This window comes from Bacillus cereus group sp. N14, assembly GCF_016483555.1.
GTDB classification, from domain to species: Bacteria; Bacillota; Bacilli; order Bacillales; family Bacillaceae_G; genus Bacillus_A; species Bacillus_A wiedmannii.
Genome location: NZ_JAEHBQ010000029.1, coordinates 1 through 54359, shown reverse-complemented (window position 1 = coordinate 54359; position 54359 = coordinate 1). Strand labels below are relative to the sequence as shown.

Genomic DNA, 54359 nt, shown 5'->3' with positions numbered 1-54359 from the left:
TCCATATAAATATAGAACTCAGGTTGCTTAGTTGTGTTTTTTGAATACTGTCTACTTGACAGGGGTCACTTCATTTTACAGTGTCTTTTTTATTTATATTCTATTCGTAAGGATTCTCTCTTTTACACACAAAATCTATTACATGACAAAGGAGACCATCAAATGGAACATCCTGTTGCAAGAGAACTACGTTTCATACGTATATGCCTCATCATCTTGATCATTGTCATCGCGTTTTGGGATCGTGAGAAAACTGTGGAAATCACTGACCATGGTAGTGATCCTACCTTAAACATTAGCAATATGACCCAAGTTGGTGATAATACATTTGCCTATAAAGACGAGTCGAATCAAATTAAAATATTTAAGTTTGACCCGGATACAAATGAAATAAAATTAATAAAAGAATTTTATGCTAACGAATATTAATTACATAAAGTGAAACTTTAATCAGTGGGGGTTTTCTTCATCCCCCACTGATTATTAGCCCTCACCAATCGGACTTTTATGGGCAGTTGATCCCCCACCTAAATTCTTTGCTTTCGCTGAATTTTGAGGTGGGGGTCTTACTGCCCATTAAAGCGGGATAAAGGCACCTTAAGATGTCTTTTTTATTTTCAAAAGGACCTGCTCACGTTTATGCGTCAAAACATAAAGTAAATAGAATCCGTTAAAAAACACGAGTGACCCTTTGTTTTCCCCTCTTATTAAAGGAGGAACTATTATGGGATTTGGTGGTAGTTGCGGCGGAAGCTGCGGTTTTTCTGGAGGATTTGCACTATTAGTTGTATTGTTTATTTTATTAATCATCGTTGGAGCTTCTTGTTTCTGCTAAACAAACTATCGGAAAAGACACTCTTATATGGGTGTCTTTTCTTTGTAAACTAAAAAGTATGAGAATAAAAACCTTTGGTCATCATTACGACTAAAGGCCTTTTCTATATAAAAAATGAAACATAGTAAAAATGAAATACTTACTCAAATTGTTTTTCACCTTATAAATTATATCCAAAAAGTTGGATAGCTTCTTTTACTACTCATATTATTAATGAATAAAGCAAAAGCTACAATAACAAGAGAACCAACTAGAACTGGTGTTACTAAATAACTCCAACTGTATGCTCCTAAAATAACGACAATTGGATCAGCCCCTGCCGGAGGATGCGTTGTTCTTGTTAACATCATAATAGCAATCGACATCCCCACTGCTAAAGCAATTGTCCAATATTCATTCCCAAACAAATGATATATTGATAGACCAATGAAAGTTGAAATCAAATGTCCTCCAATAATATTACGTGGCTGAGATAACGGTGCATTCCAAACTCCAAACGCTAATACACAACTCGCCCCAAATGGAGCCATTAACAATTCTGTAGACGTTATACTCGTTAAATATGTTAAGGTGAGAATCGTTAAAAATCCCCCCAATAGTCCTGTTAAAGAGTCCTTTATATTTACTTGTAATGGACTTCTTCCTTTCCCTTTCATTTTTGCAAAATATCGTACACTTATTGGTTGAGCCTCTTTCTGCTTAGCTGCTGTTATATTACTCATCATTCTCCTCCTTTATTTACCAATAATTATATTCCGAACAAACTAACCAGTCAATATTAATTTTATAGGTTAGTTTAAAAATACAGAAAAAAAGAATCAACTGTTATAAGTTGATTCCCTAAACTTCTTCAGATTTTCGAAATTGAAATTTTGCTACCTTTTTTCGATTCCCACATATTTTCATAGAACACCATTTTCGTTTTCCGCTTTTATCTATAAATAATAAAACACAGTCAGGGTTTGAACACCTTTTAAGAGAAATAAGCTTATTTTCTGCTATTAACGTTAAAGCATCAAGCGCAATTAACGATACAAGTACATCCTCAATTTCTCCAACTGGAATAGGTACTAAACTCTGTTCAATAACTTTATATGTAAATGGTGCCTTCTCAATTTGTTTTTCTAAATACGTAATAAAATCATCCGAAATTTCGTGCTGATCGGCAATTGCCTCAAACTGTTTTCTCAGTAATTCTCTTAGCTCTAGTATGCTAGATGTAACTTGATTCATGCGCTCTTGAATTCCTATAAGTGTTTTTTCATTCCAAAAAGGCAGATTAACCTTTATTACATGTAGCCATTCTAATACATCTTCATCTGTTATTAATAAATCATAACGTTGTCCACGCCTAACTAACTCTGTATTCACTAAATCTAATGAGAGATTTCCAGATATAAGCGGGAATTGTTTTCTTTCCTGCATGTACTCATCACCTACTCTTTAAACAATCATATTCCAAATTAATACAGAAGTGCAACTTTTTTATAAACTATAAAGTATGAAGATCAAAGCCTTTAGCCATAATTACGACTAAAGGCTTTTTTGTATATAACTAAAAAGGAGCTGAATGTATGGAACATAATAAGAATGGAATGCTTGCTTTAATTGTTTTGTTTGTGGGACTAGCATTTTTTGTTATCGGTATGGTTTATCATTTATGGGGCACCTTTTAAATCGAAGAAATCTTAATTACTGGATACGAAAATGAAGAAGAACTTTCCTTACGAAAAGAACTCATATGAATTTTTAAAGAGGATGCAAAGATGCATCCTCTTTAATTTATTTTCCGTCCGAAAAATGTAAAAACAAAAACATCTTTTGTCCATTTTCCTTTCCCATACATATAAAATACAAATCCACTAATACTAGTTAGTATAATAAGTACAGCTAAATATATCCAATTTCTGTTATTACCATTCTTTAAGCTATCTATAATTTGCTCCTTAGTATTTCCAATATAAACAAATTCCCCATATCTACTAGGTAATTCTTTTATTACTTTTCCATCTACTGATCCAAGTACAACTACATTTTCTTTATTTTCTACTGCTCTAAATGAATAAAAGCGTTTTTTTCCATCTGCTAACTTTGTAGCATTCGCCTGAATATCATTTATTCTTGTTGAAATTACATTCTGATCATTTAATTCCATAAAGGGAGTTTCCAAAGACACATTTTCTTTATTTATTAATTTTAATTCTTTATTTCCGATATGTATTGGTTCATTATAAAAAGCTGTTACTTGGCCGTTACTCCATAACGAACGATTTGGTGCAGAAGTCTGTGTATAATATGTCGTTTTTTTCTTTTGAATTCGATTCACTACCGCATACCCATCAGCAAGTAGCGTTTCATCTCCTGTTACACGTTCAGAATATATCTCTCCCCTTACAAAATATATACCATTTGCAACCTCTTTTTCACTTGAAATCATCTGTATATCACCGAGTTCATTCCAGACTAAAAAACTATTTAAACTCTTATATCCATAAAAAACACATGCCATTAATAAAATGGTAAACATTGCCCCTATTTTAAATGTTGCCTTTTTATTCATTGCTTGTTATTCCCCCATATATTATGAATACTTTTATCTCAATTATAATTAGCAATATTATTGATGTATATATATTAATCTTTGTTACCTCCAATTTAAGTGAACGTCAAATAACGCTGAACCCACACGCACATTTGGATTTTGCTCTTCCATTTCAGATGATAATTTTTTTAGCCAGTAATATAGCCGATGAACTGTTAAATTTTGTTTTCAGCACCAGGAATCACTTGATAGCCCACTGTTTTTATAGTTCTGAATATACGTTTCCCACTCTTTATTTAATAGGTTTCTTTTCATAAGAAAACCTTTACATGTAGCATGTAAAGAGGAATAATAGACAACTAAAATATATAAAAAATCTTATAATTAATATATATGCATTATTTCATGAAAATCTTTATTATTACATGCTATACTAAAACAGGAGTCGACAATCATTATTTTCTTCTTATTTTTAAAGCAATATGGATATACCTTCTTAACTCATTTTGATTGTACAAGTAAAAGAAGACATCTTACTAGATGTCTTCTTTTCTTATATTTTTATGAATTCCTTTGAGCAGATGCTCTCCAAGCACGAAAAGATGTTGGGTGTCCAGAATGGGCTCTTTGCTTTGCAGCAGCAACAGCTGGTTTTTCTTCAATAGTCGTTGGTTTCTCTTCCACAATCGCTGATTTTTCTTCAAGAGTAGTCACAGCAGTTTGTATTTTTTCCAACTGCTCTTTTAAGGCTTGCTGTTCAATCTTTAAATCCGTAAGTAAACGTAAAATCATTTCAGAATTAGCCATACAGATCCTCCTTCCCCCAATACACAGAATAAAATACAATATGTAAACGACCCAATACCGGTGACAAAATAAGGTTGTCAACTCTTATAAAATCCCAAGTATCTTTTATTTTTCAAAAGGACCTGCTCAAGTTTATCCGTAAAAACATAAAGTAAATTAAATCCATTAATTAATGGTCTTTATGGAAGGAGGAGTTAATATGGGCTATGGCGGTAGTTGTGGTGGAGGCTGTGGTTTCGGCGGCGGATTTGCTTTACTTGTTGTACTCTTTATTTTATTAATCATCGTTGGAGCTAGTTGTTGGGGCGGCGGATTCGGCTGCTAAGGGGAGGCACTCTTGAGAGTGTCTTTTTTTTGTGTGTTTGGATGTACACCCCCTCCCCATCCGTAGTTTACCCGCGCTAAAGAACACACTGTTCTTGTTATCTTCCCCCTCAAAAATCGCACATTTTAAAATTGACATAACACTTCATGCACCATATACTGTTAACAACAGTATACTGTCATTAACAGTATAAATCCTAATTCATTCTAGGAGGTCTATTCATGAAACATACAGGAAGACATACAGGTGCATTTCTTTTGTTATTTTTAGCTGAGGGGGATAACTATGGTGGGCAATTATTGCAAAAGTGCGAAGAAGAACTTCCAGTTAATCCAATCGATAGCGCCATTTTATACCGTACGCTAAAGAAATTAGAAAACGAAGGTGCAATTGAATCTTATGTAAGTACAGATCATCAAGACAAACCGAGAAAGATGTACAAAATTACACCTGCTGGAAAGGAACAACTGGCAGATTTCCAAATGGATATTGAAGAAAAAATGAAGAACTTATCCTTTTTCATAGGCAAATATAAAGACTTAAAGGAATCCAATCATGATTAACGGCGTAATTCTTTACACGTTAGCCATTATTCTTACGGGTATTTCTTTTATGAAGGACCGCAAGAAAACGAAAGATGCTCTAATGAAATCGTGGAAAATGTTTCGCAACCTTCTCCCTGCGATGCTCTCCATCCTGCTTTTCGTTGGCTTATCGCTTTCTATATTAACGCCGCCCTTTATTTCTTCTATCATTGGAGAACAGTCCGGATTGTTAGGTATTATGTATTCAGCAATACTCGGCTCCGTTGCACTTATTCCAAGCTTTGTCGTGTTTCCTCTTGGAAATACATTAGTCCAACACGGCGCAGGCCTACCTCAAGTTGCCGCACTTATGTCTACACTCATGTCAGTAGGACTTACAACTTTACCGATGGAACAAAAGATATTTGGGCGAAGCTTTGCTTACGCACGTAATACAGCTGCTTTGCTCATGTCTCTTCTATTCTCCTATATCATTTGGATGGTGATGGTATGAAAGAACTAAAAAGATATCGCTTCTTTTTCGTCTTACTACTCGGGCTCTTTCTATTAACTTTTATAAATCAATCTTTAGGATGGAGTGCATTACAACTAACAGGGAATAGCATTTTAGATATGCTGTTTCTCCTCCCCCCTGTCTTACTATTTGTAGGGCTACTTGATCAATGGGTGAAAAAAGAAACGCTCATGAAATATATGGGGGAAAAATCAGGTATGTACGGAATCTTGTTTTCTCTATTATTAGGAGGCATTGCAGCTGGTCCCCTCTACGTCGCCTTTCCAATCGCAGCACTACTATTAAAAAAAGGCGCAAGCATTCGGTACATCGTATTTTTCTTAGGCGTTTGGACAACTGCGAAATTGCCAATTCTCGTGTATGAATTTTCTTCATTTGGAACTACTTTTACACTCATTCATATTGGTTTCGGGCTAGTATTCTTTTATGTAATGGGGCTTCTTTTTGAGAGGTTTTATGATCAGGGGCAGTTGCTACGGTATGATGTTACGGAGGAAATGTAAGATTTTTAAAAAATCTTACATTTCTTGATTTTCCCTATTGTATTTTCGAATATTTGAATGTAAAATATTTCAATGTAATACATAATATTGGGAAAAGGGAGAAAATCATGAAAAAATTATTAGTTTCAGCAACAGCGTTCACACTTTTAACTGTGGGGTACAGTTCTTCTGCATTTGCAGCCAAAAATCCAAACGACAAAAATTGTGGTCACTTCAAAAACAAGCAAGAAGTTATGGAGTTCTGGCACAGCAATGGATATAGCGCAACTAACGACCCTCACGATCTAGACCGTGACAACGATGGTTTACCTTGTGAAGTTAAAAAAGGGGATTATGACCAATTTATAGCTAGTAAACAAACTGATAAAAAAGATGAAAACAAACCACAAGAACAAACTAAGCAAGAACCTGCTAAACAAGAAAACACTAAACAAGAAAACACTAAACAAGAGAATACTAAGCAGGAGCCTGCTAAGCAAGAACATACTAAACCTCAAACAACTGTAAAAGAAACAAAGAAAGACACAAATACAGCTGTGAAAAAAGATGATAAAAAACAAGGCGAAAAATTGCCAAATACAGCATCAAACGGTGTTACAATGATGTTAGCAAGCTTAGGTTTAGCTGCAGTTGGATCTGTATTAATGTTCCGTCGTAAAAAAACAAACGCATAAAATAATTCCTTTACAGGACAGGGTTCCCCTGTCCTTTTAAAATGGAGTGATATAAATGAAAATAAACCAATGGATCGGCTTATGTTTATTTATCGTTGGAATTTCGATCTTTTCTTATTGTTTTATAGAATGGTATGGTGCTAGAAGCTCAGCAGAATCTTTAGCCTCTAGTGAAATAAAAAAATACGAAACGCAAACACCCATCACAACACCTCCTGAAGACAATAACGATACAATAGAAACTCCGCAAAACCATGAAGAAATTGTGCAAATTCCGTCTTCAGAAGTAAATCATCAATTAGGGCAAAAAATAGCCTACTTAATCATTCCTAAAATCCAAAAGAAATATTCCATATATTGGGGCGCTGATGATAAAGTACTAAAAAAGGGTGTTGGTATGTTTGTTAGCGAATTAACGACTACACCATCTGGAAATGGTCACACAGTTTTAAGTGGCCATCGAGATACTGTATTTACCGAACTAGGTCAACTAAAGGAAAATGACCAACTAATTGTAGAATATGAGAATAAAACATACACATACAGCATTAACCAACATTGGATAACAAACGCAGAAGATCGAACTGTCATTGTAGAAAAAGAGGAACCAACATTAACATTAACAACGTGTTACCCTTTCAACTACATTGGTGACGCCCCAGATCGTTATATTATTGAAGCGTCTTTACTTTCTACTACTTAAAAGGAGATGTCCCAAGAGTCATTTTTTGACTATGTGACACCTCCTTTTTATTTTAGAAACATTACCGTAACTTTAATTTGATACAGTATAATAAATGTATAAAATTCCACATACTTGTTTTGTAATATTTTTTGGAGGTGATTATTTTGAGTAAAAACGTAAATCTACTTCTTCAAATAGTAATTGGAATTATCATTATGATCGCACCTATTATCATCACAGGATTAATGTATGATGGATCGACAGCTATGGGCAACTTATTCGTTGCCGAGTTTATTATGAGAACACTTTCCCTCATTATTGGACTTTTAGTTATTAGTAAGGCTTTACATCGTTATTCTCAATAGATCTTTATACTAAAAAACAGACAATACATATACCACATTTCCCTCCGCTGTTTGAACTATTATTACGAAAGAAATATAAAAAGACATCTTTAATCGTAAAGATGTCTTTTTATATAAACCTTAATTTTCGTTCTGTAAAACCCCTGCTACCTTTACTCCCTTTTTCTCTTCTTTTAAGAACAATGATACGATAAATGCAACAACAATAAAGATTAATCCAAGTGTAAATGCACCTTGGAATCCTGAAGTTAAACCATTTAACTTCTCTACTGGGTCCATTGGATTTGCGGAACTTTCCATATACTGAGTTGTTCCTGAAGACATTTTCGAAATAAAGATAGCCGTACCAATTGCGCCAGCTACTTGTTGCAACGTACTAAATAGTGCTGTTCCGTGCGGATATAAATCTGGTGTTAATTGATTTAAACCGTATGTTTGTGCTGTCATGACAAACATGAGTCCAACCATTAATACGCTATGCATAACAATAATCTGTACCATTGATGTATCAGGAGTAATCCCTTTAAATAAAAACATTGCTATCCCTACTAACACAATGCCTGGAACGATAATAACTTTCGGACTAAATTTATCAAATAGTTTACCTGCGATTGGTCCCATTATGGCGCTAATAATACTTCCCGGAAGCATGATGATTCCTGATTTAAAAGCTGTAACGAGTAAAACTGTTTGCAGGAACATCGGTAATAAAGTCATCGTTGAAAATAACGACATCATCACAATGACGATTAATCCAACTGATATTGTAAACATCGGGACTTTAAATGCTCGTAATTGTAAAATTGGATTCTCAATTTTCAATTGTCGAACGACAAAAATACATAATGAGATAAGCCCAACAATTAAAGTGCCATACACTTTCGCATCGGACCATCCTAAATCACCTGATGCACTAAAGCTATACACAAACCCGCCAAATCCTAATGTTGATAAAAGGATAGATGGATAATCTACTTTTGGCCTTGTTAACTCTGAAACATTTTGAATGTACTTCATCCCAATCATAATTGAAATGATCACGATAGGAATAACGATATAGAATAACCAGCGCCAATTTAATGAATCAACAATTACTCCAGATAATGTAGGACCAATTGCTGGAGCTGCCATCATCACAAGTGCGATTAATCCCATTGTGGCACCACGTTTTTCAGGTGGACAAATGATTAAAATCGTATTCATTAATAACGGTGTAATTAACCCCGTCGCTACAGCTTGGACGATACGGCCGACTAATAAAACGGAAAATGTCGGTGCGAATCCCGCAATTAATGTACCTACTAAAAACGTTACCATAGCGATTAAAAACATTTTTCTCGTTGTGAGCCATTGCTGAAGTAACGCTGTAATCGGGACTAAAACACCAACCACTAACATGTATGCTGTAGAAAGCCATTGAATCGTTGAAGCTGTTACACCAAATTCTTTCATTAATACGGTTAACGCATTACCAAGTAATGTTTCGTTTAATAATGCAACCATTGCCCCTAAAAGTAATGCAATTAAAATGGGGGTATGTTTCATATTAGAAGTATCAACTTTGCCACTTGTAGGGCTCTTTGTTGTCATATTCATTTACAGATTCTCCTCCTGTTTCTTACTAAAAAAATTTAAATACACCGGAACACATGTAATATAATATACATATGTAGATTAAAAAGGGAGAATCAATTTTCAGCCATTGTATATTTAATCTACAAAAAAGGAGAATTGTAGATGAATGATAATGAAAAACAACTTGATTTACGTATTAGACGTACACATAAATTATTGTGGGATTCCTTATTTGAATTAATGACGCAATCAAAACAGAAATATAGTTCCATCACGATTAACCAAATTTGTGACCTTGCGATGGTACACCGAACAACCTTTTATAAACATTTTGAAGATAAAGATGCTTTATTAGCATTTGGATTTAAACGATACAGCAAGATAATTGCTGAAATACCGGTTTCAGATCGATTAAGCAAACCATTTCAAGTAATGGAACAATTTCTACATCATGAAGAAATCGGTAAAATATTAGAGACGCAAATGTCTGATGAACAATTTATTAGCCGTACACAGTATTTAAGTCACGAAACGAGAAAACAAGAAATAGAAGCGTTAAATCAACTACGCAAAAATCATACGATGCCAAATGATTTAATCATTGAATTTTATTCAGGGGCAATCACCTCATTAAGCGCATGGTGGTTTAAAAATGAAAGAAGCGTTTCTGCGGCTGAAATGGATAAGTATCTCCACCAACTTATTAACCGGGATATTTTTCAGTTTGAAAAGGAATAAGACTACACCTTTTCAATCATGCAATCAAATTGACCACAAAATAGGAATATGATATATTTTCCGTAGAATACTATATAAGTATGACATCAAATAAAATGGCATATAATAAAAAGAAGAGATGCGCTAACATCTCTTCCCTAACTGCTACCATATAGGGTGGTGGTTATTATACGTTATTATTTTTTGCGAAACCCACCCTTTTGCTTCCTACGGCGCGGAGTGGGTTTTTTGTTGTCCTTATCCAAAAGTTGCTTCCGCAAAAAATACGCTGAAACTTCGCGCACAGTCGCTTTCAGAAACTCTTTTACAAGATCAATCAAAAACTCCATATTATCACCTCCTTTCCTTCCAAATGGAAAGAAGGGATAACCACCCACCCTCACAATATGCAGTTACATATATTTTATCAAATGATTGTAAAGATATTATGTAAACAAAACAAATGAAATTTTACATAGAAAAATATGAGTTTATATTATTTTCATTCTCTTCACTTAGATTTTCCTTTTTAATGAGACTCTTTTAGATGCTATCTTCAAATAAGGTAGCATCTAAAAATGTTAAAAGGAATTTCCCCCTAGTGTCTTCTTATATTTTATGTAGCCTGCATAGTTAACCTTTTCTACATTACTTACTGCACATAGTCATACAGATTTTTCGCTAACAATAAACAAGTTACTGTAATGAAGAGAGCGCGAACATACCCGCTTCCTTTTTTTATAGCAAATTTAGAGCCAACGACTCCTCCAGCAATTTGAGCAATCCCCATTATAAAACCATAAGCATAGTTTACTTGCCCTACACACATAAACATCAACAATGCCCCAACATTACTTCCTAAATTAAGAAGCTTCGCATTACCTGCTGCTTTTAAAAAATCATACCCGATAAATAAAAGAGAAAACATTAAAAATGAACCTGTGCCAGGACCTAGAAATCCATCATAAAAACCAATAGTAAAAACAAAAAAAGTAAAAATAATGACGTGTCGACCAGACAATTTCTTATGAGTGGAAATACTACCCCAATCCTTTTTGAATATCGTATAAATAGCAACCGCACCAAGCATAATCAGCATCAATGGCTTCAGTACTTCTGGATTCATTAAATGAACGGTCCATGCCCCTATTATGGAACCTATGAAAGTGAGTGGAACTAATTTAAACGCCGATTTCAAATCAAGATTACCAGAACGATAAAACACAATATTACTAGTTGCACACCCCATTGTCGACGCTAGTTTATTCGTAGCTACTGCACTTGCTGGATTCAGTCCTGTAAATAATAAAGCGGGTAAGGCGATCAGTCCACCACCTCCTACAACTGAATCAATAAATGCAGCTAAAAATCCAAAAGCAATCAAAATAATTAATACTGATGGGTCTAAATAAAAGTCCATACTATTAACCTCCCCTTTAGTCACTATCAGAATAGTAACTAATAATTTGCTAAATGTAAACAGTTATTGTAACGTTGAAATATAAAGTGAAACTTTAATCAGTGGGGGGTTTTGTTCATCCCCCACTGATTATTAGTTGAACCAATCGGGCTTTTACGGGCAGTTGATCCCCCACCTAACTTCTTTGCTTCCGCTGAATTTTGAGGTGGGGGTCTTACTGCCCGTTAAAGCGGGATAAAAGCAAACATCGGAGGACGAAAAAAGTGGACTACATAGTGCAACAGCTTAAAAAAATGGGTTTTAATGAATATGAAGCTAAATCTTATGTATCTCTTGTTAAACAGGGGGCTGTCACAGCCTATCAAGTGAGTAAGGATTCAGGTGTCCCAAGAGCGCGAATTTATGAGATTTTAGGTAACCTTGTAGAAAAAGGAATTGTCATGAAAGAAGAAATAAATGATACCACTCGCTATTCACCCCTACCGGTTGAAGTCTTTTTACAGAAGGCTCAATCAGAATGGCAGTCCACTTATGAAGGAATCAGTGATTCATTAAAAAAACTAGAAACTTCCGAGGAAAAAACGGATAATCGAGTGATTACGTTAAAAGACAATAAAACAATCATTAGCTATTGTCAGGCATTAATAAAAAAAGCAGAACAACGTATTGTCATTTCAATGTGGGATGAGATGTATGAAGCGTTAAAAGAGGATCTATCTCAGGTAGCTGATAAAGTTACAGTGCAAGGCATTACCCTACATGTTGAAAATCCAATTAAAAATCTAGAAGCCCATCGCATAACACCTTATACAGAAACCTTGTCTACAGAACATTGGTTTATTTTATCCATAGATTCTAAAGAGATGATTTATGGACCATCACTTGAAGAGCGTAATATTGCTTTTTATACAGATGACCCCGTTCATATATACCTATTAGAAGATTATATATGGCATGATGTTTTAGTGAATCGACTTGTCCGACGTAGCCAAGACGATTTGGAGCAATGGATTACTACAGAGAGAAAATCCTTCTTTATGGGGAAATAAGAAACATATTCAAAGAATCAAAAAATAAAGCATAAGTTAATGAAATGGAACACTTATGCTTTATTTTATTTGCAAAATAATACTCCAGTCTTTTCACTATTTCCCCTCCACAAACCGCCCAAACTCCTTCAAAAATCTTAGGCTAAAACTACCCACAGGTCCATTCCGATGCTTCGCCACATGAATCTCCGTCATCTCTTTCTGCTTCGTTTCCTTATCGTAATAATCCTCTCGATACATAAGCATAATGACATCCGCATCTTGCTCAATTTGTCCTGTCTCTCTTAAATCAGATAAAAGAGGACGCTTATCTTGCCGCGACTCTACGGAACGAGACAATTGCGACAACGCCACTACACAAACATTTAATTCACGTGCTAATTGCTTAAGCTTACGCGAAATTTCACTAATCTCTTGAAATCGATTACCCTTATGCTTCGGATCGCCCGTAATAAGCTGCAAGTAATCTACAATGACTAAAACCTTCTTCTCACCGTGCTTCCTCTTTAACTTACGAGTTTGCATCCAAATATCTTGCACCGTAACACCTGCATTATCGTAAATCTCAAGCGGTAATTCCCCAATCTCCGCAAACGCCTTACTCACCTTTTCCCAGTCCTCTATCGCAAAACGATGCTTCGGATTTTTCAGCCTACCTCCTGACACTTCACCTACACAAGACGCCATCCTTTTCAACAGTTGCTTACTACTCATCTCTAACGAAAACAATCCAACCGCTGCTCCAGACTTCGCCGCATGCAGTCCAACATTTAGCGCAAACGCAGTCTTCCCCATAGAAGGACGCGCACCAAGAACGACAAAATCACCTTCCTGCAATCCGCACGTCATTTTATTTAGCGATGTATAACCAGTCTCAATACCAGTAATCTCTTTCGCATCTTGATGAAGCTCTTCATATAAATCAACTAGCGCATCCTTCAAATCGAACTCACATACACAGTCCTTTTCCTCTAACTCACAAAGTGCCGTAATCGTCTCACCAATAATTTTCTCATTCTTCTCCGCAATAAGACGCTCTCCCATCTTGTGCCCGAGAACACCCGCCTGATACATTTTCCAGGCACCTCGAACAAGCCCCTCATAATAAGAGAAATTGGCAGTTGTAGGCACACCATCCATTAACCCTATAAAATACTCCATTCCCCCGATCCCCTCTAAAAACTTCGGATCTACCCTAGAAATGAACGTCACAAGATCAATCGGTTGCCCCTCTTCTTCCATTTTTCGCATTAACTGAAATATAGACTTGTGCACCGACAGCGAAAAGTACTGCTCCGTCAAACGGCACTCCTTAATAAGCTCTCCATCAAGTAATAGAGAACCTAACACCGTCTTTTCCGCCTCCACATTTTGAATACTCATGGCCGCCACCCGCGCTCCGCTAAAAAGCGCTGCAACTCTTCCTCAGACGGCGCATTCTTCTCCCACTCCTCACACCTCGCCAAAAACTCCTCCGTCTCCCCCGTACTAACAGACGACTCCTTCTTCCGAAACTGAGTCGTATCCGCCTCAACCTCAGACACTTTCGTAAATCCTTTCCCGTGCCACCCTCTCAAAATCCCCTTCACATAAGCAACCGTCCGCTTATTATTCTCAAACGCAATTTGAAGAGCCTTCAGCACAAGCTCCTCTGACAAATCTTCCATCCACGCACTCAATTCCTCCACCGTATGCGGAGACAAACTACCAAAATGTTGCTCATAAAAAGAAAACACGCGACTTCCCGTTTCTTCCTCTATAACCTCTTCTTCCGCCTCTGTCTCCTCACAAACTGGCTCAACATCATCCACAGCCAAATCACTCGGCATACCGAAATGCGCTAAAAGCATCGGAACATTCAGCTCCTCCTCTACGCACTTCTGAAGAAACATATGTACAAACTCCTTATTCTTCACACCCTTCAGCTCACGAAGCACACACTTCTCCACATTCGTATTCGTCACCGGATTATAACGAAGCCAATTTAAAACGAATAACTCTCGCGTCTCCGCATCATAAAGAATCTTCCCATAATCAATGAAGCGCTGCACAAGCTTATCAACAGTCTCCCGATTATAACCCGTCTCCATCTCAGCTAACCGCTTCGGAAATGGAAAAATCCCACACTGCGTCGTCTTCGAACAAGTTAACAAATACACATAAAAATACCGCTCCTCCGGCGTCAAATCCAAAACAAAATCATCCTGCCAAAAATTCACCTGCACAGTACGATACACCGCCATCCTAATTCCTCCCGTCTCCGTTCAAAAATGAAAACCTCTTCATAATATATATGGGAGGATGGCCGGGTTTTTGGCGTGTTATTTCAAAATTTTTTTTCGACTCCTACTACGGTGTTTGTTGGTGTTTTTGTTTTGTTGTGTTTTTTCTTAGTGATTTATTACTTGGTAGGGGCTTGTAAGGGGCTTATGAGGGGCTAGTTATCAGTTACTTCGATTAGAAAGACTCGATCTGAGAAGCCACCTCGTTCTTTTGCTTTCTTTTTTCGGATGTTGTTGATTTCTTCTAGTGTTGAGCCTTCGTGTTCGGCTAGGGCGTTTATTAGTTCTAGGAGGTCGGATAGTTCTTCGAGTTTGTGGGGTTTTGTTTTTGCTTCGATGTATTCTGTTAGTTCTTCTTGTGTTTTCTTGCAGAGTTCCTCTATGTATTCACCTTCGTTTAGGATTCTTGTTGTGGGTGTTTTTCCGTTGGATTTTATTATTTGTGGGATTTTGTTTCTGATTAGTTTGTTGTAGGTTGGCATGGGATTTCCCTCCGTTTGGTTTTCTTCTATCAATTATTTTGTTATCCGTTCAGAATAATGCTACCTATAATTTTTGCAAATGATTAATTAAGTGAGAAAACATTATTCTACTAACGAGGCACGTACATGAATAATTTTATGATAAAATATATCTATGATAATCGATATTATCTAACTATACAAAAAATATAATTAACTATTTTTAGGAGTGTTAAGATGGTGCAAAGTATTGCAAAAGATTCTTTCGCAAAGGAAGAAGTACAGAATTATGAAGACGCTTTAAATTCACTTAAATATTTCCTTCTTGAAGATAATGCTGAAATAAAAGTAGAGCAGATAGACACAGTTTATGAATTTTTAAGCCATAGCACAAATACAAAAAGACAAGACAAACAATTATTTGCACATTATTTACAAGACATACCGCCAGAAGAAGTAAAAAAGATGAAAATGGTATTAAAAAAATTAAAGAAAGGCATTAAAGAAGATACACAGGGTCCTGTTGAAGAAAGCAAGAAAAAATTAATTGAATATGGCGTACTTAATTTTTGTTCCGCATTTCTAACAAAGCCTTTGCTTCATGAAGAAAAAGAAATGATAGAAAATAATCTCAAAGATTCAAAGATGAAAACCACTATTAATCAAACACATCTTCACAATAAGGAGCCTAAAAGCTATGACGAATGGTTATCAACCGAGGCAGCACAAGTTGTCACAGAATTAAGGACAGCCGAGGAAAACAATGAATTATCAGCACTTCACGTAAACAAATTTATCAAACTGTTCAAGAAATACTCGCAAGGAAGACTATTATTTCGTATCAATGGCTATATACAAACAGAAGAAACAGTTCGTATATATGGAACTCCTATGGAATGGACCAACGAAGGCATTGTCCCTCTAAATCACCCATGGAAAATTGAAGAATGGTCGATTTCAAGAAATAATATTAAAGCACACAGAGTTGCACATTTAAAACAGAATGATCTCGTATTAGTAAATTTTAGCGGTACACAAAATACTCATTTTTTAGCTTCTTTACTATTCATCGACTTTACAACAGCTGAAGTTGTGCCACTTTCTCTTGAACAAAGTTTACAAGAAATAGGCGGTACAGCTTTTGTGAAGCAACTAAAAGACAATATGAATGTAAATACATCCGAGGAAATAGAAGCAATTATTATTCAAAGGTTACTAAATGTAAATCAAGAGTTGAAGAATCAATTAGAAAAAGAGCAACGAGAATTCTTACTTCAACAACAAAAACTTTCAGAAGAACAACAAATGTGGAGACGTATATTCTATAAAATTGAACAAACAATAGCATTTGAACAAAAAGAAGAAAAGATTGATGAAGTCCAGATACACCCTTATAATGAAGAAACTTTTTGCAAGCAAGTACAGGCACTTCTTTATCATAATGATGAGGAACAACTAATTTATCAAGAATCTACACTAAAAAGCTTCATTCATGCTCTTCAAGCAAATGTCTTAACCATTTTAACAGGTCCGTCTGGAACAGGAAAATCTAGCATTGTACAAGCATTTGGTCATGCCGTACAAAATGTTGCTGTCCGTATGATTCCAGTTCAATCTAGCTGGACAGATACCCAAGATTTAATTGGATATTTTCATCCAACCGATAAAACTTTTGTACCAACACCATTTATGGAGGCATTAGCTGAAGCATCGAAAAATAGTAATAAGCTATTTTTAATTTGTTTAGATGAAATGAACCTTGCTCATGTCGAATACTATTTCTCCGAGCTACTTAGTGCTCGTGAAGAAAAAAATCCTGCATTACGTCTATATGCTAAACGTCACTACGATATTGCAAAAATCATTTGTGATCAAGGTTGTGAAGATGTAGAGCGTTTACGTAACGCACAAGAATTAATTGAAAACTACCAATCGACATTTAAAATTCCTAGTAATGTTCGTTTTATTGGAACTTTGAACATGGACCATACGGTTAAGCCATTAAGCCCTAAAGTGATTGATCGCAGTTTCATTATTGAGATTAACCATCTGTCTAAAATACAAAAACAAAAAATTATTGATACTATATCAAAAGAAAAATTAACAGGGAAAATCGAGATGGATGCAACTATTTTTTCAACGGTACGGAATGATGAGGAAAGTGTTAAAAAAGCAGTTAATATACTGGAAGATATTTCATCAACTTTAAATAATTATCCCAACGCATCATTAAATAGCCGTGGTTACAAGCATCTTCGCAAAATGTTGCAATTTGCAGATCTTGAAGAAACCTCAATTACTTTATATATCGATTCATTAATTTCAGGGAAAATACTACCTAGAATCGATATCCCAAAAGTTGATTTGGACTTGATTACACAGACATTCGTAGAAAAATTATCAAACTATCCAGTATCATCTCAAAAGTTCGAAAAAATGTTAGCAACAAATCGAATGGTTAAGTTTTGGTGATCCATATGAAAATTATACATATAGTTTTAAAAGATAGTGAGATACAAGCATACGATGAACTTACTAAATCAGAAGGTATCTTTCTAGCCAATGAATATACAAAAAAAGATAAAATGACTGCTCAAATTGGCGTCATTGAGCCGGCCGCAAGTAAAGTTTTGATTGAACAATTTAAGCAACCTGTCGCTACTTTAACAAAGGACACCAAAACGAATATTTGGTACCACAAGCCATCGAAATGGTTAGCTGATGGTTTTGAACAATCAACAGATAGTATTTTTGGCATTAACGCTGGTGGTAGTTTTGATATTGTAGCATATGATGTGGACAATCTTGAACTAGCTCGAGCACAAGTAATTATTACACCTGGCACTATATCAATTAAAGAATATGCATTTATGCAACAGGAAGTACGACGTTTATTCGAGCTATTTTCCTATGATTTAGCGAGAGAAAGCATAGACAACAAAAATATCTTAAAACAAACACAAACAAAACTTTTTAATGTTTATAAAATGGAGGAAATACTGAACGAATTTAGTGATTGGTTTCTACAATTAGTGCAACAACCTGCTGAACAACTTATACATACTACAAAAAAAGTTGCGCTAATACAATTGAAAAAATGGACACCAAAAGTTATTTTAGAGCAAACGCTTCGACCTGATCATAAAGTAAGAGCGAATGTTATTGAAAAATCAACAGCAATCGTGGAGCATGGAATGCTCCGCTTGATGCTTGAACAGATAAAACAACGTATAGATTGCGAATCACAGGCAGAAGAAATTTTAATAAATGAATTGACAGATGAAATTGTACAGCTATCACAAATAATTAAAGATAAAACAAATCAATTGCAAGAAGCAATTTTAGCACTACAACAAGTTGTAAAACAAGATTTAATAACACTAAAAGCACGAAAATCTATCTGGTTCCAATTAAATTCTAATGTACAAAAATGGCTAGATGAACCACTAATGGACGTATCACCAGTAGAAATAGAAGAAACTCATGTTTTTTCTATGAACCCTGTTTATAGCGCTGTTTATGATTCCTATTTAAAGTTTAATGAATTACAGCCTAAACTGTTTGAAGCCATCCGTCCTTTTATTCAGTCAATTTTAAAATCACCAACATTATATGAAATTTGGATTTTTTTGAAAATTACCCAACAACTGCACCAATGGGGCGTTAATACTGATGGCTTAGTGACCGAGATTTATAAGAATCACGAACAGCATAAAGAATTCAAGCAGTTCAGAAAGCTTTTTAAACTACCTAATAATCCATTTGATATTGCACTTTATTATAATTATTCCTTCGGGAACGAAAAGAAAATATGTCCAGATTTCATCATAGCTTTCTACATCAAACAAACCAGAGAATGGTTTTTCCATACACTGGATGCAAAATATAAATGTTACAGTATCAATAAACGCAGTGAACGGTTATTAGAAAAAGATTTAAAAAATTCTGCTCAACGCTATTTAAATGTAATTAATGAATTAGCTCAAGATAACATTACAGCTCAAACAGCCACACTCATCCATACAGATGTACAGGCATTAAATTGGAATTTGCAAGAGGCAAATATTAACCCTACTAAAGCTATTCATCAATATGCACATTTTCACTTTACACCTAACAATACAAAAAATTTAAACATTTATTTCAAAAGAATTTTGCATGAAGCATCACATATAGCAAATTGTTGTCCAACATGCGGCAGAGAGACGCAAGGTCAAATAAGAAATGAAAGACCAGTTGGTGATAAAAAGAAGTGGAAAACAATTTATATTTGTCAGTTTGATAAAGAGGTGTGGGTGGGGAACTATTGTGGCAGATGCTTCAATAATAGACGTGGATTAATACCATACAACAGGGGCTCTATACAATGGCGAGCACGACCATTGTATAAATATGCTAAAAGTAATTACAATGTACAAGTGGATGAAGATTGGGATGTTCATTGTCCAATTTGCTATAAAAATTTTAATGGTTCTAAATGTATAAAACCATCATTATTAGATGGAAACTCTAAGTAATTGCTTCCCGCAAATTATCGTCTTCTATGAACATCCTGGCCAAATCATATCGCAGTGTGATGATCTCTTGTAAGATGACAGAGTACCGATAATCAATGTCTTCTACATAGCAGTCTTCGAAAATTCGGTTGATATTCTCGAGTTTTTATCACCTTGCTCAACTATAGACAATAGCTGTGATGCTTTCTTATAGTTGAGCAATCTGTTTTTGTAACTAATAATTTAAGCTGATGGAATAGCCAACATTAAACTATCTGAACACTAATTCTCATTTTCTATTAAACTAATTAACACTTCATAGATAAAGCACTCATACTAGTGTTATCCGTTCAACTACTACCTCTTTCGAAAATAAATCCTTTGCTTACTAACCAACAAATAAAAGCACCTTGCGACATCTCACTTATTTGGTCTCTTATTCATTACTTAACCCACTTGCTATTCCCCAACATTTAACACCCCTAAAACCTCCCTAAACAACACCGATCCCCTACCAACAACCAAATCCAAAGAAACCTCTTTAACTAGCCCATCTCTCCCCACCATAACAACCCCACTCTCATAATCAATCCAAATCTGAACATCCTGCACATAATAACTCTTAATCGTCGAAGCCTCATCTAAATTACGATGATCCAGCTCAACCTTAACTTGCTTCGTAAAACGGCGCAGCGTTTTCCAAAGAGTTCGTTCTTCTTTTGATTTCATAAAGAGCTCTGGAAGTTCTTGTACTTCTTTTAATAACGACATGGTTGTTATTGTGTATGTTTGAATGCCATATCCTACTGGACGGATGAGGTGGTCTAGTTTTTTCCACGGCTCTAGTTCGAAATGTACATAGTCATCGTTTTGTTGCATTTGAATGTGTTTAATTTTAGCTACGTATTGGATACCGCCTTTTTCTCCGTGCCATTTTTTCGGTGCATATAATGCTATGTACTTTGCTTCTTGCCATCCTGGTTTTAGTTGTGTGACTGGCAGCTGATATAAGCCTTCTTTCCTATATATTTCATAGTCGACTTCAGTTTTTACGCTACCTACTAATACTTTTTCTTCTAGCGAGGAGTGCCATTCTTCTTTTGTTCCTCTTGGAAGGATCCCTTCTTTTATAATTTCTTCTGGGCTTTTTTCAATGAGATGATCTAGAAATTGTTCGACTAGTCTTGTTGCGTTTGGTAAGAACGGGAATCCACCGATATTTACTTTTTCTATACTTTTATAAAATGGATGGTTCTCGTACGCTTCCTCTTGTTTCCATGGGAATAATACGTACGCTCCGTAAGCTGTCCGCTCAAAAGGTCCATCTTGTTCCACAACTAATGCATCTCTGTAACGGTGCATTGTATTAATGTCTTCTTCCATTGGGCCAGGAGTACCATACTTCTTTTTATAATGAGACCTTTCAGCAAAATCAATTCGGTATTTCGCATCAAAAATGTATTGATATTGATAGTTCTTTCCCTTTTTCTCAATAGCGAGCATCGTATCTGGTTTTTGTGTAACTGTTGGTAGCCTACCGTTTCTTTTCTGGAAATAAAGCTCTATTACTTCATCAGTGACTGGATGTTTGAACGTTCTTTTTGCAGTTTTGCTTTCATCAAGCGTTACGTATAAACCATCTTGTTTAACTTGAATAACGTCTTGATGGAGCGGTATATATTTTTTCGATAGAATTTGTCCGAGTTTTAAATATGTCCAGTATTCGTATAACCTTGCGACATCTTTTACCGACATTTTAAAAATTTGTCCTCGTAATGTTAAACCTCGCGATAGCATTAAGAAAATTTGATACGCATCTCTATAGCCTGCTGCCATTTGGATAACGAGTGAAAAGACTGAGCGATCTAATTTTCCGATTCCTCTCCAAAATGGATCGTTCAATTCATTTTTCATTCGATACTTCATATTTTTTACACGCTCTAGCAAATCTTCATCCGTTACACCACGTGTATATCTAGACTTTGGCTCTAGCGCCTTAAGTAAATCATCTATTTTATGTACGACTCTTTGAATCATCCATTTAACAAATCGATTTTCTAACGTATCATAAGACACTTCCTTATAAGCTGTAATCCCTTTAGTCGGTATATTGTTTTCTCCTTGCAGCAAGTGTGGTCGCTTTCGCAAATAGTTCATTCCGACAGAATCCAATTTACGAATTTTTTCTCCTCGCACTAGTTGATGCCTAGTCATAAGCGTATGATGCGGTTGTCTTTTAATATGAGAGATCGACTTCATAAATCGCTCAAAGGAATCATTTAAAATACGATAAAACTCACTCTTCGATGGATTTGTAGCGTAAATCGCAGATGCTCCTAAGTAAGTTCTCTTTAATAAATGAAATGCTAAATTATAAATTTCATCATTTACTTCATCTAATAAGGCTCTATAATCATCCTTATAATCAAGCTTTGCCGGGAAAACTTCAAATGTAACAGTTAATAAAGTATCTTGATCATCTTTAATTTCAAATCTTGTATTTCCTACTTCATTTGGAAACGAAAGATTCCCCATTAACACATGAAGTGATCCCATTTGAATAGAACTAACTTGTTTTCGAAAACCCGGATGTTCATGATAAAAAGAGAGCTGCCTGTTATTTTTCGGAACAACAACAAGCTGATAACTTCTATTTTCAAAAAAGATTGGCGGGTGTTCGTTCCATTCTTCTAACCTCTGCGATCTCGCATCAAATACAGAAACAGATTCCGTCTTCCCATCTACATGAAAATACATCATTTCATCTGCGTTCATAGCGTGATACTCTTTTAAACTCTCGTATTTTTCATGATAAGGATTTCCTTTAATCGTCAATGATAGCTCCTCTGTTTCAATCTTAACTAGCTCTATCTCATTATTAGATCCAGAAAGAGGTGAAACCATCATACTCGAACCTCCTTAGCATATGAGACAGCTTGTTCGCTGAACGAGGATACTTAGCATATGAAGCATCATTATTGCCGCTATCATATTCTTCATTTGCACATAATACATACAACTGCTTTAATACATCTTCTGTTCTGCCATCGCTCCCTGCAAGACGCGGTAAAATCTTTTGATATATTTGATAATCAAGCGCTTCATCAAATGACAATAACTTTCCTTGTTCGTTGTATGCCATATAGAAACAAATTTCATCTCGTATACGGTATCCAACTTGAGCACCTACTGATTCAAGTATTTTATTTATTTCTATTAAAATGTTCGATATATTTCTCACAAGATCTTCATTTTCTTTAAAACATTCCTTTAGATGAAGATACTCAGTTTCTAAAGAGCGATTTGAAGCAATTTCAGCTTCCTTCTCTTCTACATCCATTAAGAAATTAAAATAACCTAAGTTAACGGTATTAAACTCAATTGTATTCGCACGATCTAATACTTTCTTACTTAACGGATGTGTCGTTTCATCCATATTTACCGTTCCGATAATATATACATTTGATGGAATTGTAATATGCTTATTCGTAATTGATTCTGGAAGTACTGGTGACGTAACAATTTTTCCATCTTTCCACTTACGACTTTCAATTACACTTAAAAAGTCACTAAAGTAGTATTCCACTCGAGCTAAGTTCATCTCATCCAACACTACAAAATACGGCCTATTTGGATTTGCAGCTGCGTTTTCAAGAACGTTAATTAACGGTCTTTCTTGAAACTCCCCTTGAAGGTTCACATAACCAAGTAAATCAGAGCTATCACTCCAATCAGGTCGAACCGGAATAAGCGTAAATTGTCCATTCTCTTCTGTTGCCCCTAAACTCTCCGCAAACCACTGCACAATTTTCGTTTTCCCTGTACCTGAAATACCTGATAAAATTACAAACGGCTTCGTCTTTAATGAAAGGAAAAAGTTAATAAGATCCTTTTTCTCATAAAAGAAACCCTTACTTTGAATATAGGAAGACACATGATCAATAATGGATTGTTGATCTAAATGAACTTCTTTCCTCTCAGAACTTGCTTCATACTTAATACCTTTCTCTTTATAGTTAATGAATCCCTCATAGTAGTGAAGCATTTCTTTTAAATCTTCTACTAACTCAACCTCAACTGGCATTTTGTTCACATCGTATACAATGTAGGCAGCTGTTGAATTTGCATAATCCATCGCTCTTGAACTTGTACCAAGGAAAATATTATCGTCTTTCTTCACCTTTTTAGACATGTATATATGTTGACGAACTTCTTGCTTAATCTTCTCCATTTCTTCGTTAGGCGTATCTTTTACCCCTTGTCCTATAGTTAGATACAATCTTTTCATATCTTCACTAAATAAATAAACGATATAGTATCCCCTCTGAGTCGATTTGGTAATATCCTTATTCATAATAGCAATCCACGGAATAGATGCCCAATTCCCTTGTCCAACCGAGCCAGTAACGATGTACTTACTGTCATTCATAAAAGGTAAACACTTAATTTCTGTCGTTATGTCCTTTCGAACCAATTCAGCCAATTTATGCCCTTTTGCACTCCCCTTTTTTGCATCTAGATAACCGTCCATTACCCTTAAAAATCCTTCACGTAAATTACTGTTCATACTACCGCCCTTTTTCCCATCATCTTTTACATATTGTTCAACAGAAATCCATTCATCATTAACTAGTCCCACTTGTTCAAGCCAATCTAGTAAATTATTCGTACGCCGCCTCGCTACCGATTCAACCATCAAATTATCCCCTAATGAATTCCCGACAATTGTCATTCCCAAATCAACTAGAGCTGCTTTCTTTTCATCCTTTGAATACTTCTCTAACAATCCAAGAACAAATAAAGCATGACGGAAATATTCTTGTTTTAAAACTAACTGTGCCATGTAGTTTTTCTTATCTTCCGATTGAACACATTCGCTTAATAGCAACTGATTCATTTCATGAGATTCATTCAAAAAGCCCAATAATCTTAAATCCTGGCGCGCATTAGATTTCACTCTATATAAATTTTCATCCGTTTGTTCACGTAACGTAATTGGATTATATGTACCATTCATTATCTCTTCTAAAAAGAGCATGACTTTATCGTATTTTTCGCTTGGTAGATTATCGGTTTTGAATTCTTTAAATGTAATAGCTCCCGATTCCTTTACATCCACAAATGGAAGCTGTGAAAAGAAAGCTACCAAGAAAGTATTACATTCACTCGCTTGTCCAAAATCTTCACTCTTTACTGTACGCATAGCGATAAATTTTCTCCAAGCATCCTTAAGAATTTCAAAGCTCACTTTAAAATAAGGTGGTGCTTCCTCTTCATATTGCTCACGTGAAAATTTAGCTTCAACGTATAATCCTTCATCATCTTTATTTATAACCAGATAAGTTTTATCACCATTTATATCTTCAACCTGCTTCGTTAATTTAGCCAATTCAATTATGAGTTGCTCTAGCATTTTCATCCCCACCGTTACAATTAATTACAATTACTACTATTTTACCAAACTATGTATAAAAGAAAAATCATACAATATAATGTATGATTTTCTACTCCATTATTTAAAACGCTTCTGATAATCCTCTTCATTTTTAAATTCAATCGGCCCAACATCCATTCGGGATTTTCCATTCTCATACACTAGTGGTGAAGCTTCTGAATGGTCTTTTAAGTAACTTTTTACATGTGAAATTTTCATTTCATCTAAATTGGTGAAATCAATATGAGCAATATAATCATCTACAATACTTTTTACCACTCTTTCCATTTCAATAAAATCTATATTCTCCTTAGATTTATGATAGGCAATATAATCATCCACAATACTTTTTATTAATCTATCCATTGCAATAAATACGGTCAAAAAAAGAAATACGAAATAATCGTTAAATTGATTAGGAGTATCTATTCCCATCAAAATTTTGAAATCATTATAGCCTTTTCCAAGCGCTATCATCATTAATAAAAAGTAACTAAGGATTCTTCTCATATTTTGTGAGACTAAATCACGATCAGTAAAGTATATAAAGGTTATTAAAGAAATGGGTAATATAATGATCACTATATAGTAAATTTGATATGGCATATGTTTAAAATTGACTGCACCAACAAACAAAACACATATTATTGTGATATGAATCATTAAACTAAGTGTAGTTTTCCCAAATAGGATGTCTAATCTATTTATCAAATAATTATCTTTATTAATTTTTGCTACTATTTTTTTGATAATACTATTAAAAGTACCTATTTCTTTTTCTACGTCCAATTTAATCCGACTAACTATTACAACAAATATTGGATAAGCACATACTACACTTAAAATTGGCCATTGCATTTTTTCTATATCCGCCCCAATAATTACCTGGAAAGCAAAATAGCTTAGGAACATTGTCGCAATGATAACCAACCCTTCAAACACAATCAAAACATTTTTAATTGTTTGTTTTGACTTCCTCATTAATCTTTTTGCGCCTTTTTCCCCAATTTTCTCTAAAAACGGAAGGATCACTTTATTTATCAGAAAGTAAGATATTCCCCCTCCTACTACAATTAAAAATAAATAAAACAAAAACAACTTCATATCCTGCATAATCCTACTCTCCTTTTCTTAATATAATCATTACTACATCTCCATATTAACAATCTTTCCGGTAATTATAACGTCACATAATTACAATATTTCTTATTTATGGATTTTTTCGTATACAAAAACTCCAATCACCCATAACTCTTAATGGATAATTGGAGCTCTATAAAATCTATTATTATATATATAAACTTCCTTAAACATATTTCATGTTACTTTCCATATAACTTTAGCAACTTTCTTCCTTCCTGAATAATATCTTCCTTTAAACTATCAGGCTTTATTACCTCTACAGCCGCTCCCATACCAAGAATCCATTTCTTTATAGATTCCTTCCCACTCATTGTTGCTTGAAAACGAATACTACCATCCGATTTATATTCTATAATTTGATTTTCTCCCCAAATTGATTCTGGCACGGACACAGAAAACGGTGGATGTATAAGTAATTCCAACTCTAGTGGTTCATTCATAATACCGAACCTGGGGAACTCTTTTCGAATATCAAATTCTCCAGGGATTGTGTATGTATCATAAATAATTCGAATATCTTTCATTCGGGACAATTTGAACATACGTGTGTCTTTTCTACGATCACACATGGCAATGCAATAGAAAAACTCATTGTAATGTACAAATCCATATGGAGCAATGACACGTTCAGATCGTTCACCCGATCGTTTTTCATACTGAATTTTCACTTTGCATCTTGCTCCAAAGGCTTCTTGTAACTGTATATATTTTCGATTTTCATCCGAAAACTCATAATTTGGTCTGGATCTTTGTACAAAATAAATATGACGATCTCGATCTTTCTCCAATTTTCGTAATGCTTTTAGCTTATCCAACGCTACTTGTGCATCACCTGAATAAATAGCATTCCCTTTAGATAGTAATTGTTCAATCGCAAATGTTAAAGCACGCAATTCTTTATGAGACAAGTTTTTTATTGGGAATAAGGATGTATTAGAAATATAGTATCCCCCTCCACGTCCTCTTTCACTTTCAACAAAGATACCTGCTTTTTCAAGTTCATCCCGATAGATACGAATCATGCGCTCCTTAACTTCAAGCTCCTCTGCAAGTTCGCTAATTTTCATTTTTCCCCGTCCATGAAGAAGCTCTATCATACGAAGAGTATTGCTTAACTTACTCATAATTCTTCCAATTTTTTTCTCGGTATTACAATAATTTGAGTGATTCCACTTGTAAACTCTGCTATACGAATACTTCTTGGTGAACCATCTGGTAAAAAGATTTGAATTGTTTGAGCTCTCATTTTATTTATCTTCCCTTCCACTTACACTCTTTTACAACCTGATTATTTTGTATAACATATATGAATACATCAAACGGTAATTCTTCTAAATCTTGTTGGTGGTTGATTGATAAAACAAAGTTTTCAACCACTGTTAAAATAATACACCGCATATTTCCATTTTCATCTTCACTCATAAAATCTACTAACGATAGATTAGAATATGCCTTAACATTCTTACGTTGATTATGTTCCTCATACTCACTAATCAATTCTGTATAATCACTTGATATAAGTCGAGAAATATTCTTTGCATCCGGTACTAAAGTTACTTGCATCACTTTATACGGAGGCATAACGTTTACATTTCTCTCTCTTTCTACTTCTTCAAGACGACTTTTACGACGGTCTTCAATATCGAGTAGCTGTGCTTTCATCTGATTAATCAATGCTGAATTACGATTATCTATATTTTCATTGCGATATTTCTCCAACTTATCCATCGTATTTTGATATTGCGAATCAAACGCACGACGTAAAAATTGTATTTTTTTATTCAGCTGTGTTTCGTTCCTTATGACGAACTCTTCTCGCTTTTGCATCACATGATCCATTGCCTGCATAAGTAAATGAGTTCCTTCTTCTTCCTTTTGAATCGCTGCATCAAATGATGAACCATATAACCAATATGAATCTAATTCTATTACATCTCCATTTTCTCGCTTTGCAAAATATACAATATCTTTATGCAATTCTCTTCCGGTTCCATCTGTTAGCCTAATTTCATATCCTTCAACTTCAAGCTTCTCTTGAATTGAAATTGGGATTTCATAAGTAACAACTGTTACTCCCTCCATTTCCTCTTTCATAAGCTTGATTGCTAAAGAAAACAACGGATTATCGTTTTGAATTAACGAAACCGTTTCATCTATATACTCTTCCTTGCTTGTAAAACGATAAGACTCCTCTTTTCCTTCCAACGGGATACGATGCTTTCTCGCAAATTCACGAATTGATTTCGGGATTCTATCAATCCGGTACATTTGATCATTTTGCGAGGGATATACTCTAACCCTATAATCACTTAATGTACTAGCCGTAAAATCTGCGTACACTCTCGTCGGAACCTTTTGGATGGCTATTTCCTGTTGTTCACGTTGCATACCAGGTAGATCAATACTATCCATTGCAAGCCGCTCTTCTTGAGCAATCTTTAATAACTCCTCATATTCCTCCGATAAAACTTGATTCACATCTCTTTTTATATCTTCTAACTGTTCTCGGTTCAAAACTGCATGTTGCATAAGTGTAGGCAAATCTATCATCCGATCTTCGAGACGATCTCCTATAAAATCATAAACAAGATCTTGTCCTAAATCATTTTTCATTTTGTCCATTTTTACTAAAAGAGTATGTAACACATCCCCTTCACGTGTATTACCTGCTACTAAATTAAAAACAAACACTTCATTCTTTTGACCGATACGATGTATACGTCCCATACGTTGTTCTAACTTGTTTGGATTCCATGGAATATCATAGTTCACCATTTGATTGCAGAACTGTAAGTTAATTGATTCTCCACCAGCATCCGTGGCAAGCATTATTGGATAGTCATCCCGGAAAAATTCCACCTGTCTTCTTCTTTCATCCATAGAATACTTCCCAATAATTTTAGCAATACGTAATCCATGTGCGCTAAGACGTTTTTCTAAATAATGCAGTGTATCTGTTGATTCCGTAAAAATAAGAATTTTTTCTCCTTTTTGCAAAAGGCCATCCGTTCCAAACAACGTATTTTCAAGCTCTATGTATTTACGTTCAACACAATTTTGGCGAATACCACTCGAATAATGAATAAGGCGTTCTAATTCTGTAATCTCTACTTCCAGCTCTCTCGGATCAATCGTATCTATACTTTCTTCACTGCTTTTCTCTAATAGTTCTTGCTCTTCAAATGTCGCTTCTTCATAATCCTCTACAGATATCTCTTCAAGATCAACATGTTTTTTCTCCATCTCTTCTAACAATGTTACCAATCGTTGATGGCGACGTACTAATGATAAATGCACGGCTTCTATAGAAGAACTTAACCTTCTTTGTAATAGCATCATTGCAAAAGCAGTACTGTTATTCCCTCGATTCATAGCGCGATTAAAATGCACCTTTACATATTCTGTCACAGCCTCATATAGTTCTAATTCTCTATCTGACAAATCATATTTAATTGTTTTTGTTGTACGCTTTGGAAATAGAGGGGTTCCGTCAAATTGTTTCAAACTTTCTTTTAAGCGCCGAATAATAAACGGGTTCGTTTTATCACGTAACGTTTCTTTAATCCCAATAGAAGAAAAAATATCAGGATCAATCAGCTTCATTAAATGGCGAAAGTTTTCTACATCTCCTTTATGAGGAGTAGCAGTCAACAACAAAGCATGCTCACTATTCCTAAGAATCCCTTCTCCCAATTGATATATCTTTGTACGCTTCGTTTTTTTATTCTTATTACCCGTTGTATAAGCCGCCATCTTATGAGCTTCATCTACAATAACTAAATCAAAGTCAGCTTCCATTACAAGACTTTTAATATCATCTCTTGATGCCCAGTAAAGAGAAGTTAGTATACAGTTCTGTTCAACAAATGGGTTTCTACCGTTGTATTCTTTTAAAGTATGACGTGTCACAATCGTAAATTCTTCTCCGAACTTTTCATGTAGTTCTTGCTGCCACTGCTTCAATACTAATGGAGGAACAAGAATTAAAATCCGATCCGCACTTCTTCTTGCTTTCAATTCACGAATGAGCATACCTGCCATAATTGTTTTCCCAGCTCCCGGGTCATCCGCAAGTAGAAAACGGACAGTTGGCACTTGCAACATTCTCCCATAGACTGCTTCAATTTGATGTGGAAGTGGTAGAATATTTTTGTTTCCTAATGCACGAGACTTAGAAAATTTCCGATCAATCAAAAGTTCTCGATATAACATATAACGCTGTAATTGTTTTGGCGATAACAAAGTTTTCCCGGCTAAATCATTCAACTTTTCAATTGATTGCAACTGTTCCGGGAGCATAATTACTTGATAGTACTGATTACTATCTTTTCCATATGCCTCAACACGATAAAAACTTCCTTGTATATCTTCACATTTCTTTATTTCTACTATTTCAGGCCATAACGATCCTTTGACAATATCGCCCACTTCTAACATAAGACTCCTCCTACCAATAACATTTCTATATTTCATTATAGCAAAAAGAAAAGGCCTCCCAATATTAGAAATAATCGGAAGGCCTTCAACCTATTAAATACTATATAATTTTAGTTCAAACTCTTCTTCTTTATATACTTCTGTCGTACGTCCCGAAACATCCTCTAAACGCAGTACACAAACATCACCTGTTTTATAACGATCTTCAAGCAGATGGAATACAGCATCTGTTTGACGCTCTACTACTTCTCCCTTAGAATCAAACACGATTGTTAATTCATTTGAAATCCGTTCATTATTACGATAAAATGCTGCACGCAATGTTCGTGGATATAACTCATTTGATACTTTTTCTTCTTGGAAAAATGGTACTATAAATTGATAACTTGTAATGACCTTTTGAATAGAAGTAACTCGAACGTCTACAAGTTCTTTCTCTGCCTTACGTGCTTTTCCTTTTAACTGACGATATTCAATTAAAGGCACAATACTTTCTTGTGGCATTGCTCCCCCGTGAACAAAACGTAGTCCACCACCAGCAGTAAAGCGATTTAATCCTTTTGCAATAACCGCTTCTTGTTCTAGCCCTAAATAGTTTAAAGAAATCCTTACTGTTCCTTCAGATGCTATTAAATCTCTCCCAATAGCAAATCGACGATTACTATCGAAAACATCACCTTTTATACTTTCTGTTTTCTGATGTTTTTCTACTTGTGAAGATTGATATAAGAACCCATGATCACTTGTAATAAAGATACGTCCGGCTTCATACGTACCAGTCAACTTTCGAACAGCAATCTTTACACGCTCCATCGTATTTTCAACAGCCTCATACGTATAACCTTCTGTTTTACCCGAATCACCAATCGCATCGATATTATCATGATATAAATAGACAACACGTTTTCCTTTTATAAATCCTAAACCGTCTTCCTTACTTAACCCAATGAACTCTTCCATTTTTAATGCAACAGAATCTGGTTCACGTGATTGTAAAATCTTATTTCGATTTTGTAACCCTTTTGTAGAAATTCCATCTACATATACAGTACCATCACTTGCAATATCAGATATCTTTCCAGGTAACAACGCAGCCATTCCGAGTTGTGTATACGTCGGCAGTGTTGCTTGCATAGGAATTAACCTTACTTCTGTATTCAATCGCTGACTAAAACTATTTGTTAACTCTTGTCCAATCTCGTAGCGAAGTGCATCAGAAATGATCACAAAAATACGCTCTCTAGAACCTTCCACAAGCGGACGAATCATATAACGATAAAAGTTTTTCTGCTGCATTACATCAGTAATTGGCCAGTTCTCTTTTAATTTAGCCTCTACTATCTCATCTGTATAACGACCTAACTCTACTAAATATCGATTCTCATACCAAAACGTTAATCGCTCCAATAACTCACTATATTCATCTAAATTAGGCTCATTTGCATAATGTACTTGAAAATGACGATACACTTGATCGATATTATAATATTTCCCTGTATAAACCGTAACCCATTCCTCTTCATTCCTCGGAATGTCATTACGCTCAAATACATCTTTCCACTCATACAAACGGAGTGCCTTTTCTAATAGTCCATACTCCTTATGAAAACGAGTCTTATACCAATAACTCTTACTTCGCTCAGTTAAAATACTCTTCCACTCTGTTATCACTATCGTTTCATTTAGAAGGAGCTCATGTAAAACATCAAGAATTTTACGCTCTACTACTGCAAACGTATCGCATCTAAGAAAAGCCTGATAAGTGTACTGTTCCACTGTTTGTGCTACATTCCACTTTTGTTCTAATATGTCTAAAATTCCTTCTAGTACATTTCTTTCTTCAGACTTTAACCAATCCTCAACAAACACTTTACATATATTCGGAACTATTGACTCATACTTAAATTCTAATAACTTCTCATCTAAGTATGCAGCATAATGTTGGAACACGATTGTCTCTATAATTTGAGCTAGACGATTATCGTCTTGTTTAGAAATTCCAAAATACTCTTCTACGAACGTATAAAATACTTCTGTATGCAAATACTTAGCAACTTGCTCAAGCATTTCATTTGTATCAGATAAACTTCCACCAGCTACAACACTTTTTAAAATATCTTGTGGTGTAATACTTTTAGCATTACATAACACAGCCAACATCGTTTGCTTTACTTGCTCAACTGTCGACTTATTAGGAAGTAATTTTTGAAACTTCGCCACACGTTGCTTATTATCAAAGAACTTCGTATGTTCTTCTAAAAATGGTCGGATAGTAAGATGATCTAAACGTAATTCCTTCATACGAATTGCAACCTCATCTGCTTGAAACTCACCGTAACTTCCACTATATAATAAAATATCTAATAAAAAATTCTCCCGATCCTCTGGTTTTGGAAATGGAGCATAAATTAAATACGAATTATCCGTATCCTCTTTCTCCAATAAAACCTTTGTACGGAAAGCATTATGTTCGTTTAAATAATGCAATTGAATATTTTCCCGTTTGAGTGCTGCTTCTATTTCTGTCACATCACGCCCTTCACTTTGTGCATCATACCAAAACACCAGTGAACGATTCGTACTATTATTTTCTTCCTGTTGTTGATGAAACAGTCGAAGTAACTCTTCTATGATATTCATCAGTCACCAACTCTCACTAAACTTATTGTCCAACTCTTAGAATAAGAAAGAATAGGACGATTGTAAACTACTCAAATAAAAAAATGGATAGAGGGCATGCTCTATCCATTTTTTTATTATTTAATCTTCGCAAGCACGCTTTCAATCTTCTTGTAGTTTACAACTACTCCATCATCTAAATCAAGTGCAATACGTTGATTTGCAAGTTCTGCCATCTTCTTATCGAAGTCGATAAGCTCATCTTGCTGTGCTTTAATTGTCGTTAACTGCTTATTATATCGCTTCTTCATCACAGCTGTTAAATCTGGATTTACAAGATCTTGATCTAAACGTTTTTGTTCTTGACCTAACTTCTCTTGTAAATTTTGCACATAAGAGAAGCGCATTGTCGCTAATGTTTCTGGTGTATAACGGTGTAAGTAGAATAATGCACGGAAACCTTTCTTCTTACCTGAATCCGCCATCCAGTAAATTGGACGTTTTTGATAGATCTTGCAATGGTCACTATAAAATTCATCAAAGAAATAACGACGAAGACGCTCAACAGGCGTTTCATTATTTTTCATTGTAAGTGACTCAGCTAACCAACGAAGGTTCTCTGCAAGAGTATCTTGTCCAAAAATAATAATCAATAATTCTTGTAAACGCGTTACAACATCATCTTCAAAATACTCTGTATCTGTTAATGGAAGGATGCCATCGGAATCGGGTTGGAATGTTTTATACTTACTAGCATCCCATTCTCCTCCAGCATATGCTAAACCTTCTGCATCTAGTGAATAGCGTCCCATCATAAGGCCGATACAGTAGGATAAGAAGGATTTTGTATCACGGACACGGTCAGCTCGGCGAATATTTACCTCTTTATCTAATACCTCCGGTTCCACTTCTCCCTGTACCCCATATAACTCAATAAAAATTCGATTTAACTTTTCCTCGTTTTGTTGCAAGCGAATAAAATTCTCATTTGCGAAATGTTCCCATTTATCATAACTCTGCTCTAGTTTTTTTGATTTAATAGCACTATTTATAAATGGATGCATACCAAAATCCCAAGATGTTTCAAAAGAGTCCCAATCAAGCTTAGATAAGTCTATATTATTTCTAACTATACTTCGAATCATTTTCTTCTTAAAATCAGGAATATCAATAATTTTTGGACATCTTTTAATATCCCCTATTTGATAAGAAACTGTCGGATTTATAAAACTCAAGATATAATTAAATACTGATGAATTTAATTCTGCCAATAAAACTTCATTGTCTACATCATCAATGATTGAAGGGCTAGTGTCATCAAAGTATACATCCTCATCATTTAATCTGAATGATATTTTCCCAATAGTGACGCGTGACCAACAAATATGAGCAGTTCCGAAATATTTTGCAGCACCCATCCCGCTATTACCAGAATTTTTCAATTCTTCACCTCTATTAAACCATTTCACCACATAAGAAAGGTTACCATACCACCTTCTAAAAGCTCCACCTTTGGCATACTTATTCCAATTTCCTACCTCAACATCTTTATAACTTACTTCAGACCATAATCTTAAAAAATAGTCGTTATTACCAGTAAATATCCCTTTTGTCACAGCTTCTACACTTTCACCCAGCGCTGGAAATTTTGATATAGCTGCTATAACCTTCGGGGATATCCAATAAGCAATTGGACATCCAGGTATAGATTTAAATTCATTACTATTTACCGTAAATCTAAAGTCTACTTTTTCTTGTACCGCCTGTTTTACCTTTAATGGTTGTAACTCTGCTCCTCTAAACTCCTCTAATCTTATATATTCACCGATTGTAGTCTCCATTTGATTATGAATTACAAAAGTACATACGGGTACATGCGCAATATCATAACAAGCATGATACTCTGGTTGTATTAAGGACGATATAGTATACTTATCAACAATAAATGTCCTTAGAGTTTCATATGAAGATATGAACATCCAAGTAAATGGAGTCATTAAACCGGCAAACCCATTTTGCACTGTTAATTGTGAACAACGATAAATAAAGCCTGAATATAAATCGGTCTTATAGTCCTTGTAATACTTGTTTATGAATTTTTTTAATATCGGATTATATTTGTTATGGTATGGCGGATTAGTTATTACTACTTCATATCCTAAAGAAAGAAAATATGCTTGCCACAATAAAGGTAATACCTGTTCTTTAAGTTCAATAATATATGCTTCTTCTAAAAGATCCACGGTCTCTAAATCATAAGACTCAATACCTTGAATACAATTCCAATAAAATGAGGCATCTTTATTAGGTACTATAAGCGATCCACATTGTTTAGCATTTACAAATTGCTCTTGCAAAGAGGAAATCCAATTAATATCTCCTACTGTTTCTTCTAAATAGACCAGTGCCTCTTCAGAAACATCTTCACTATCTATAAACTCACGAATATTTAAATTGAGGTTGTTAGCTTTTCTTAAAAAACGACGATATTTCTCCTGACCCTTCATCATTAATGCAAAGCTTGCCATTTGTACTGCACGTTTATCAATATCAAGACCATATAGATTCTTTTCAATAATTAATCTTGGAATATCACGTTCCGAGTAACCTGCTTCTAAATACATATCGTAGAGTAAATCAAAGGCATACACTAAAATATGCCCTGATCCACATGCAGGATCAATTACCTTTATCTCTTCCAAGGCTGCAACATCTGGAATTGGTAATTTCTCAGAAGATTTTAGATAGTATTCCCACTCTTTTGCAAGGTTGTTTTCTGGCTTCCACTCATCGTACAGTTTCCCTAAAGAGTTTTGCACCATATATTGTACAATCCATTTTGGTGTAAATAACTGAGTAACAATAGGTAAATCTTCTTTTTTTACAGCATTATTTTTAAGTCCACCAACCTGTTCCTTTTTCTCCGACATATAATATTGATATAGCCATCCAATAACCTCAACTTCTTGGAAATTTACTTCTTCTAACTCATTCACCAATCTATTAATTAATGAGTCTGCATGCAGTAAAGACTCGGGTAACAACAGTTCTGTATAATCTGCAACTTTTTCAAATAGGAAGCCCATCATTCCATTTAGCTCATTGCACTGTGCTACTAACAACTTTCGAAATGCCTCTTCACGATTTCCCTGTGCTAATAAAGAAGCTACTTCTTCTTTATTTACTGGTAACTCTGTATATTGATACTCTGTTAAAATATCTGGATCAACCTTCCCTTTTATTTCACTAGAAAGCACACGGACTTTTGACGGAAGATAGTTATGTACCTCCATATAACGAATAGCGATAAAGCGGTTAAACCATGTATATGCTACTTCTTCAATTACATTATCGTGGCCTTTTGTTTCAACTTCTTTTAACAATTTTTGAATACTGCTTTTATAAGTAGCTGGATATTTCTTTCCGTTTATTTCTACATAGTCCGCGCCTGTTACAAGCACAGGAGAGCCTTCGGAATTGATCCCAAAGGCTTGTGCTCGTAATGCGATTTGTTCACGAAGTTCGTTGCGGGCATATATTGCAAATTCTTTTAGTGCTCTTTTATTCATCGCATTTGTTCTCCTTTATTTTTTAATCTGTACTGTTTTCCCTTGATTTAATTCCTTATTCACTGCATCTTCAAGTTTTTTCAACCACTGTTTTAAAGCTTGACTGTTTTCTATCTCTACTTGACCATCTGGTATTGCATCTGCCATTAATTGCGAGGCGCTCATTTCTACAGTTTTAATTTGATCCGTACCGCCTGGGACATATTGGACATCTTGGTCATCTACATAATCTTTATATAGTTCATTGACCCTGCCTTCCAAACGACGATAGTCATTATTCGCCATTTGTGTATAAGTATAAACACGTGAAATACTTTCAAGATTTTGCATTTGTTCAATGCGTTTCTGTAATTCATCCACCTTCTCTTGGACCACTTCTTTAATGGAAGATATATTTTCATATCGTGTTTGTAGATTCTCCATATCACGACGAATTGCTTCCATTTGCACTAATTGTGTACCAAGTTCAAATTTTACAAAATCAGAAAGACCTTGCTTCAATTGATCATTCAAAATTGGCAGATTTGGAATCTGCTTGAATGGATTATCATTCGTTAAAATATTTATAATGCTGTTCTTCACTTTCTGTACTTCTGCATCATGCTGTGCTATATCTAAATCATCACGGCGTTCTTTTAATACACGTACACTTTCATCAAAATGACGTTTTGCATTACCGTTATAGAATGAGTTTAAATGCTGCACATCTTCTAACCATTCTTCTAGATCCTCATCAAGCTCAATAAATTCTTCAACAAAGTTTTCTTGTTTTGCAATAGCCAATAAATCTACAATACTATTTTTAATTTTCGAAAGTGCAATTCCACCTGGATATGGATATTGTTGGTCTTCAAGTTGCTTCGTACGTTGCATATTCTCAATTGGCTCTACAAAATGTTTTTGAATTTGAATACGAATACTTTTCGTAACTTCATCGTAAGTTTCACCAATATCATAGAAGTTAAACAATTCTCGCATTGTTTCTACAACTTCTTTACGCACACGCGGTGGTATACCGATTTGCGCCTCAATAACAACTTTTTCTCTTTCAGAAGCCTTTGTAATTCGAGCGATAAACTGTGAGTTTGTTCTATCAAGGCTTTCATTTAAGTACATCAGCTTAATTTTTTTATTATAGAGCGCCGCTGCGACCATACCAGCGATATCATTTTCGCTCCATCCATATGGTACATCTTTAAATTTCTCTACTAACACTTTCATAGTAACAATTTGTCTACCACGACTTTCTTCTAAGAACCGAACAATCGTATCATAAGCTAAGTGGTTTTCAAATGTTCCATCTAATCTTGCCGGTAAACCTTTTGTTGCCCAATCAAGAATGATGTCATTTGCACTTTTTACAGGTACTGGTTCATCAATATAACCTAAATAGCTATACGTATTTCGCACTAAAATCTCAAATGCGCTTTGTAATTGATTTTCTAATGTACCCTTAAATTCATAGTCTTGGCCTTGAATAAAATATTTTGCATTTGTTGCTGCTTCAGCTAATGCTTCTGTTGCTTTCTTCTCAAATTGACCAATTTGCGCACGTTTTTCATCTAATATTTGTTTTTGTTTTTCCGTTAAACTTGTTGAACTCTTTTTATTAGTAAATGCCTGTATTTTTTGTGCATATTGCATTGGTTCAAAGAATTTTTCAGCATAATGATCTGGAATGTACATAATCATTGTTCCAGAATGTGCATCTGCACGTGATTGTTCTTCTGATATATCACCTGTATATACTTGCAGTGTTAGCGCATTTGTCTTCCCGCCACGATTATATGTATCAAATGCTTTATTAAATTCAAAATCATGTGTTTTCTGATAACGATATGATTTTACCTTCACAATATCTTCATAGAACACTTTACCTAATGCATCGACAACATTTGCTTCATTTAAATTCTCACTTTGAATTTCACGGTTAATTTCTTGCTCATCATCACTTAAGAAAACAAATGTACGATCTGCATTTTCTGCAATTAGCATTTTTTGACGAAGACGGTATAGTGATTGTTTTACGTCTTTTTCTAATTCATTTTTAATGCAATCTACACTATCTACAAGCAAAGTCGTAACATTTTCAACAGTTGCTTTTACTTCATCAATACCTTTAATCATGAATAATACTTTCAGTACTTCTATATCAAATTCAGTAATGCTATCACGCTTGCCAGCTTCAATAATCGTAGCTGAAACAGACGTGCTTAAGAAACGTTTTACTGTTTCGTAAAACTGTGAGAATCGTGCTAATTGGTTTGTATCTTCATCTTTCAACTGAATCGCAACTTCTTGGAAAGCATTCAATAAAGAACGTTCCCCTTGTGATAAATGTGCACCAGCTTCTCCTTGTCGGCGAACTTTATTAAATACACGTTGTAATAATTCTACTTGATATGGAACAAATGGATAAATAGATGCATATTCATCTGCTTCTTTAAATCCATTTTGTAGTACTGATTTATCTTTCTCGAACGTCAATGTGTTATTTAAACTTTGGCCAACTTGATCGAAATCAATTTGTAGGCGATCTGTTGTCGCTGGCTTCTTTTCTAAAAGACGACGTTTAATAACCTCATCTGTATTAGAGCTTGTAAGATGAATTTTTGTTGCAAAACGGCCTTGGATTTTCGAAAATTGCTCTGTCCCTTTAATTTTTGTTACTGCATCGATTTGTTCTTGTGATGTAACAATAACCCAAACTTTACCGTGACAATGATTTCCTAAATCTTCTGTTACCGTTTGAAGGTTTAGCATTAAATTAGTATCGTCACCGATATACTGACCAATTTCATCGACTAAGAATGTAAGACGATATTCCTCACCTTGATTTTTCACGTGTTTAGCAACCAACTTAGCGAAGTCTTCCGAACTCATCTCGAAATTTTTGTTAGAAGCGGATAAGACAGATTCAGCTGTATCCGTTGTGTATCCTAATTGATTTAATGCCTCAACAAACGTTTTTTTCTTAAATAGTAAACGTGCACGGCTATCTACCCATTTCGTACCGTCTATCTCTTCAAAACGCTCAACAAACTGATTATAAATTCCCTCTTCTGCAAGTTGTCTTTCTAAATTAGCAATCCATGGTGTAGAAGAGTAACCTAAATATTCATTAAACACTTTAAAAAACACATCTACTATCGTTGCTTTTTCTTTTTTCCCACCTGCTGATTTCGAATCTACATTGAATAATATCGCTTGGCTCTTATAGTTTGCAGATTGTTGAAGGATATCTAATAACTCCTGATCATCAGTCTTATTCACAAAAAAGTCTACAGCTCGTTTGCCATATACTGTTTCATTGTTTAATAAATAAGATAAGATTTTTAAGAAGTGAGATTTACCTGATCCAAAGAAACCAGAAATCCATACACCCATTTTTGTTGTTTGATTTTCAAAGCTATATGCATAATTTTTGAAGAAGTACGCCATATTCTCGCTAATTTCTTTTGTCATTACGTACTCATCTAATTCATCTTGAATAACACCTTCATCTCGCTGCCCAGCCTGAACAACACCATTAATTTCACGATCAATATCTTTTTTAAATAATTCTTTAATTGTAAAAGAGTCTTGCAACATACTTGTTTCTCCCCTTATCTTCTATATCGAAAATGCACGATAATATCCGTTTGATTCAAAACGGTTAAATAAGCTTAACCCTTGTCCCGTATACTCTCCTGGGTAAAAGATGATAATTGGTGTATTTGTTACTCGTGCATGTAGTTGGTTTAAAAGTTCATGTGTACTTACAAGTTGAAATACACTGCCCACACCTGTAACAAGGACAATTTGTGCATCAATAGCCTCTTCCCCAATACGTTCTACCAATTGTTCTTCTTCTAACGTTGGAAGGATTGCTTCGAATAATTCTTCGGTTCCTTGCTCTTCTTCAAATTGCTTTAATCCCTCTATACCACCAATGTCTTCAAACAAGTCAATGATCATGTCAAATAAATTTAAGACTTTTACATTTACTTGCATTTTATCCGCAAAATATTCCACTGAATTTCTAACCATCAATTCATATTCAGGATTATAGTCAAACACAAAATAAGGGACTTCATTTCCGAGTCCACGCATCTTCAAAAAATCCTCTTTTTGAATTTCTTCAAAAAAACGATCCAATTTCTTTTGAATTTCTTCCATTTCTATCACCATCAATCATTTAATGTAAGCATAAGTAAGTCACTGTAATCGGAAGTATTTTCTACGTATTCCCGTAACTCTTTACTTAACGGAATCGACTTAATTTCATACTCATTTCCCGTCTTCAAAAGGAGCTCTCCATCCACCAGAATCTTTAATGTAACTTGCTTTAGCTTATACTTTGTTTGGTCCGTCCATTTTCGAACTTCTTCATATTGTTGACCTTTTTCTTCAAAAAAGGTCATAACATTCCCTTCTGTTACCGTATTCTTAAAGCGTTTTAAGTTATAGTGTATTACTTCTAATACAAAATCACGCGGAAACTTAAAATGCTTTAAAAATGCATATAACAAAATGGCATTATTATCAGAACGTGAGCCATTTACTAACATTTCACGCAATGTATCGTCCAACTTTTCCGCTCTTCTATACACACGTGGAAAAATATCTTTCATTGCCGCTTCACTGCGGCAATGAAAGATGTTTTCCTCAAAAACTCTATCTTTAATAGCTTGCTTTGACATTCCCTTTAATTGTAGGTCTGCCACTATCTTCATTTCATTGCGGTATAAATGTTCGGCTGTAAAACCACCAGAATATACTTTCATTTCTATATCACAACCTTCTAATTTCTAGTCCTGTAGCTTCTTCTTTAATTCTGCCCAACGATGCCATACTTTCAACCATGCATAAAAGTCATAGTAGCGTTCACGATCTTCTTCAAATGCTTCCATAACTACCTCTTCTTCCTCATCGTCAAACAATCGTAGTGTATCTTCTTGTTCTACTACTTTCACCTTTTCCACTTGTGGTTCGATGTTTGGATTAGAAATGTCTGTGATTAACCAGTCTTCAAAAGATTTTCTCGGTTTTGGAGGTGCATTTGGATCACGATCCTCCAATAACGGTGATATGTTACCACGATAAAACATATGCAAATCATGGTGGGCACGCGTAATGGACATATATAACATTTTAGCGTGTAAAGTCTCGTCTTTAAAGGTTGTTTTACTTACATCATGTATGATTACTGCATCAAATTCCAGTCCCTTTACTAAATACGATGGAATAATAACAATTTTTTCATGTAATTCTTGTCTTCCCTCTGAAATTACTTGAATACTATTTACTCCTCGTCGTTTCAATTCATCATAAGTGTCAATAGCTTCCTGTTTTGTATCTGTTAAAATAGCAACTGTTTTATGTCCTTTTCCTTCAAACTCTTGAATAGAACGTACCATTTCATCATATAGCTCTCCGGCAATTGCCACATTTTGAATAGAAGGTACAGCACCCGGGCGATTTACCGGAATTACAAGTGGGAAGTCATAGTTACTATTTAGTAACACACGATTTGCCATATCCATTACTTGTCTAGTAGAACGATAGCTTGTTTGCAGGTGAAGACGTTTGTATTCTTTTTCCTTAAATACATAAGATTCGATTTCTTCCCAACGATCTAAACCATAGAACGAGAAGATCCCTTGTCCAATATCACCTAAAATCGTCATTGATTTCGTATAGTCTTTCATGATTGCAAGTTGGAATGGACTATAATCTTGTGCTTCATCAATAAAGATATGCTCATATTCTAACTTTTTTCCATTAATTTTTGCATCTAAATAAATAAGTGGTGCAATATCTTCATATGTGAACTTCTCTTGCTTTACTTGTCTGCCGTTTTTCAGAAGCAAACTAAGTAGATCTTGTTCAATACCTTTGTGGAATGTATCAAATACTTTCTTTTGAAAAATAGATTTATACATAAGTATTGCAGAAATATGTTGCATCTTCTTCACATATAACTCAATTTCACTTTTCATTTTTTCCCGGAATACTTTCTCACGTAATTCCTTCGCTTTTTCCAATGCTTCATAAATTGCTTTACGCTCTTCTCCTTCTGGAAGCGTAATAATCCACTTCTGATAAGCATCTTCAAACTCATCTTCAATTTGCTGTATTTTCTTCTTCGTCTCTGCTATGCTCCAACTTGTAATGAAGTCTTTTACTTTTTTCATACGAACATTTAAGGGCAAATATTCCTTCGTTTGATAGAAATTATGAATTTCATCTTTTTGCAACATAACATCTGATCCAATAATAATACTACCATGCGGAATCATTGTACTTCCGATATACTCAACAAAGTCATCTAATAATTTTTTAAAGCGAAGAGATCCTTTATATTTTGAAACTTTTATAAGATCTTCTTTATTAGAAGACGCATAAACATTTACATAGTGATCATGCAATTCTGGGATGCTATTTACATCCGTAAAATAAGTCGATGCCCAATCATAGAATGTACGTTGTTCAATACCGTCTACTTCAATTTCAGGAACAACATCTTTAATGTAGGATAAGAAAATTTCGTTCGGTGCCAAAATCAAAATATCTTGCGGCTTCACTTGTTCGTGATATTGATATAGAAGATAAGAAATACGGTGGAGAGCAATTGTAGACTTTCCACTTCCCGCGGCTCCTTGAACAATAATAGTGTCTTTTAACGGTAAACGAATAATCTCATCTTGCTCCGCCTGAATACTCGAAACAATATCTCGTAATTGATGGGATTCACCTGTATTAGACAAAATTTCATTCAAATAGTCATCCATATATTTTACTTGCTGGCCGTCTTCCTCTTCCACAATTCCACTTTGTCCAATTTCGTTTACACTATTAATCGTTCCATCTTGAATAATAATACCGCGCTTACCAAGAATTTGAACAAATTGACTTTGATCATTTCCAATAGAAAAACGAGATTGCACACCTTGGTAAGCATTGTAAAGCTTACCTAAATCAGTACGCCAATCGACAACAACAAGCTCTCCATCATCATCGATACCTTTTTTCCCTATATAAATAGTCTCTTCACCATAGTCATCTTCAAAATCCAACCTACCAAAATACGGACTTTTTCGTGCCTCATTTAACTTCTTTACTTGCTTATATCTTATTTCTTGTAAACTCGCTTCAACTTGCGAAGTTACTTCCGTCTTCATCTCGTTTTCTGTTTGCTCTAACAAACTATCTATTACTTTTACCGTTTTATCTAAATACTTTTGTTCTTCAGTTATAAGAGTAGTATTCATCGCTCATCACCTTACATTTTATTACATACAATTATAATATAAAAATGTACCTTCTCATAGTTTAAGCCAAATAACAAATTATACTAATAAACTCCCATTCATCGAATATCTTAATTAAATTTTAATTCTAAAAAAGCAACATTCACGTCACTTAAAAATCTTTTTAAATAAACTTTATATTTACAATTAGAGCTATATAAACTACTAAAAAGGATTAGCACATAATGCGTACCAATCCTTTTTAGCAATACATATTTATATTTGAGAATAATTCAATTAGTCCTAATGCACTAATTCCAACGTCTTCTTACACTCGGTACCCTGTGGTAATAGTCTTCATCAAATCTCTTATTATATCTACCACTTTCATTTTCTAAGATATACGCTCCATATTTCAAATCTTGAGCAAATTCATCAAAATTCTCTTGATTAATATTAATACCTCTTTTGTAATTAAAATGTTCATTCTCTAAAAACATTTTATACACCCATGGATTTAAAATGAATTTTTCTATAGGCGAATCCTGAAATACTTCAAACACACCAATGATACGTTGAGGCATTATACCATCAAGAAGCATTACTTCTTGGTGAATATCGTTATACCATTTCACCCCAAGTCTTTCTAATTCTTTATTTAAATCCTCTGTTAATACCTCAAAACACCTTTCTTCTATTGGAATATACCCCAAAGTAATAAATCCATTATTTCTAGGTACGCCATCCAAACTATTAGTTGCAAACTTTCTAGCTATTTCCTTTTTCTTTTTTCCATATGTAGCGGAAATTAGCGGGCTAGTTTTTTTCCCTGACCATAAATTACCTATATTATGTAAAAATGCTGTTAAAAAAACTTTATTGTACTGAAGCTCTTCTATAGTTTTATCCTCATCAGTATTAGTAAACTTTTCAGATATTTGCCCATCAACCCATTTGCTCTTCTTTTTCTTTAATAAACCATTCGCTTCTTTATACAAGTCCTGGATCTCTTTTACCAGCGCTTCCCTGTCGTTCATTTCATGTGTATATAAATTACTTCTTTTTTCTTCTGTTCTCTGCAAATATTCTCTTCCTTTTTGTCCCACAACAAAAAATTTGTTTAAATCCTCTTCAATAAATTCTTCATGCTTGTCTGGTAAAGAAAAACCACGAAGACATACGATTAATTTCCCTTCTCTCTCTAATCGATTTAAAGTACGAATTAAATACGCCAGTTTTATAGCACCCCTATAGTTAACAGGCCCTAATTCATAATCATATCTATCATTTACCGGGGTAAAACTCACAACTTCCTCTACATTTCGGAATAAAACCTCATTTTTTTTCATACTTTATTCCCCTTCACTATTAGCTTAGTTTCTCCAGTATCTCTTATTAATTATTTGTGATTATTTCCCCCTCTAATCCCCGGATGATTCTTTGTAACGTCTATCTTTTGTCCCCTTACTAAAGTATGTATCATCATAATTCCCCCGTCCTACACCTTTAATGTTTTAACATTCAGTTCAATTATACTCCTCTTTAGATTTTCAAGGATACCCTCAAGATATTTCGTTCCTTAATACTTGTCCAAAGGAAGGTTTATCATAACTTCCAGCATGAATGTATAAATACTCAGATGATCTTGTCATGCCTACATATAATAGCTTACGTAGTTTAATATCATTTTGTTCGAGCTGCATTCTTTCAAACTTGTCCACATCAACTAAAAATACAATTGGTGCCTCAAGACCTTTTGATGAATGATATGTCGTTATAATTAAATGTCCTTCAGTAATATTTTTTGTAACTTTTACTTTTTGACGTATCTCATGATTTAATTTATTCTGTATACTCTCACAATCTTTTCGCTCTCTACACAAAATTAATATATCTTCTGGCTTATAGCCCTTGCGCTTAATAAGTTCGTAAACTTTATTACTAATATCTTCATATGATCCTTCAATAAAACTAACTCCATCTTTCATTTCATTCTCAAAAGATAGTTCGCTCATTGGACAATAAAATTTATTTACCTCCTCTTCCAATTTCTTTTCTTGCTTCAAGAAATTAAGGGCTAAATCTATATGTTGACTACCGGCACGATATGATTTCTTTAGTAAAGAACTTCGTCCACGCATATCAATACCTAAGCTCTTCCAACTATGATCCGAGTTATTATAAATGCTCTGTAGTCTATCTCCTGCTAAAAATAAATTTATCCCCGTAACAGTTTCCTTTTGATTATTAACATACGTATGCTCTTTACAAGACTTCACACACAATCGAATCCAATCATCTAGAAAGTCTTGATATTCATCCACTAAAACGGCATCATATGACGATTGCGCTCGCTGTATAGCAATTTCGGGCAACTCTTCATTCCACCATTTCACATTAAATTTCTTTGGTACGCATATACTCGCTGTATCTAGCGCAAATTTATGAAAAGTGCTAACATCTATATTTTCTAAACGTACATTCATAAAAGTAAGATCAGCTGCTAAGGAATTCAATTTGTTTTCAATTTTTGTTTGTAACGACTTATTATACGTTAATATTTTTATTTTCCATTCTGGATGTTCACGTACCAAATGAATCGCACGAGCTAGCAATAAAACTGTTTTTCCACTACCCGGAACCCCAGTTACCATATAGTGGCCATACGGTACACGTTTTGCAAAACGTTCTTGCTCTGCATCTAGTGCTGTAATTAATTCTTTTGTACTGATTTGATTATCACTACAACTAACTTTAATTTCCGGGAATAATAGAGTTCGTATTGCAATAATTTCATCTTCTTCTACGAAACTAAATTCATTTTTGAATAACTGATTTATATTTACTTTACTTAACATGTCAGATGAAATATATTGCGCTGGTGGCTGATTAAATACTTGCTCTAATCCACTCTCTTCAATCTTATTAGAATGGAGATACGGAAATATAACATTAGTATGTAATTTAAACTTTAATTCGTTCCTTTCATTTTTTAAAATATCTTGCAACCTAAATAATCTCTGTGCTGCAGTATGGTATAAGTTAGCTTTACAAAATGGATTATCTACCTGTTTTCCATCTGCTAAATCTATTTTTCTTCTATCCGCTCTACTAATATAAGAAAGTTCCCAATCTTTCACTTCAAAGATTGTTACGCCTCTTTGTGAATCAATTAAAATAAAATCAGGTTCTAAATGTCTAATTCTTGGCTGAATATATAAGTACGCTTCTCTTTGCACATCTTTATATAAAGCCCGAACCTTTTCAAGTACTTTCCTCTCACCTGGAGTCAAGCTTGGCAAATCATTCGGTATAATGTGTAAACCCACCAGAATCCCCTCTTTTTTCGTATTATGCGCGTTATGCATTTATAAAAATCAGATATAAATATATACAAATAAATAATTTATAATGCTAAAAAATGATTAAAAGTTCCTTTTTACTATTAAAAATAGTATTACATGCTATTCTCATTTTAAATTATATACTAAAATATAAGTTTTCTGGATTATTTTTCTATATCCAAAACAAAAAAGACACTTTTCATAGTGCCCTTTTCCATAAGTCTATACCTGACCTTTTGTATCACTAATTTCTAATGTCTCTTTTCTCGTTTGCCCTGACTAATTAACTTAATAAGTTTCTCTCGATTAATTAATACAACTCGATTCACTTTAGCAAGTTTGTATGCTGCGGCTGTAAATTCACTATTTGTAACAACCCATGTTTCATCAGCTTTATAAAATTCTTTTGCACCAACAATCTCCTGAACAGATTTAATTCCAACGTTATTCTTATAGCGTTTTGCCTGTACAATAATTCTTTTATCATTTTTTCTCAAAATTAAATCTGCACCAAAATCGTTAGATGCTTTAGTAATCTCTGTTTTATAACCCAAATTCGGAAATAGACTTCCTAAATATTTTTCAAACTGGTGTCCGCTCATTTTATCAATATCATAAATTCCTGATTGCCGAAGTTCTCTTAGCTTTTTTACATTCACATACATATATAATAATATAATTGCTGCTGATACCATTACTATTGGTACTAAAAATTCCGGTTTCCACAACACTCCGAAAAACGTAATAACTAGTAAAGATCCCAATATTGATTCATCTTGCTTTTTCTTTCGCTTAGCCATCTTAACTCCTTTTCACTCATAAACTATAATAATTACTTTAATAACCTAGATAAAATATCCCACCTAAAATAACTAATGCTATAGCACCTTTAATTATAGGTAGAATATCATCTGGTATATAAGATCTAATAATTACAAGCAGAGTACATATAATAAATATGACACCAAGGAGTATCCACCCGTCCCAAAGTACTTCTTTTAGTGATTCTGGTAACTCTATATTATTAACATCCATTTTATTTCCCTTTCTATCTTAACTTATAAAATTATAATAACGCATTATTTTTATAAAAGGAAATATTTATATAAATGTATATACTAAGAATGATATCGATATTTTATAAGTACAAAGCACTAAAATTACTTATCTCCTCTATCTCCACCAATCATCCCCCCATACCACCCACTACTCTCCTCCAAAAACCCCCTCGTCTCCCCACTCCCCTTATAAAAACTCTCCCACCCCTTCTCCCTCAAAATCCCCTTCCAACTATCACTCTCCACCATCCTCTTAATCACACCATCCCAATAAGCAACCTCTTCCTCCGTCATATCTTTCGGGCCCATGATTCCTTTCCAGTGCTGGAATATGACGTCGATTCCTTGTTCTTTCCATGTTGGGATTTCTGGTAGGCGGTCTAGTCGTTTTGGTGCGGATACGGCTAGTATTTTTATTTTGCCTGCTTTGTATTGTTTTTCGGCTTCGGATAGGGTCATGGTTGCGGCGCCTATTTGTTTGTTCGTTAGGGCGTTTATGATTTTTTCTTTGTTTTCGTAGACGAAGAATTGTAGTTCGGCAGGGTTTATGCCGAATGCTTTGCTTACTTGTACGAAGGATAGGTGATCGTCGTTTCCTAGGCCGGGGGCAACGCCGATTTTGAAGTTTTTCTTATCTTGTTTGAGTTGTTCCATTAGTTCGTTTGCGTTTTCTATGTTTGAGTCTTTTGAGACGACAACGACTTCCCAGTCCGATGCGAGTGTTGCGAGCGGCGTGAAGTCTTTATATGTTAGTTTACTGTGGCCTAGTAGGTTGTTCGTTATGAGTAAGCTTGAGTTAATCGCCAGTATGTGACCGCCTTTTTGTTTCATATATTTCCATCCGACGTCACCGCTGCCACCTACTTTGTTTGTGACAGTGATTGGTTTTGTGAAGATTTTTTCTTCTGTCAGTGTTTTTTGCATCGCCCGTGCTGTTAAGTCCCATCCTGCTCCTGGAACGTTCGGCGCAACGATTTCTACTTTGTCGATGTTCACTGTATTCGTTTGAGTTTTTTCCGAAGAACAACCAGCTATTACTCCTGTCATGATCCATATACATAGTAATAATCGTTTTTTCATAGCCCTCGTCCTATTCGATATTTTCGTTCTGGTCGTCCGATAATGCCGTATGTATATTCTACTGTGCATTCGTTTGTCGCTACTAAGTATTCTAAATATCTTCTTGCGGTTGTTCTGGAGGCCCCCATTTGTTCTCCCATTTCTTCTATTGTAATTCCCTCTTCAAATCCTTTTATAATGTCTGTCACTTTTTGCAGTGTTAACGGATCGACACCTGTCGGTAAGTTTTTCATATCTTGTATTTGCGAAGTACCGAAAAAGTTATCGATAAGTGTTTGATTCACTTCATTGTTACTATGTAATAGTTGCTTCTTTCTTTTATAATCTTCAATTGTGCGAACGAATTTTTCTAACGTGACCGGTTTTATAAGGTAGTTGCTTACTCCATTTCGAATTGCTTTTTCTAGCATATGGTTTTCATTTGCCGCAGTGACCATAATGACGTCAACGTTTGGAAAGTCAGCATGGATTTTCGGCAATAAGTCTGTTCCGATTCCATCTGGTAAATAATTATCTAATAGAAGTAAATCGATTTCTTCCCTTTGTAGTAATTCTATCGTTTCTTTCGCGTTCAATGCTTTTCCAATCACTTTTACGTCCTTTATTTTTAATAAAAACTCCTCTTGAATTTGTGCTACACGGAAATCATCTTCTGCAATTGCAACCTTCAACATATGTCCATCCCCCTGTTTGTTATGTACTTTCTCTCAATGTTTTCGGAAGGTAAATTGTAAAAATAGCTCCCCCATTTTTCTCGTTTTGAATTTCAATTGTTCCTTCTAGTAGGTCTACCATTTCTTTCACATTTGCTAGTCCGTAACCACGATCATTTCCTTTCGTTGAAAATCCTTTTTGAAAAATGGTCGTGATTTTTTCTGCCGGTACTCCCATCCCGCTATCTATTACTTCAAATACAATATCGTGTCCAATATCCGTAACGAAGAAGGAAACATTCTTCTCCTCTTGTTCACTCACCGCATCAAACGCATTATCGATTATGTTTCCAAGGATCGTAATAAGGTGTGAAACTTTTATATGGTCTGGTAATGGATGAAGTGTACTATCTCCTTCAATATGAAAATTGATCTTCTTCTCAGACGCTGTTCCGATTTTCCCTAATAAAATAGCTTGTACTTTCACATCGTGAATTTGATGGAATAAAATATGGTTTTGGCTTTGATGAATATTAGATTCTTGCTGAATGAATTCAATTGCTTCTTTGTAATGTCCTAACTGAAGTAATCCTGATAAGACGAAGAGCTTATTTGTAAATTCATGCGTTTGAGCACGTAAGTCCTCTGAATACTTTCTCACCTCAGATATTGTGTTCACAAGGTTTTGCAGTTCTGTTTTATCTCTAAAACTACATACAACTCCTACCGTACTATTATTTTCGAGTATCGGCGTCCTATTTAAAATAAACACTTTATCTTGAAACGCTATTTCTTGATCGTTTTCTAGCACTCTTTCCATATGAAAATCAGGTAAAACTTTCGAAATGTGCTGCTGCATATAATCATCATTTACATGCAGCATTTCTTCTGCCGACGTGTTCATCATCGTAATAAAACCGTTTTGATCAATGGCGATAATTCCTTCTTTTATAGATAGTAATATTGCGCTTCGTTCCCGGTATAACGCCGCAATTTCATTCGGTTCTAAACCGAGTGTATCTTTACGAATGCTACGTGCTAAAAGAATGCCACCAACAATTCCAACTAGTAATACAGCTAAGGAAAAGAGTATAATTTCTTTCGTTCTGCTCAGTATGTTAGATTCGATACCTTTTATTAAAAACTCTACTGTCACAACACCTACAACTTGATCGTAGTCTTCGTTATGAACAATAATGGGCGCCTTCGCCATTAAAGCAGGACCACTTTCACCATTTCCTTCAAGCGTATAATAGCCACCAAAAGTGAGTGCTTCATAGTTATATGGATTGTTACCCTTTGTGCCAATTAACTCCGAATTAGAATGGGAATACATAACCCCAGAGCGATCTTCTATAATGACATAATCTGCACCAGCTTGCTCACGAACTTGTTCCGCAATAGAATGGATCATACTTTTATGCTCATTATTTTGAAAAGCATCTTTTATAGCAGGCATAAAAGAAAGCGACTTCGCTGTTTGCAGTGCTAGCTGCTCCACTTGGCGCTTCGTATCAACGGACTGAATGTAAACAAATATTCCTGCTAATAGGAGAACGACAAATAAAATTAACGCGATAATTAAGCTTACTATTTTCGTTTGTAATGACACTTTGCGTGATTTCTTCATACTTCATATCCTTTGATAAAATATTCAAAACTATCAATCTCCTTTTTCTATTATTATGACAAAACTAATAATGAAGCAACTATAAAAACTCTCCATGTACATAAAGTACAAAAAGAATAAAATTGTCATAATATTGAGATTTCGTTCTATAGACAGTACAATTCAACTACATTGAACACGCTTTCATATATACCTTTTATTACTAAGCACGAGGAGGAATGATTATGGCTCAAGCAAAATCTAATCGAGTCGCCGGCAATATTTTCAAAGGTTCTGTCGGCAATTTAATTGAATGGTACGACTGGTACGTTTACTCTGCTTTCGCTGTTTACTTCTCAGCAGAGTTCTTTCCTAAAGGAGATCCAACGAGTCAGTTACTGAACACTGCAGCTATTTTCGCAGTTGGATTTTTAATGCGCCCTATCGGAAGTTTATTAATGGGCCGCTATGCAGATCGGCACGGACGCCGGGCGGCATTAACGCTTTCCATTACAGTTATGGCCGGTGGTTCTTTAATTATCGCCTGTACACCTAGTTACGAAAGTATCGGTATTATGGCGCCAATCATTTTAGTTCTTGCCCGTTTACTTCAAGGACTATCACTTGGCGGAGAGTACGGCACTTCCGCAACGTATTTATCTGAAATGGCTAGTAGTGGTCGCCGTGGTTTTTATTCAAGCTTCCAATATGTAACGCTCGTTGCCGGGCAAATGGTTGCGTTAGGCGTTCAAATTGTTCTTCAGCAATTACTAAGCGAACCAGATATGAAATCTTGGGGCTGGCGCATTCCATTCATTATTGGAGCGATGGGCGCAGTAGCTGTATTATGGCTTCGCCGCACGATGGATGAATCAGAACAGTTCGCAAACATAAAATCACAAAAACGCGAAAGCGCAGGAACCGTTCGCGCGCTTATGAAACACCCGAAAGCAGTATTAACAGTAGTCGGTCTAACATTAGGAGGCACTGTCGCATTCTATACGTACACAACATATTTACAAAAGTTCATGGTGAACACAGTCGGTCTTCCGAAAGAAGTTGTAAGCTGGATTAACTTTGTCGCACTACTTATTTTCGTCGTACTTCAACCAATTGCAGGGTTACTATCCGATAAAATCGGACGCCGCCCACTATTAATGGCATTCGGTATTCTCGGAACATTACTAACAGCGCCGATCTTCTTCTTCATGGAAAAAACGACAGAACCAATCGTAGCATTTTTACTCATGATGGTCGGTCTTATTATCGTTACTGGTTACACTTCCATTAACGCAATTGTAAAAGCCGAACTCTTCCCAACTGAAATTCGCGCACTTGGCGTAGGTTTACCTTATGCACTAACCGTTGCGATATTTGGTGGAACAGCAGAATTCATCGCATTATGGCTAAAAAGTATTGGGATGGAATCACTATTCTACTTCTACGTAGCTGGATGTATCGCTATCAGCTTTATCACATATTGGCGTATGGATGAGTCATCGAAGACTTCGCAGATTGAGGCGGAGCTTGGTGGCGGGGATACATTAGTTAACAATAAATCTAGTTAAAATTATGTATTCTATTATCTTCGTTTATCTGAAAAAGCATAATTCATTCATATATAATTTAAAAACCTCTACTTATATGTAGGGGTTTTTGTATGACGAAAAAACACGTAGTTTCATTTTTAATTTACTTAAAATTACTATTTCAATCATCATAAAAAAGACCTTTTATTAAAATAAAAGGTCTTTTTTATAAACATATATGTATTAAGATTTATATTTTTTTACTGTACAAGGAATAGTTACAATGTACAAATCTATAGCATAGATTGTAACCCAGATACCTTTACCTTCAGCTTCTAACTTTTTATCTAGTTGAGACAAATGCTCTGAAACTTTTCTTTTTCCCCATCTTCTAGGAAACCATTGAAAAACCTTAGGAACATTATATTTTTTATTATACCAAGTATTCAATCTCCAAAAAATGAAAAAAACCAAAACAATAATTATGATACGAAAAATATCAGAATATGAAATTCCTAAAACCATATTATATTTTCTCCATTTTCACTAAAACTCAGATAATTTACTTCTTAATTCTAATTCATCCTCAGTTTCGAAACCCTTAAATAATAAATGAATTATTTGATTATGATTAAAAAACACATTATATTCTTTTGATAAATTACCATTTTTCCATTCATAAAAATCTCGTTCCACATGTTCCTGGGTTTGAATTGCAAATTGATTTCGATCCTGTTCTTCGAATACACTTTGTAGTTTTTGATTCAATTGATTAATTTGTTTTCAATATCTTGACTCATCATATTCCTCCTACTATTTTACTTTACGTAGGTTGTCACATTAGCGAAAAGTATTGT

General features: G+C 34.8%; 43 protein-coding genes and 1 pseudogene. 14 read left to right on the top strand and 30 right to left on the bottom strand.

The features are described from left to right. Nucleotides 1–162 precede the first annotated feature (162 nt). Entirely contained in the window at nt 163–429 is a 267-nt protein-coding gene (locus JDS82_RS26345) for a YmzC family protein (protein ID WP_088106921.1), read from the top strand. Between the two features lie 295 nt (nt 430–724). Further along, a complete protein-coding gene (locus JDS82_RS26340) occupies nt 725–835 on the top strand; it encodes a YjcZ family sporulation protein (protein ID WP_000505686.1) in 111 nt (36 codons plus the stop codon). A gap of 167 nt (nt 836–1002) precedes the next feature. Here JDS82_RS26340 and JDS82_RS26335 read toward each other — a convergent pair whose 3' ends face one another. The 4 genes from JDS82_RS26335 to JDS82_RS26320 form a co-directional block, all read right to left on the bottom strand. After that, nucleotides 1003–1557: an HPP family protein gene (locus JDS82_RS26335; protein ID WP_199714178.1), complete on the bottom strand. Its 555-nt coding sequence runs from the start codon at nt 1555–1557 to the stop codon at nt 1003–1005. A 118-nt stretch (nt 1558–1675) separates the two neighbouring features. Then, nucleotides 1676–2260, bottom strand: a complete 585-nt coding sequence (locus tag JDS82_RS26330) for a CGNR zinc finger domain-containing protein (protein ID WP_199714177.1) — start codon at nt 2258–2260, stop codon at nt 1676–1678. A gap of 352 nt (nt 2261–2612) precedes the next feature. Beyond that, entirely contained in the window at nt 2613–3395 is a 783-nt protein-coding gene (locus JDS82_RS26325) for a hypothetical protein (protein WP_046953913.1), read from the bottom strand. A gap of 543 nt (nt 3396–3938) precedes the next feature. Then, a complete protein-coding gene (locus tag JDS82_RS26320; protein ID WP_046957167.1) occupies nt 3939–4184 on the bottom strand; it encodes a hypothetical protein in 246 nt (81 codons plus the stop codon). A 199-nt stretch (nt 4185–4383) separates the two neighbouring features. Between JDS82_RS26320 and JDS82_RS26315 the strand changes: the two genes are divergently transcribed. From JDS82_RS26315 to JDS82_RS26285, 7 genes are all read left to right on the top strand, one after another. Further along, the gene (locus JDS82_RS26315) at nt 4384–4509 is read left to right on the top strand and encodes a YjcZ family sporulation protein (protein ID WP_000540377.1); all 126 of its coding nucleotides are present in this window, start codon (nt 4384–4386) and stop codon (nt 4507–4509) included. 221 nt (nt 4510–4730) lie between these two features. Continuing rightward, nucleotides 4731–5072 carry a PadR family transcriptional regulator gene (locus JDS82_RS26310; protein WP_075310369.1) on the top strand — a complete coding sequence of 114 codons (342 nt, stop codon included), beginning with the start codon at nt 4731–4733 and terminating at the stop codon, nt 5070–5072. Next, nucleotides 5065–5547 (top strand): hypothetical protein, encoded by a 483-nt coding sequence (locus tag JDS82_RS26305; protein ID WP_199714176.1) that lies wholly within the window; start codon nt 5065–5067, stop codon nt 5545–5547. Before JDS82_RS26310 ends, JDS82_RS26305 begins: the two co-directional genes overlap by 8 nt. After that, nucleotides 5544–6071 (top strand): permease, encoded by a 528-nt coding sequence (locus JDS82_RS26300; RefSeq protein WP_199714175.1) that lies wholly within the window; start codon nt 5544–5546, stop codon nt 6069–6071. Before JDS82_RS26305 ends, JDS82_RS26300 begins: the two co-directional genes overlap by 4 nt. A 107-nt stretch (nt 6072–6178) precedes the next feature. Continuing rightward, nucleotides 6179–6745, top strand: coding sequence for an excalibur calcium-binding domain-containing protein (locus JDS82_RS26295; protein WP_199714174.1), 567 nt, complete (start codon nt 6179–6181; stop codon nt 6743–6745). A gap of 55 nt (nt 6746–6800) precedes the next feature. Continuing rightward, on the top strand, nt 6801–7448 hold the full coding sequence (locus JDS82_RS26290) for a class D sortase (protein ID WP_199714173.1): 648 nt from the start codon (nt 6801–6803) through the stop codon (nt 7446–7448). A 146-nt stretch (nt 7449–7594) separates the two neighbouring features. Beyond that, nucleotides 7595–7795, top strand: a complete 201-nt coding sequence (locus JDS82_RS26285) for a hypothetical protein (RefSeq protein WP_077317128.1) — start codon at nt 7595–7597, stop codon at nt 7793–7795. A 120-nt stretch (nt 7796–7915) separates the two neighbouring features. Here the strand turns inward: JDS82_RS26285 and JDS82_RS26280 are convergent, their stop codons facing one another. Next, nucleotides 7916–9391 (bottom strand): MDR family MFS transporter, encoded by a 1476-nt coding sequence (locus JDS82_RS26280; RefSeq protein ID WP_199714172.1) that lies wholly within the window; start codon nt 9389–9391, stop codon nt 7916–7918. 141 nt (nt 9392–9532) lie between these two features. Between JDS82_RS26280 and JDS82_RS26275 the strand changes: the two genes are divergently transcribed. Next, a complete protein-coding gene (locus JDS82_RS26275) occupies nt 9533–10108 on the top strand; it encodes a TetR/AcrR family transcriptional regulator (RefSeq protein ID WP_199714171.1) in 576 nt (191 codons plus the stop codon). Between the two features lie 176 nt (nt 10109–10284). Here JDS82_RS26275 and JDS82_RS26270 read toward each other — a convergent pair whose 3' ends face one another. Further along, entirely contained in the window at nt 10285–10437 is a 153-nt protein-coding gene (locus tag JDS82_RS26270) for a hypothetical protein (RefSeq protein ID WP_176542816.1), read from the bottom strand. A 302-nt stretch (nt 10438–10739) separates the two neighbouring features. Continuing rightward, nucleotides 10740–11507: a TSUP family transporter gene (locus tag JDS82_RS26265; protein WP_199714170.1), complete on the bottom strand. Its 768-nt coding sequence runs from the start codon at nt 11505–11507 to the stop codon at nt 10740–10742. 263 nt (nt 11508–11770) lie between these two features. Between JDS82_RS26265 and JDS82_RS26260 the strand changes: the two genes are divergently transcribed. Further along, nucleotides 11771–12556 (top strand): helix-turn-helix domain-containing protein, encoded by a 786-nt coding sequence (locus tag JDS82_RS26260; RefSeq protein WP_199714169.1) that lies wholly within the window; start codon nt 11771–11773, stop codon nt 12554–12556. Between the two features lie 96 nt (nt 12557–12652). Here JDS82_RS26260 and dnaB read toward each other — a convergent pair whose 3' ends face one another. From dnaB to JDS82_RS26245, 3 genes are all read right to left on the bottom strand, one after another. Beyond that, the gene (gene dnaB, locus JDS82_RS26255; RefSeq protein WP_199714168.1) at nt 12653–13939 is read right to left on the bottom strand and encodes a replicative DNA helicase; all 1287 of its coding nucleotides are present in this window, start codon (nt 13937–13939) and stop codon (nt 12653–12655) included. Next, the gene (locus JDS82_RS26250) at nt 13936–14799 is read right to left on the bottom strand and encodes a DnaD domain-containing protein (RefSeq protein WP_199714167.1); all 864 of its coding nucleotides are present in this window, start codon (nt 14797–14799) and stop codon (nt 13936–13938) included. The genes dnaB and JDS82_RS26250 overlap by 4 nt, the downstream gene beginning before the upstream one ends. 194 nt (nt 14800–14993) lie before the next feature. Beyond that, nucleotides 14994–15320 carry a nucleoside triphosphate pyrophosphohydrolase gene (locus JDS82_RS26245; protein WP_199714166.1) on the bottom strand — a complete coding sequence of 109 codons (327 nt, stop codon included), beginning with the start codon at nt 15318–15320 and terminating at the stop codon, nt 14994–14996. Nucleotides 15321–15536: 216 nt separating this feature from the next. Here JDS82_RS26245 and JDS82_RS26240 point away from each other — a divergent pair, with 216 nt between their 5' ends. Next, entirely contained in the window at nt 15537–17771 is a 2235-nt protein-coding gene (locus JDS82_RS26240) for an McrB family protein (protein WP_199714165.1), read from the top strand. Between the two features lie 5 nt (nt 17772–17776). Then, nucleotides 17777–19816 (top strand): nuclease domain-containing protein, encoded by a 2040-nt coding sequence (locus JDS82_RS26235; RefSeq protein WP_199714164.1) that lies wholly within the window; start codon nt 17777–17779, stop codon nt 19814–19816. A gap of 438 nt (nt 19817–20254) precedes the next feature. Here the strand turns inward: JDS82_RS26235 and JDS82_RS26230 are convergent, their stop codons facing one another. From JDS82_RS26230 to JDS82_RS26145, 18 genes are all read right to left on the bottom strand, one after another. Further along, complete coding sequence (locus JDS82_RS26230; protein ID WP_199714179.1) at nt 20255–22699, bottom strand: restriction endonuclease-like protein; 2445 nt, start codon at nt 22697–22699, stop codon at nt 20255–20257. Next, complete coding sequence (locus JDS82_RS26225) at nt 22674–25208, bottom strand: McrB family protein (protein WP_199714163.1); 2535 nt, start codon at nt 25206–25208, stop codon at nt 22674–22676. Before JDS82_RS26225 ends, JDS82_RS26230 begins: the two co-directional genes overlap by 26 nt. A gap of 99 nt (nt 25209–25307) precedes the next feature. Further along, entirely contained in the window at nt 25308–26342 is a 1035-nt protein-coding gene (locus JDS82_RS26220; RefSeq protein WP_098878442.1) for a hypothetical protein, read from the bottom strand. Nucleotides 26343–26551: 209 nt separating this feature from the next. After that, nucleotides 26552–27496, bottom strand: coding sequence for a helix-turn-helix transcriptional regulator (locus JDS82_RS26215; RefSeq protein ID WP_098147714.1), 945 nt, complete (start codon nt 27494–27496; stop codon nt 26552–26554). Then, on the bottom strand, nt 27493–27618 hold the full coding sequence (locus JDS82_RS30100) for a hypothetical protein (RefSeq protein WP_255290333.1): 126 nt from the start codon (nt 27616–27618) through the stop codon (nt 27493–27495). Before JDS82_RS30100 ends, JDS82_RS26215 begins: the two co-directional genes overlap by 4 nt. 5 nt (nt 27619–27623) lie before the next feature. Beyond that, on the bottom strand, nt 27624–30809 hold the full coding sequence (locus JDS82_RS26205) for a DEAD/DEAH box helicase (RefSeq protein WP_098878443.1): 3186 nt from the start codon (nt 30807–30809) through the stop codon (nt 27624–27626). 93 nt (nt 30810–30902) lie between these two features. Then, on the bottom strand, nt 30903–33449 hold the full coding sequence (gene pglZ, locus JDS82_RS26200) for a BREX-1 system phosphatase PglZ type A (protein WP_199714162.1): 2547 nt from the start codon (nt 33447–33449) through the stop codon (nt 30903–30905). Between the two features lie 116 nt (nt 33450–33565). Further along, on the bottom strand, nt 33566–36997 hold the full coding sequence (gene pglX / locus JDS82_RS26195) for a BREX-1 system adenine-specific DNA-methyltransferase PglX (RefSeq protein WP_098878445.1): 3432 nt from the start codon (nt 36995–36997) through the stop codon (nt 33566–33568). Nucleotides 36998–37012: 15 nt separating this feature from the next. After that, nucleotides 37013–40588, bottom strand: a complete 3576-nt coding sequence (gene brxC, locus JDS82_RS26190) for a BREX system P-loop protein BrxC (RefSeq protein WP_199714161.1) — start codon at nt 40586–40588, stop codon at nt 37013–37015. Between the two features lie 21 nt (nt 40589–40609). After that, nucleotides 40610–41155: a DUF1788 domain-containing protein gene (locus JDS82_RS26185; RefSeq protein WP_240368498.1), complete on the bottom strand. Its 546-nt coding sequence runs from the start codon at nt 41153–41155 to the stop codon at nt 40610–40612. An 11-nt stretch (nt 41156–41166) separates the two neighbouring features. Continuing rightward, nucleotides 41167–41763 (bottom strand): DUF1819 family protein, encoded by a 597-nt coding sequence (locus tag JDS82_RS26180; protein ID WP_206773533.1) that lies wholly within the window; start codon nt 41761–41763, stop codon nt 41167–41169. A gap of 24 nt (nt 41764–41787) precedes the next feature. Further along, nucleotides 41788–44250: an RNA polymerase recycling motor HelD gene (gene helD, locus JDS82_RS26175; RefSeq protein ID WP_098878449.1), complete on the bottom strand. Its 2463-nt coding sequence runs from the start codon at nt 44248–44250 to the stop codon at nt 41788–41790. Nucleotides 44251–44540: 290 nt separating this feature from the next. Then, entirely contained in the window at nt 44541–45578 is a 1038-nt protein-coding gene (locus tag JDS82_RS26170; protein ID WP_098878450.1) for a hypothetical protein, read from the bottom strand. 213 nt (nt 45579–45791) lie between these two features. Further along, nucleotides 45792–47558: a UvrD-helicase domain-containing protein gene (locus tag JDS82_RS26165; protein ID WP_199714160.1), complete on the bottom strand. Its 1767-nt coding sequence runs from the start codon at nt 47556–47558 to the stop codon at nt 45792–45794. Nucleotides 47559–47824: 266 nt separating this feature from the next. Further along, on the bottom strand, nt 47825–48373 hold the full coding sequence (locus JDS82_RS26160; protein ID WP_048566955.1) for a restriction endonuclease: 549 nt from the start codon (nt 48371–48373) through the stop codon (nt 47825–47827). A gap of 360 nt (nt 48374–48733) precedes the next feature. After that, nucleotides 48734–49711, bottom strand: coding sequence for a tripartite tricarboxylate transporter substrate binding protein (locus tag JDS82_RS26155; protein ID WP_199714159.1), 978 nt, complete (start codon nt 49709–49711; stop codon nt 48734–48736). Further along, on the bottom strand, nt 49708–50385 hold the full coding sequence (locus JDS82_RS26150) for a response regulator (RefSeq protein ID WP_199714158.1): 678 nt from the start codon (nt 50383–50385) through the stop codon (nt 49708–49710). The genes JDS82_RS26155 and JDS82_RS26150 overlap by 4 nt, the downstream gene beginning before the upstream one ends. A 19-nt stretch (nt 50386–50404) precedes the next feature. Further along, a complete protein-coding gene (locus tag JDS82_RS26145; RefSeq protein ID WP_199714157.1) occupies nt 50405–51994 on the bottom strand; it encodes an ATP-binding protein in 1590 nt (529 codons plus the stop codon). A 224-nt stretch (nt 51995–52218) separates the two neighbouring features. Here JDS82_RS26145 and JDS82_RS26140 point away from each other — a divergent pair, with 224 nt between their 5' ends. Then, nucleotides 52219–53541, top strand: coding sequence for an MFS transporter (locus JDS82_RS26140; RefSeq protein ID WP_199714156.1), 1323 nt, complete (start codon nt 52219–52221; stop codon nt 53539–53541). 204 nt (nt 53542–53745) lie between these two features. Here the strand turns inward: JDS82_RS26140 and JDS82_RS26135 are convergent, their stop codons facing one another. Together JDS82_RS26135 and JDS82_RS29920 are read right to left on the bottom strand one after the other, a co-directional pair. After that, nucleotides 53746–54027 carry a hypothetical protein gene (locus JDS82_RS26135; protein ID WP_000242739.1) on the bottom strand — a complete coding sequence of 94 codons (282 nt, stop codon included), beginning with the start codon at nt 54025–54027 and terminating at the stop codon, nt 53746–53748. A 21-nt stretch (nt 54028–54048) separates the two neighbouring features. Further along, nucleotides 54049–54302, bottom strand: a pseudogene (locus tag JDS82_RS29920) (DUF4176 domain-containing protein). Nucleotides 54303–54359: the final 57 nt, after the last annotated feature.

Excerpts from the sequence above, each read along its gene's own strand:
- JDS82_RS26345 (WP_088106921.1), top strand. The coding sequence starts at position 163 with ATGGAACATCCTGTTGCAAGAGAACTACGTTTCATACGTATATGCCTC.
- JDS82_RS26340 (WP_000505686.1), top strand. The coding sequence starts at position 725 with ATGGGATTTGGTGGTAGTTGCGGCGGAAGCTGCGGTTTTTCTGGAGGA.
- JDS82_RS26335 (WP_199714178.1), bottom strand. The coding sequence starts at position 1,557 with ATGAGTAATATAACAGCAGCTAAGCAGAAAGAGGCTCAACCAATAAGT.
- JDS82_RS26330 (WP_199714177.1), bottom strand. The coding sequence starts at position 2,260 with ATGCAGGAAAGAAAACAATTCCCGCTTATATCTGGAAATCTCTCATTA.
- JDS82_RS26325 (WP_046953913.1), bottom strand. The coding sequence starts at position 3,395 with ATGAATAAAAAGGCAACATTTAAAATAGGGGCAATGTTTACCATTTTA.
- JDS82_RS26320 (WP_046957167.1), bottom strand. The coding sequence starts at position 4,184 with ATGGCTAATTCTGAAATGATTTTACGTTTACTTACGGATTTAAAGATT.
- JDS82_RS26315 (WP_000540377.1), top strand. The coding sequence starts at position 4,384 with ATGGGCTATGGCGGTAGTTGTGGTGGAGGCTGTGGTTTCGGCGGCGGA.
- JDS82_RS26310 (WP_075310369.1), top strand. The coding sequence starts at position 4,731 with ATGAAACATACAGGAAGACATACAGGTGCATTTCTTTTGTTATTTTTA.
- JDS82_RS26305 (WP_199714176.1), top strand. The coding sequence starts at position 5,065 with ATGATTAACGGCGTAATTCTTTACACGTTAGCCATTATTCTTACGGGT.
- JDS82_RS26300 (WP_199714175.1), top strand. The coding sequence starts at position 5,544 with ATGAAAGAACTAAAAAGATATCGCTTCTTTTTCGTCTTACTACTCGGG.
- JDS82_RS26295 (WP_199714174.1), top strand. The coding sequence starts at position 6,179 with ATGAAAAAATTATTAGTTTCAGCAACAGCGTTCACACTTTTAACTGTG.
- JDS82_RS26290 (WP_199714173.1), top strand. The coding sequence starts at position 6,801 with ATGAAAATAAACCAATGGATCGGCTTATGTTTATTTATCGTTGGAATT.
- JDS82_RS26280 (WP_199714172.1), bottom strand. The coding sequence starts at position 9,391 with ATGAATATGACAACAAAGAGCCCTACAAGTGGCAAAGTTGATACTTCT.
- JDS82_RS26275 (WP_199714171.1), top strand. The coding sequence starts at position 9,533 with ATGAATGATAATGAAAAACAACTTGATTTACGTATTAGACGTACACAT.
- JDS82_RS26270 (WP_176542816.1), bottom strand. The coding sequence starts at position 10,437 with ATGGAGTTTTTGATTGATCTTGTAAAAGAGTTTCTGAAAGCGACTGTG.
- JDS82_RS26265 (WP_199714170.1), bottom strand. The coding sequence starts at position 11,507 with ATGGACTTTTATTTAGACCCATCAGTATTAATTATTTTGATTGCTTTT.
- dnaB (WP_199714168.1), bottom strand. The coding sequence starts at position 13,939 with ATGAGTATTCAAAATGTGGAGGCGGAAAAGACGGTGTTAGGTTCTCTA.
- JDS82_RS26250 (WP_199714167.1), bottom strand. The coding sequence starts at position 14,799 with ATGGCGGTGTATCGTACTGTGCAGGTGAATTTTTGGCAGGATGATTTT.
- JDS82_RS26245 (WP_199714166.1), bottom strand. The coding sequence starts at position 15,320 with ATGCCAACCTACAACAAACTAATCAGAAACAAAATCCCACAAATAATA.
- JDS82_RS26240 (WP_199714165.1), top strand. The coding sequence starts at position 15,537 with ATGGTGCAAAGTATTGCAAAAGATTCTTTCGCAAAGGAAGAAGTACAG.
- JDS82_RS26235 (WP_199714164.1), top strand. The coding sequence starts at position 17,777 with ATGAAAATTATACATATAGTTTTAAAAGATAGTGAGATACAAGCATAC.
- JDS82_RS26230 (WP_199714179.1), bottom strand. The coding sequence starts at position 22,699 with ATGGTTTCACCTCTTTCTGGATCTAATAATGAGATAGAGCTAGTTAAG.
- JDS82_RS26225 (WP_199714163.1), bottom strand. The coding sequence starts at position 25,208 with ATGCTAGAGCAACTCATAATTGAATTGGCTAAATTAACGAAGCAGGTT.
- JDS82_RS26220 (WP_098878442.1), bottom strand. The coding sequence starts at position 26,342 with ATGCAGGATATGAAGTTGTTTTTGTTTTATTTATTTTTAATTGTAGTA.
- JDS82_RS26215 (WP_098147714.1), bottom strand. The coding sequence starts at position 27,496 with ATGAGTAAGTTAAGCAATACTCTTCGTATGATAGAGCTTCTTCATGGA.
- JDS82_RS30100 (WP_255290333.1), bottom strand. The coding sequence starts at position 27,618 with ATGAGAGCTCAAACAATTCAAATCTTTTTACCAGATGGTTCACCAAGA.
- JDS82_RS26205 (WP_098878443.1), bottom strand. The coding sequence starts at position 30,809 with ATGTTAGAAGTGGGCGATATTGTCAAAGGATCGTTATGGCCTGAAATA.
- pglZ (WP_199714162.1), bottom strand. The coding sequence starts at position 33,449 with ATGAATATCATAGAAGAGTTACTTCGACTGTTTCATCAACAACAGGAA.
- pglX (WP_098878445.1), bottom strand. The coding sequence starts at position 36,997 with ATGAATAAAAGAGCACTAAAAGAATTTGCAATATATGCCCGCAACGAA.
- brxC (WP_199714161.1), bottom strand. The coding sequence starts at position 40,588 with ATGTTGCAAGACTCTTTTACAATTAAAGAATTATTTAAAAAAGATATT.
- JDS82_RS26185 (WP_240368498.1), bottom strand. The coding sequence starts at position 41,155 with ATGGAAGAAATTCAAAAGAAATTGGATCGTTTTTTTGAAGAAATTCAA.
- JDS82_RS26180 (WP_206773533.1), bottom strand. The coding sequence starts at position 41,763 with ATGAAAGTATATTCTGGTGGTTTTACAGCCGAACATTTATACCGCAAT.
- helD (WP_098878449.1), bottom strand. The coding sequence starts at position 44,250 with ATGAATACTACTCTTATAACTGAAGAACAAAAGTATTTAGATAAAACG.
- JDS82_RS26170 (WP_098878450.1), bottom strand. The coding sequence starts at position 45,578 with ATGAAAAAAAATGAGGTTTTATTCCGAAATGTAGAGGAAGTTGTGAGT.
- JDS82_RS26160 (WP_048566955.1), bottom strand. The coding sequence starts at position 48,373 with ATGGCTAAGCGAAAGAAAAAGCAAGATGAATCAATATTGGGATCTTTA.
- JDS82_RS26155 (WP_199714159.1), bottom strand. The coding sequence starts at position 49,711 with ATGAAAAAACGATTATTACTATGTATATGGATCATGACAGGAGTAATA.
- JDS82_RS26150 (WP_199714158.1), bottom strand. The coding sequence starts at position 50,385 with ATGTTGAAGGTTGCAATTGCAGAAGATGATTTCCGTGTAGCACAAATT.
- JDS82_RS26145 (WP_199714157.1), bottom strand. The coding sequence starts at position 51,994 with ATGAAGAAATCACGCAAAGTGTCATTACAAACGAAAATAGTAAGCTTA.
- JDS82_RS26140 (WP_199714156.1), top strand. The coding sequence starts at position 52,219 with ATGGCTCAAGCAAAATCTAATCGAGTCGCCGGCAATATTTTCAAAGGT.
- JDS82_RS26135 (WP_000242739.1), bottom strand. The coding sequence starts at position 54,027 with ATGGTTTTAGGAATTTCATATTCTGATATTTTTCGTATCATAATTATT.